This window comes from Paracoccus maritimus, from assembly GCF_025195095.1.
Lineage (GTDB): Bacteria > Pseudomonadota > Alphaproteobacteria > Rhodobacterales > Rhodobacteraceae > Paracoccus > Paracoccus maritimus.
The window spans coordinates 1-56,844 of record NZ_JANAVZ010000011.1 but is presented as its reverse complement, the minus strand read 5'-3'; the positions used below and the strand labels follow the sequence as shown (position 1 = coordinate 56,844).

Sequence of the window (56,844 nt, the reverse complement as noted above, 5' to 3'; positions counted from 1 at the left end):
CCGGATGGCGCCAGCTTCCGAAGGACTGCCGACGAATATACCACAGCCCCAGCAAGACTGTCGCAATTCCCGATCCGGCCCACAGCCCCATGACCGTATTTAGCCCGCGGGTCTCGGGGCGCGCCGCCATTAGAGCGATCACCGCCAGCGCCCAGACCCCTTGGCGCGCGAACAGTAGGATCCCCGCCTGAATCTGCTTTGATAGGGCGATCAGCAGCCGGAACACCTCCTGATTCACATGTTCGAGCACGGCAATCGCCAGGAACCACCAGATCAGGGAACGCGGCCAGTCGAGATGCACGAGCAGCGCGAAGGTGATCGGCAGCACGGCTGCATAGAGGCACAACGACATCAGGATCTGCGCCTTCAGCGGCTTGGCGCGTTCGTGCTGGGGCAATTGCAGCAGTTCGCGTGTCGTATAGATGTAGAAGTCGAGGCCTACAAAATAGAGGATGAAGCCGATCGAAGCGGTGAACAGGCCATAATAGCCGACCGCCTCAGGTTCCAGGAACCGCGCCAGGAAGAACATCAGCAGGAAGCGGACGATCAGGGTCGTCATTCGCAAGGCGATGTTCAGAAGGCGTCCGTATTGTCCCGACAAGCCCTGTTCTCCCATACGGATGCGCTATCCGGCGCGGTCCCGTGAGGTTCACCCTCTGCTCGCAAGAGCGCGATTGTTCAATGCGGAATACCGGCGCCGCTGAGCTTCGGACACGTTCTTCAACAGCGTGATCTGCGGCTCTTTCACAGCGGCGCAGATTTGCTACGACCCTGAAGTCGCGCTGACCCGATCGGCTGCGATCCTGCGGAACATCGCCAAGGTATCCTTCCTGCCGCGATCTTTGCTAGCATAGTCCTTGGCGTAGCCCAAAGCCGCCGCTCTGGCATTTCTCTGGCCGGTCTCGTCGCGGTCGGCTGCTTCCTCGATGGCCCTGACCCATTTCGCTTTGTCATGCAGGGGCAGAACCCGCAGTGCAGGCGTTCCGTCCTCTTTCCACATGGTCGTGTCACTGATCAGGACCGGCGTTCCGGAATCGAGTGCTTCAAAGATCACGTGACCGAAGTTTTCCCCCAGTGTGGGAAAGGCAAAGGCATCGTGTCGCGCAAAGGTACTGCGGACCTCGTCGGGCGTGATCGGACCCTTCCACGTAATCGAGATATTCGACGGAAGCGTTTCGGACAGCATCTTGCATTGTCTCAGGTAGGCTTCGTTCTCGGCGGGTCCATGAATTGCCAGTGCGACCTTTCGGCGAACCTCCTTCAGGATCGCGATCAAGCCATCAAGGTTCTTCATCGGGGAAACGCGTGAAATGAAGACCAGGCTGAGAACACCTGCGGTCTTCAATGGATGCTTGTGGTCATCGACAGAGATGGCGACGGGATCGGCGGCAATGTGAACCCGTGCTCGTTCCACCGGGAAGACGCGAAGCAGATCTGCTTTCTCTGCTTCCGATGAGACATGCCAATGTACGTTCCGATAGAGACCGGATAGTTTGGCAAAAGTCAGAAAGGCCTTCTTCTTGGCAGTCTTCTGCGAAAGGGCGCCCGGCGAGAATTCGCCCCGAGGCGCTATGAGGATATGGGATTCTTTTTCCTTCCTGCGAAGGACTGCATTCGGCAGGATAGAACCCTTCACGCTGAAGAAGCTGTTCAGATAGATGATATCGTAATCACCCTGCCCGATCGCCATGCTGATGCTTTTTGGACCGAAGGTCTTCGGACTGGCGTAGTAGAGGCGTGCGCCCTGATCGCCGAGCCAGCAATCCGCGGCAATGCCCGGATAGGGACCGGTCATGCCCAGATCACGATCGCGGGTGATGAGGTCGAACTCGATCTGGTCAAGAAGGGCCTGGCGGATGTTGACAATGGTGCGGATCGGGCCTCCGGCCTGAAAGCCAGGCAGGTAGTAATCGGCTACGGCCAGCACCTTGGGTCGTTTTCCGGTCTTCATCAACAGGCCTTGGTCCAGGGGGCGATCTGCAGAGTTTTCCGGGCGGGACGGGCAGGATCTTCGGGGGCTATTACGCCTCGGAATAAGATGTATCAAGGCCAGTCTCTAGAAGGATGGGCCTTCCTGCGCAAGCCTCTCCGGATGGATCATTCCGAGTGGCAGAGCCTTGCATCTCCTGTTCTGATGACGAAAAGGCTGGAATAAGATTCGCGGGCCCTCAGACGAACGGCCAGTCAACAACACAACCCAGACGAGCGTTCATGTTTACTAACAAGACCCTTCTCATTACCGGCGGCACCGGATCTTTCGGCAATGCCGTTCTGCGCCGCTTCCTGGACTCCGACCTGCGCGAAATCCGCATCTTCAGCCGAGACGAGAAGAAGCAGGACGACATGCGCAAGCGCTACAACAGCGACAAGCTGAAGTTCTATATCGGCGATGTGCGCGATTATCAGTCAATCCTGAACGCTATGCGCGGCGCCGATTATGTCTATCACGCCGCGGCGCTGAAACAGGTGCCCTCGTGCGAGTTCCACCCGATGGAAGCGGTCAAGACCAATGTCCTGGGAACTGAAAATGCCCTGGAAGCCGCGATCGTCTGCGGCGTCGAACGGGTCGTCTGCCTCAGCACCGACAAGGCCGTCTATCCTATCAACGCCATGGGGATCAGCAAGGCGATGATGGAAAAGGTGATCGTCGCCAAGTCACGCTCCAGCAACCACACAGTAATTTGCGCCACGCGCTATGGCAACGTGATGGCCTCGCGCGGGTCCGTGATCCCGCTTTTCGCCAACCAGATCTGGGCCCGGAAACCCATCACCATCACGGATGGGTCGATGACCCGCTTCATGATGACTCTGGACGATGCGGTGGATCTGGTGCTGTATGCCTTCGAACACGGTAAGCCCGGTGAAATCTTCGTGCAGAAGGCCCCGGCTGCGACCATCGATGTCCTGGCACGGGCGCTGACGGGCTTGATGGGGGTGCCTGACCATCCCATCAACGTGATCGGTACGCGCCACGGTGAGAAATTGTTCGAGGTTCTGCTGAGCCGCGAGGAAATGGTCGCTGCCGAGGATATGGGCAACTATTACCGGGTGCCGCCGGATTTGCGGGATCTAAACTATGACAAGTTCGTCGAAGAAGGCGAGGTGCGCATCTCGCAAGCGGTTGACTATAATTCCCACAACACCGTCCGACTGGATGTCGAGGGAATGCAGGCGCTGCTGCGCAAGCTGAAATTCGTCGAAGGCATCCTGGAGGGCCGGCAGGTCGAGCCGGAAGAATAAGGCGATCGGCGGATAGCACAATGCACGGGTTGGTAAGCTGATGGCGAACGAGGCGAACGTTCCGGCGGAGAGACCGCACAGGTTGCGAAAGATCGTCGTGACCGGCGCGGCGGGCCTGCTCGGCTGGCATGCGTCTGCGCGGCTTCACGCGGCCAACTGCATGGCCCGCTACCGGAACGAGACCGAGCCCTTTGAGATCGTCCAGTTGGATCGCGCAGCCTTTCAGGACGACGCAGTGCTGAGCAAGGCGGTCTCGGGCTCAGAGAGCGTTTTGCATTTTGCGGGCGTCAACCGAGGCTCGGATACCGAGATCGAGGGCAATGTGGCCATTGCGCGGCGCCTGGCTAATATTTGCCGCGCACAGGGCGCAACTCCACATGTGGTCTATGCCAATTCGACCCATGCGCAGGGAACGTCCGTCTATGGGCAAGCCAAGCGCCAAGCCGCCGAAATTCTGGCCGGAATCGGCGGCGGCTTCACCGACATGATCCTGCCCCACATTTTCGGAGAGTGCGCGCGGCCGAACTACAACAACGTCACCGCCACCTTCATCGACAAGGTGATCCGGGAAGAAACCCCAAATGTCGACCCGGCAGGTAGGGTTCAGCTTCTTTATGCAGGAACAGCGGCGCAGGTCACCATCGACGCTGCAATGCAGGGACTGCAGGGCGAACTAGTCCCTGCCCCACGCCCAACGGAAGTGCCCTCGCTGTTCGACACCCTGCGGCGATTTCATGCCGACTACGCAGTGAACTTGCTCCCGGATCTGTCTCAGCCCTTTATTCGTGATCTGTTCAACAGTTATCGAGCCGCGCTTTATCCACAGTCCTTCCCGCGCCCTTTGCGTCTCCACACCGATGTTCGAGGAACATTATTCGAGACAGTGAAAGGTGGCGGCGGCGGGCAGAGCTTTGCAAGTTGGACGCAGCCCGGCATCACGCGGGGCAATCATTTCCACCTGCACAAGATCGAACGCTTCCTCGTTCTTGAGGGTGAGGCAATTATCCGCATCCGCCGCGTCTTGGGCGGTCCGGTCTGGACATACCGGGTCAGCGGACGGAAACCGGCGCCGGTGGATATGCCGACCCTGCACACCCATTCAATCGAGAATGTCGGGAACCGGCCGCTGCTGACGTTGTTCTGGACCCATGATCTGTTCGACCCGGCCGCGCCCGACACCTACTTTGATCCGGTTCTTAAGGAATCCCCGTGAGCAAGCTGAAAGTCATGACGATCCTCGGGACGCGTCCCGAAATCATCCGCCTGTCCCGCGTGATGGCGCGGCTGGACGCCCATACCGATCATCGGATCGTCCATACCGGACAGAACTGGGATTACAGCCTGAACGATATCTTCTTCAACGAACTTGACGTGCGCAAGCCGGATCATTTCCTGGGAACCGGCGGCGGGACGCTGGGTGAAACACTGGGCAAGATCCTGATTGAAAGTGAAAAGGTGATCCGCGCGGAAAAACCCGATGCGGTCCTGATCCTGGGTGACACCAACTCGGCCATCTCGGCCATAATTGCCCGCCGCCTGAAGGTGCCCGTCTATCACATGGAGGCAGGCAACCGGTCCTTCGACCGCAACGTGCCCGAGGAAACCAATCGCAAGCTGGTGGACCATATCGCCGATTTCAACCTGGTCTATACCGAACATGCCCGCCGCCATCTGCTGTCCGAGGGCATCCAGCACCGCCGGATCTATCTGACCGGATCGCCGATGCGTGAGGTGCTGACCCATTACGCCCGGAAAATAGAGGCTTCGGACGCACTGGCCCGGCTGTCGCTGGAGCAGGGACGGTATTTCGTCGTTTCGCTGCACCGCGAAGAGAACGTGGACAACAGCGCGCGTCTGCGTACGTTGCTGGGCACGCTGAACGCCTTGGCGGCGGAATACGACATGCCGGTCATCGTCTCGACCCATCCGCGCACCCGTAAGCGTATTGAAGCCCTGGAGGATGCCGAGATCGACGGGCGTGTGCAATACATGACGCCCTTCGGCTTCATCGATTACAACAAGCTGCAGAAATCGGCCTTCTGCGTGATTTCGGACAGCGGCACCATCGCCGAGGAAAGCTCGATCCTGGGCTTTCCGGCGATCACCCCCCGCGATGCCATCGAACGTCCTGAGGGCCTGGATGCGGGCTGCATCGTCGTCACCGGCCTGAACCGCGATACCATTCGTGAGGCTGTGGCCATGACGACCCGGCTTCATGCGGAACGGGTCGAAGCCGGCATTCCCCACCCCCTGCCCGAGGATTATACCATCCTTAATACCTCAGAACGAGTGCTGAGCCTGATCGCCGGCACCGCCCGGCTGTCGAACGCCTGGGACGGAATCCGGCAGAACGACCTGACATGACCCAGCCCGCTGCCGACACCGATCCGAAGGCCCCGCCCGGTCGGCGCGGGCTGTCAATCGCCTTCGTGGCGCAGTATTTCTTTCCCGAACAGTTCAGCAACAACGCCATCGTCGAGGATCTGGTCCAACGGGGCCACGACGTGAGCGTGGTGACGGGAGTGCCCAATTACGGGCGTGAGACCTTCTTCGAGGGTTATTCCAACCGCGAGCGCCGCGAGGAGAGTTGGCGCGGCGCCCGTGTGCATCGCGCCCGGTCTGTGGCTCGCGGCAAAAGCAAGCTGCAGCTTCTGTTCAATTACCTGACATTCCCGGTGACCGGCAGCTGGACTGCGCTTTGGCGACTGCGCAACCGTCCCGACGTAATCTTCACCTCGCTCACCTCGCCGGTGTTCCAGGCCCTTCCGGCGATCGTACTAGCGCGGCGGCATCGCAGCCCCCTGGTCTGCTGGGTGCAGGACATTTGGCCAGAAAGCGCCATTTACACGCTGAAGCTGAATAATCCATTGATCGTCCGGCCGCTGACCTGGGTTTCGGGATGGATTCTGCGCCGCGCCGATCTAGTCCTGGTCCAGAGCGCCGCCTTTCCACCGATGATCACGCGGTTCGGGATTCCGGCGGACCGGATCCGGGTTCTTCCAAACACGGCGCCAGCCATGTTCCGGCCGCTGACGCCCGAGCGGGCCGCTGATCGCGGTCTGCCCTGGGCGCCAAGCCAGTTCACGGTAATGTTCGCAGGCAATATCGGTGAAAGCCAGAACTTCGATACTATCCTTGCCGCAGCCGAGGCACTGCGCGAACGAAAGGATTTACGATGGGTAATCTTAGGAAGTGGGCGTGATTTCGACCGGGTTAAGGCTCGTGTAGCTGAATTGGAGATAGAGGATCGCTTCCTTCTTCTAGGGCGCCACCCCGAGGAAACGATGCCCGATTTTTTCGCACATGCTGATGCGCTTCTGGTCAGCCTGAAGGAAAACGACATTTTCAATCTGACCGTCCCCTACAAGGTACAATGCTACATGGCTTGCCAGAAACCGGTGCTTGCGGCGTTGGCAGGAGAGGGCGCCCGCGTCGTGACTGCTTCGGGGGGGGGCATCGCCGTCGCGCCCGGCAATGTCGAGGCGCTGAAATCCGCCGTGTTGTCGCTGATGGCCATGTCGCCCGAAGAACGAGCTAAGATGGGCTTGGCCGCCCGCGCGTTCTATGATGCCCATTACCGGCGCGACTTGGTCTATGACAAGCTGGAATCATGGCTGGAGGAAGAAGCGAAGGCATGATCATCACATCTATGCAGGCAGGGTAGTTGCGTCGACAAATCAGATCAGACTCTTTTACACAAATCGGCTGATGACTTTGGTTAGAGCTGGACACGGATTTTCGACCAATAAAAGAGTAAGCACTGAATGCTACAAGGGGTTCACAATGTTTCTGGAAAGACCAATCTTAATTTTTAATTTTGTCATTTAAATTTATCATGTCCCCTCTCCTTTTAAGAGCAAGGCTATCTGGAAGAGTAATATTACATATTTACTCAATAATATCTCCCCCGACCAGAATAATAAAAAAATTCTCATGCTTAAGGAGGATAGTATCAATTCAGATACTCTTGCGTCGCAAATATCGGATACTATAGACGGGTTGCCAATTGCCGTTTTATTGGTACTGAGAAGATTTCTTTCTGTTGAGCACTGCCCGAAAGGCAGTAAATTTCATAAGATCTCCATGTTAATTGACTATAAAACCTACACGATACGAGATAATTGGTAGCAATCGTGTTTGTCGGCTGGTCTGATGGGCGTTGATGATGTGACCGCCACCCAAAGGCATCTGATGTGCCAAGGTGGGTCTGCAACGATCCACAAGGGGAGCGGTCATGTTGGAGATTATCACGGTCGGGCTCGATCTGGCGAAGAATGTGTTTCAGGTGCATGGGGCCTTGTTGCAGAAATCGGTTGGGGGATTCACTGCGTGAATCCAGCATGATAGCTCGAGGGAATGAGCAGTTGGGCCCCCACGAAGTACAAGACCACGAACTGGTCGACCTATAACGAAGCGTTGAAGCAACGAGGATCGCTGACGATCTGGTTCGATCCCGAAATGGTGTGGAAGCCGCCTCCAACCGGAAAACGTGGGCGGCAGCCGAGTTTCAGTGATGCCGCGATCCAGACCTGCCTGACCATGAAGGTGCTGTTCGGCATGCCGCTGAGACAGACGACAGTGAACCGCCCCGGGTTTGCCGGAGGCTGATTGTCGTTAGTTACGCGGCCATCTCTTCAGTTTCCAGAGCTGCGTAGAAGTTGGCTTCTGCCTCGGCTGGTGGGATATTCCCGATGGGCTCGAGCAGGCGGCGGTTGTTGAACCAGTCGACCCATTCGAGGGTGGCATATTCGACGGCCTCGAAGCTGCGCCATGGGCCGCGACGATGAATGACTTCGGCCTTGTAGAGGCCGTTGATCGTTTCGGCCAAGGCATTGTCATAGCTGTCGCCAACACTGCCGACCGATGGTTCGATGCCGGCTTCGCCCAGCCTTTCGGTGTAGCGAATGGACAGATATTGCGAGCCGCGATCGCTATGATGGACCAGCCCCATGGCCTTTGTCGGCCTTCGGTCATGGACTGCCTGCTCCAGTGCATCCAAGACAAAACCAGTCTGCGCCGAGGTGCTGGCGCGCCAGCCGACGATCTTGCGCGCATAGGCGTCGATGACGAAAGCGACATATACGAACCCCTTCCAGGTGGCGACATAGGTGAAGTCGCTGACCCAGAGCATGTTGGGAGCCGGGACGCGGAACTCGCGGTTCACCTTGTCCAGAGGACACGGGGCCTTCTTGTCGGGGATCGTTGTCCGATGCGGTTTGCCGCGGATGATGCCCTGGATGTCCATGTCCCGCATGAGCCGTGCCACCGTGCAACGCGCGGCAACGAAGCCTTCCCGGAAAAGCTGCCGCCAGACCTTACGGACGCCGTAGACCTTGTAGTTCTCCTCCCAGACGCGTTCGATCTCGGGCCGCAGGGCGGCATCACGACGGGCACGGTCCGACAAGCGGGCCGGATTGGCCCGCTTCGCAAGATGATCATAGTAGGTGGAGGGGGCGATCGGCAGCACCCTGCAGATCGGCTCGACCCCATGCGCATCACGATGCGCCTCAATGAAATCCACCATCACTTCGACCGGCGGTCGAGCTTCGCCATCGCAAAATACGCCGACGCCTTCCGAAGTATCTCGTTGGCCTGACGCAGTTCGCGGTTCTCCCGCTCCAGCGCCTTCATTCTCTCGGCCATCTCGCTGGGAACGCCTGAACGCTTGCCGCTGTCGATCTCAGCCTTCTTGACCCAGTCGTTCAGCGTGTTCGCCGAGCAGCCGATCTTTGCTGCGATCGACGTGATCGCCTGCCAGCGAGATCCGTGCTGCCCCTCGTTGTCGAGAACCATCCGCACGGCGCGCTCACGCACTTCGGGGGAAAACTTGTTCGTGGTCTTGCTCATGATGCTCTATCCTACTCAAGAGTTGGAGCCTCCGGCAAACCCGGGGCGGTTCACAGGCTTCATGCAGAGCCTTCTTCGGCTGATCGGGATGGACTGGACCGTACCGGACTTCAGCACCCTGTGCCGTCGCCAGCGGACGCTGAACGTAAACATCCCCTATCGCGGCGGCACGGGTCCGCTGAACCTCCTGATCGACAGCACCGGCATCAAGGCCGAGGGTGAAGGCGAGTGGAACGCCCGCAAGCACGGCGGCCCCAAACGACGTATCTGGCGCAAGATACATATCGGCATTGATGAGGAAACGCTGGAGGTGCGGGCCGTCGAGATCACCGGCAGCAACATCGGTGACGCACCCATCCTGCCTGACCTGCTCGATCAGATCCCGGCAGAGGAACAGATCGGTTCCGTGACTGCCGACGGCGCCTATGACACCCGCAAATGCCACGAGGCAATCGCCGCTAGAGACGCCGCTGCTGTCATTCCACCACGCAAGAATGCCAAGCCCTGGAAGCCCACGAGCCCGGGTGCCATCGCACGCAATGACGCCCTGCGCGCCACGAAGCACCTGGGCCCGGCCCTTTGGCGACGATGGAGCGGCTACCATCGCCGAAGCCGTGTCGAGGCAAAGATGAACTGCATCAAGCTGCTCGGCCAATCCTTGATGGCGCGCGACTTCGACCGCCAGGTCGCGGAACTCCAGGTTCGCATCGCCGTACTCAACGGCTACACCGCCCTCGGAATTCCTGTCACTGTGCCCGTAGGATAAGTCCGTCCGGGGAAAGGGGAACTCCGCTCAGGCCCCGATTTGTGCAACAGCGCCCCGTAGAGGCGCTGAATTCGAAGATCCGCCGGGCCGTCCGCACACGGGGGCATTTCCCCAGCGACGAAGCGGCGGCGAAATTGATCTATCTGGCCCTGAATGCTACTTCTCAGGAGTGGAAGCGCTCGGTGCGCGAGTGGCACGCAGTGAAAAGCCAGCTCGCCATCATGTTCGAGGACCGCTTCCCAATGGCGTAATCCAACGCGCCGGGGCACAGAATTCCGGACAGTCTCGGCAATCCTCGCAAGAAGGTTTTCAACGGCATCGTGCCGAGCCCCGCGCACCAACCGCTCCATGATCTTGTCCGACGGCACGAAATATCCCCGCGCGCGGCTCTTGCGATACCCGAGTTCGACCTGGTTCTCGATCTTCCAGAAAGCCCCCTGAAACATCTCGGCCAGTTCGCCCCGCAACGCCTGCCGGTCCCGATCCGTGGCGCGACGAATACCCAAATGTCGCAAGATTGCCGCCCGGTGCCTGCGCGCGGTCACATGACCGTACTCGAAATCCCGTTCGTCTGGGGCTGCGATTCCCAGTTGTTCGCAAAGGTATTGCACAACATCGGCCGGGACATCGCCCGACCGGCACGGAAAGCGCGACCGCTCCCGGAAAAAGCTCAGCTGAAACGCAAACCATACACGGCCAGAACGATTGACACCCTCGATCAATCCCACGTCATCGAAGGGCAGGCTCCAAACCTCGACAAATGACCGTTCCAACTCGCCAACCCCCAACCATGCCAGAAGCAGCCTCCCGACTTCGGACCACACGGTCAACAGTCAGTTCGTTCGCTATATGTTCCTTCAAATGTCCATATATGCACGTTCGGGCCTGTTGGGCCTATCCTGTACAAAAGGGTTCGCGTCATGCTTTTTGAGAATTTTCTTCACACTATCAATGTCAGCTTGATCAATCTCCCATGTGCACTGCATGACCACCTCTATTCGGAGAACTCGAACACGCTCCGCTGAGCCGTGACGTTGTCGCGCAGGTTATTAGCCCGCCTTGGTGCGCTTTTACAACTCGAGCCCATCATCGCGCTCCAGCCCAATGCTTCGACTCCGTTCCTTGCCGCGCTCCTCGCCAACATCGGACTGTTCACGCGCCTCCTGCTCTTTCCCGAGCAGATCGGCCAGCCGCTCATTGACCCCCTTCTGTGATTGCGTGCGCCCATCCCGTGCACCTTTCCCGATGATCTCCGCCAGCCTGTCGCGCAAGTCGCCGGCATCGCTACCCTCCCCCAGCTCCTCACCGACCCCGTCCTTCCCCACGGCGGCCCTGAGCGCGGCCAGCCCGGCACTGACCCGCCCCTCGCCCTGCTCACGGGCGATCCCGTAGGCGTCGCGCGCGATCTCCAACCGCTCCCGCATTTCGGCGAAGAGCGCCCGCGCCTGGCGGGCGGCGTGCACCTTCGCCCCCCGTTCCGTCACCGGCACGTAATCCCGGCCCTCGGCCGCGGCCGCGCGCATCTCGCGGCGCTCCATCGCGTTGGCCGCCGGCCCCAGCTTCACTTCTGGCGCCCGGTCCAGTGTCTCGGCCGCCAGCGCATCGCCCTGCTCCAGCGCCACGGCGCGCTGCGCCTCCAGCGAGCGATGATCGACCCGCTCTCCCACGCCGGCGCGCTCCAACGCCCGGTTCTGCAGTTGGCCCCAGAGCGCCCGCATTTCCTCGATCTCCGCGCCGCCAGTCTGCGCGGCATCGAGAATGCGGGTCTTGGCGCCCAGCCCCCCGGCGCCAAGCGCCCGCGTGGTGGTCAGCACATGGGCATGGTGGTTGCGCTGGTCGCCCTCGCGATGCGGCGCATGGATCGCCACATCGGCCGCCACGCCGTAGCGATCGACCAGGGCCTGCGCGAAGTCGCGGGCGATCGCCGAGCGGTCGGCATCGGATATCTCGACCGGCAGGGCCAGCTCCCATTCGCGGGCGGTGACGGAATTGCGGCGGGTCTCGCGCGCCTCGGCGGCATTCCACAGCGCGGCCCGGTCCTGCGCCCAGACCGGCGAATCCTCCGGCACGACGATGAAGGTCTCCGCCACGCCGCCCTTGGCGGAATAGTCATGCACGCGCCCCTCCCGGTGGCAGACAATGACAGAGCCGGAGCGATAGGCCGCGGCCGCTGTCGCCGAGCGGCCGGCCGACCGCTTCACGGTCTTTACCGAGAGATGGTAGCTGGCCATGCCGCGCCCTCCTCCGGTGACGACCGTCGGCGTTCCCCTGCCGTCCATCTGCCCGCCAAAATGCGCGGCAGAGGATGATCGGGGACGCCGATCTTTTCCGTTCCCTGCCGCCCCCCGGAAGGCTGGGCAGGGAGCGGAAAAGATAGCCCGGCCGAGACGGTCAGCAGGACCGTCGAGTGCCAGGCTCTCCTGTACCGCGCCACCGCCTGCCCTGCCCCATAACTGGCGGCAGGCCGGCGCATGGCACAGGCGGCGCGCAGCTTGCGTGCCTGGCGCGGATCGGGGCCACCATGGCCCCACGAGATCCGTGGCATCCGGCGCGCCGACTCTGACGCCAGACCGCCCGCAAAGGGCCAGTCGAGGCGGAAGAGGCCCTGCGCGCCGGCGGGCAATCCAACAGCCCATGTTGGCCCGGGATGGTTTGGAAGGGGCGGCGCGCCGTTCCATCTCGATGCGCGTCGCATCGACGGGGTTCGCCATCGGCCGGGGCTTTGCCCCGGGGAGATCGCACGCAAATCTCGAAACCTCAGGTTGAGAGTTTGCATAAGTGCGCCCTTGTCCTTTAGAGGCCTACGGGTACGCGCTACCGGTTGTGCTGGCAAGCACCGTTTCAACTTGGCTCATTTTATCACGGAGATCATTCCCATGGCGGAAACCGAGCTCGAACGCGCCGAGAAGCGTTATGCCCAGGCCAAGGCAAGGTTGCAGGCGCTGAAGAACCGGGAATCCGCAAAACAGCGCAAGCTCGATACCCGCCGCAAGGTCATCCTCGGCGGGGCGCTGATCGATCTCGCGGGGCGCGACGATGCCGCCGCCCGGATGCTCGACCGGCTGATCCGCAACCTGCCCCGCGACCAGGACCGGAAAGCCTTCGAAGGCTGGAGCGCGGAACGCGATGCGGCAGGATCGGGTGAGGAGAACGCGGAGGGCTCTGCCTCCCCTGCCCCGGCTGTCGGGGATGCTGACGCGGGTACGACCGGATGAGCCGGGTCATTGGCCGGCTGTTCCGGTTCCTCGCCGGGTCGGCCGCGATGGCGATCGCGGTGCCCTGGCTGCTCTTCCAGCTGGCGGTCCTGCTGCTGCTGGCCTCGGGCGCGGCGATCGTCACCTTCATGCTGGTCCGGGCCCTGATCCTCGGGGAAGCGGTGGTGACCGATCCGACCTCCGCGGTGGGTCGGCTGGGATTCCTCGTCGTGCAGCTGGCCTTCTGGGCGCTGGCGGTACGTTTCTGGGCCTATCTCCACGGCTTCGATCACCTCTTCGCCCGGCGCGGCAACAGCCACGGCTCCGCCCGTTTCAGCTCGAAGGCGGAACGCGCCGCTTTCCGGCAGGGCGACGGGCTGCTGATCGGTCGCGATCCGGAGACCGGCCGGCTGTTGCGCTATGACGGTCCCGCCCATCTGCTGACCCTGGCACCGACCCGTGCAGGGAAAGGGGTGGGCACCATCATCCCCAACCTGCTGACCGCGAACCGCCCGGTGCTGGTGATCGACCCCAAGGGCGAGAATGCCCGCATCGCGGCAAAAGCGCGGGAGCGCTTCGGCCCGGTCCATGTCCTCGATCCCTTCGGCGTTACCGGAATGCCATCCGCCGCCTGCAACCCGATGGCGGGGCTCGATCCCGGTGATCCCGATCTCGGCGACGAGGCCGCGACCCTCTCCGAGGCGCTGGTCATGGACCCGCCCGGACAGGTCCATGACGCGCATTGGAACGAGGAGGCGAAATCGCTCCTCGCCGGGCTGATCCTGTTCTGTGCCTGCCACGAGTCCCCGGAGCGCCGGACGCTGGCCTCCGTGCGGGATTACCTGTCGCTGCCACCCGAGAAATGGGCGGCGCTGCTGGAGCTGATGCAGGAGAGCGACGCGGCCGGCGGGCTGATCGCCCGCGCCGCCAACCGCTTCGCCGGCAAGGCCGGGCGCGAGGCCGCCTCGGTCATGTCGAACGCGCAGCGCCACACCCGTTTCCTCGACAGCCCGCGCATCGTCGCGGCGATGGCCCGTTCGGAGGTGGATTTTGCCGATCTGCGCCGGGGGGTGACCTCGATCTTTCTCGTCCTGCCGCCGAACCGGCTGGATGCCTATAGCCGCTGGCTGCGCCTGATGCTGTCCCAGGCCCTCCAGGACATCGCCCGGGCCGCGGAGCGCCCCGGAGAGGCCCACGGCGCCGCTGACACGCCCGCAGGCGCCCTGAACGGTCCTGGGAGCGCCACAGAGGCGCTGCAGGACCCCAAGGAGGCTCAGGAGGCCGCAGAGCCGCCGGAACGGCGCAGGGACGCCGCGCGGGCGGTCCCGGCCCCTGCCCTCTTCCTGCTGGACGAGTTCGCGGCGCTTGGCCGGCTGGAGGCGGTGGAACGCGGCATGGGGCTGATGGCCGGTTACGGCATTCAACTCTGGCCGATCCTGCAAGACCTGAGCCAGCTCCGGGATCTCTATGGCGCCCGCGCCGGCACGTTCCTCGCCAATGCGGCCGTGCAGCAGGTCTTCGGGGTCAACGATCTCGACACCGCGAAATGGCTGAGCGAGAGCATCGGCAGGGAAACCGCCTATGGGCAGTCGGAAAGCCATCAGCCGGGCGAACCGGCCTCGCTGACCACCGCGCCGCTTGCCCGCGACCTGCTGACGCCCGACGAGATCATGCAGATGCCGGCCCATCTCCAGCTGCTGCGCGTGCAGGGCCAGCCGGTCATGCTGGCCGAAAAGCTGCGCTACTACGCCGATCCCGAGTTCGAAAATCTCTTTACGCCGCAACCCGCCTGACAGGAGAACCCGTGTCCATGCCCGATCGACATCCCGTCTCCCCTGCCCTTTCCGACGCCGCCCTGCGCGAAACCCTCGATCTCCTGGGCCAGGTCGTGGCCAGCATGTCGGCGCGAATCGACAGGCAGGGCGAGAAGATCGACGAACAGGAACGGCTCATCGTGATGATGACGGAGGCGCTGGCCGACACACGCGATGCGGCCCGCCGCGCCGCAAAACAGACGGACGCCAAAACCTATGCCGGTCAGATGGTCGAGGCACTGGACGCCAATCTCGACCCGCTGTTCCGGAAGCTCCAGAACGCCATCGACGGGCTTTATCGACAGCACAACGACACGGCCCATCGACTGAGGCAGCTGGAACAGGCGGAACGCGAGGGCCTCGACAAGCTGCGGCAGGAGCTGGCGTCCGCCAGCGCGTGGCGGCGAAAGGTGCCCGTCATCTGGGCCGGCGCCGCCGGTCTGGCGGTCGTGCTGACGGTCGGTCTGAGCCTGGTCTTCTCAGCATGATGCCGGGGCCGGAAGCGCCGCTGGCGCAAGTTATCCACAGGCGGCGGGTGTTAATAGGTGTTAGAGTCTGTGTTACGCGAGGACTTATGGCCTTTTAGCTAATTGGAATCAGACGCTTACGGGACCTATCGGTAACTAAAACCCCGAATTTCGGTAACTAAAACCCCGAATCTTGGTACTTAAAGCCCCGAATCTTTTATGGGTAACTAAAACCCCGAACCTTGACAGACGGACACTAAAACCCCGAAAGTCAGGGCATGGACACTAAAACCCCGAATCTTGATGCTTCCGATGAGGCGACAAAGCTCCCTGCTCCACTCCTGCCTGAGAGGCATCCGCAGCATGACCTGTTCATCTGCGACGTGGCCGACGCGATCCTCAAGGACATGATGGCGCACATGGAGCACCCCTTTTACTCGCTGTCGAAGAAGCCCGAGACGAACGTACGACGCTATGAGCATAACGGAAATTGGATCGAAATAACGCCCAGCGTCAAAGGCTTAGCGACGATCTACGACAAGGACATTCTCATCTACTGCATTTCTCAGATCATGGCGAAGCTCAAGAAGAACGAGGAAGTGTCGCCACGGGTGAGGATCAACTCACGCGATCTCCTGGTCTTCACGAACCGTGGGACGGCGGGAAAAGACTACACAGCCCTGGTCGAAGCCATCGACCGCCTTGCAGGCACGCGTATTAGCACGAACATCAAGACTTCCGACGAAGAGCAGTACGACACCTTCGGCCTGATCGACACGGCTTCGATCCGTCGCAAGCACGGCCTCGACGGGCGGCTGCTCTGGTGCGAGGTGAAGCTCTCGGATTGGGTGTTCAACGCGATCCGCTCTCAAGAAGTCTTGACGCTCCACAAGGACTATTTTCGGCTGCGGAAGCCTATTGAGCGGCGGGTGTACGAGATCGCCCGCAAGCATTGCGGCTATCAGGATGAGTGGCGGATCGGCCTCCCTACCCTTCTCAAAAAGACGGGTTCGCAGAGTCCTATGAAGCGGTTTCGTCAGATGATCCGTGATCTGGCCGACTACGACCACCTGCCAGACTACAGCGTTACCTTCGATGCTGAGACCGATATGGTGACGTTCCGCAATCGTGGCTCCATGCTTGCCAGCTCCGGCGCGGAAGCATGGGAAGGCCACCTTGACGGGGATGCACACATTGAAGCCAAGTCGGCCGCTCCTGGCTGGGACACACACATGCTGGAGCGGGAATGGCGGTCATGGCTGGGCGAGAACGAGATCGAGCCTAAACACCCTCCCCGTCACTTCGTGAAGTTCTGCAAGAGTTGGTACGAGAAGAGGGGGCGTCCATGATTTCATGGTTCCGCGCTATCATTTTTCCATGACTTCATGATAACGGCGCGTCATGGTGTCATGATGTCCGGCTATTGAGAAGCATGATTTCATGGTAACATGTAAAATGCATAATCAAATCGAGCAGGTAAATCATGAGCTACATCATCGGAATGGTCTCGCAGAAAGGCGGGGCAGGGAAGTCGACTCTGGCACGTCTCTTTGCGCGCGAACTCGCCAAGGACGGCTTCGCGGTCAAGATCGCAGACCTAGACACCCAACAAACAACATGCACCGAGTGGGCGGCTGATCGCGCCGAGGCGAAGATCGAGCCAGAAATTCAGGTACAGCCCTTCGGCAACATCAAGACGGCCTTGGCCGAAGCGCCTCGCTTCGACGCCTACATCCTCGACGGCCGTCCGCACTCATCCCAGCAAACGCTGGACATCGCCAAGGCAGCTGATCTGGTCGTCATCCCGACAGGACAGACGAAAGATGATTTGCGGCCTGCCGTGAAACTCGCACACGGCCTTGCGGATGCAGGGATCAGCCCTGGCAAGATCGCGTTCGCTCTTGTGAAGACGACGAACAGCGATGCTGAGATGAATGCTGCGCGGACATACCTTGAGCAGACCGACTACACGACGCTTGACGGGTTTGTGCCTGTCTCGACCGCGTATGGCATCGCGCACGATGCTGGAAAGGTCATCACGGAGACGCCGCACCGAACGCTAAACGAGAAGGCCGAAAGGCTGGCGCAGTCGATCATCGACCGCTTGGCCGCACTGACCGCGGCGAAGGAGGTTGCGTAATGGCCAACACATCACTCTTGAAAAAGGGCGCTCCGCCGTCGCGTGAGAAAGCGCCAAGCGTCATCGAGGCCGATCCGCGCCCTGCAGAGGGCAAGAAGAAGCCGCTCCAGGTCATGGTACCACCGGAGGTCTTCGACGCATTCAGTGCAAGGGCAGGGGAGGAGTTCGGCTTCTCAAAGGGCGCGAAGTCTCAGTTCTTCATGGCGATGTGGGAAGCTTACAGATCCATGAAACGCTGATTTCATGATACCATAGATCTATCTTGGAAGCGCTATCAGACGCGGGGGCTTGCGGCCTAACGCTGATTCGGGTCTACGAGGAACTGCGCAACCGCGGCTATACCGTTATAGCGGGCGGATTGATGGTTCAGGATTCGGATTTGCGGAGATGGGGATTTGACGCTTGACGTACAGCGTCAAATCCCTTATACTGATAGTAATATGATCCTGAGTTATCGAGACAAAAAGACGGAAGCGTTCGCCAGCGGTGAGTTCGTCAAGGCGTTTCAGGGTTTTGAGAGCCAGGCCGCGCGGCGGCTGGCGATCCTGAATGCCGCCCCGTCCCTCGATACCCTGCGGGCCTTACCGGGCAACCGGCTTGAGGCCCTGAAAGGCGACAGGGCAGGGCAGTACTCGATCCGGATCAACCAGCAGTGGCGCATATGCTTCGATTGGCCGCACGGGCAGCCCGGACCAGGCAATGTTGAGATCGTGGACTACCACCGATGAAAGGAGGCCATGCCATGTTTATGAGAGCCGTACATCCCGGCGAAATCTTGAAGGACGAGCTGGACGAGCTGGGCGTCACGCCGACCGAGTTCGCCCGCCAGATCGACGTGCCGCCAAACCGTGTCAGCCAGATCATCACCGGCAAGCGCAGTATCACCGGCGACACTGCCCTACGTTTCGGGCACTGGTTCGGCACCGACCCGCAGTTCTGGCTGAACCTGCAGGCGCAACACGAGCTGGTTCTGGCCGACCGTGAAACGGGCGACTCCATCCGGCACCTGCCGACGAGAGCCAGCCTGCCGCCACAGAACGAACAGCCCCGCCTCGTCTGATCGCTCCCGTAAAGCGCCGGTTTTTCCGGCGCTGACAACGAAATCTTGAGGCACACCGGTTGAGAACTTACCGTGAACATGGCAGGTTGACAGAACGCCGAATCGCCCATAAATGCGGAAATTGCTCGCTATGGATTACACACGCCTGACGCGCGAACAGCTTATCGCGCATCTGGAAGAACGGGATGAAAGCGAGCGCGGCGGAATCCGTCTGACCTACAAGGGGCAGACGCCGCCTTGGCGGATCGCCCGCCGTGTCCGGCCGCGCCGTCAGAAGATCGAGGCGGAACTTTGCGTCGGTGACGAAGCCGATCAGGATTGCAATCTCATCGTCGAAGGCGAGAACCTGCAGGCGATGGTCAGCCTCTACAAATATCGCGGCCAGGTCGATTTTGTGCTGACCGATCCGCCCTACAACACCGGGCGCGATTTCCGGTACAACGACAAATGGGACGAAGACCCGAACGACCCCGATCTTGGCAAGCTCGTGGCCGAGGAAGACGGCTCCAAGCACAGCAAATGGCTGCGTTTCATCGAGCCGCGCATCTGGATGATGCGCGAAATGCTGCGGCCGAGCGGTGTCCTCGCCATCTGCATCGACCAGCGGGAGCTGTTTCGCCTCGGCCTGCTGCTGGACGGCATTTTCGGCGAGGAAAACCGTCTCGCTGTCCTAAACTGGCAGAAGTCCTACTCACCGCGCAATGATCGGGGCCACGTCTCGACCGCCACCGAATATGTGCTGGTCTATGCCAAGAACGAGCCGCAGTCGCAGACCAACCCTCTGCCGCGCACCGACGAAATGAACGCCCGATACAGATCACCGGACGGCGATCCGCGGCTGTGGAAGCCAGGCGACCTGACAGCACCAGGATCGACGACGCACAAGGGCATGATCTATGCCGTGCAAAGCCCGTTCACTGGTGAGCTGCACTATCCGACACCCGGACGGCATTGGAGTTCGGAGCGCAAGAACATCAAGTCCTGGCTGGCGGCCTGGGGATCGAAGTATGTCGAGCGCGACCTGAAAGACGGCAACCCGCCCGCCCTGGTCATTAAAGATGCGCCCCTGCCAGGCGAAGCAAAGTTCTCCCCGGATAATAAGGTTCTCGCAGCGGCCCGCACGGAGGCCGAACGGATACGCGACAAAGGATGCTGGCCTGCCGCGCACTGGCGCGACGGCGGGCAGGGCACCTTTGGCATGAAAAAGTATCTTGAGGACGTGCGGCAGGGGAAAGTCCCGACGACCTTCTGGGCGCTACCTCACGGAAACGACCGGAATCGATCCCGCCGAGATCGCCGTCTACTGCGACCTCAAGTTCGACAAGAAGTACCCCCGCCCCGACGACTTCGCGCTGTTTAGCGGCGGAGATGAAGACTACGCCCTCTTCAAGGAGGGCAACTACCGGCACATCATCTTCAACCTGACCCTGCAGGAAGGCTGGGACGATCCGGAGTGCGGCTTTGCCTACATCGACAAGAGCATGGGGTCGAACGTCCAGATCGAACAGGTGATCGGGCGCGTGCTGCGCCAGCCTGGTGCGCAGCACTACGGCGACCCTGACCTAAACACGGCCGAGTTTTTCGTCCGCATGGACGACCGGCAGGCCTTCACCGAAATCCTCAAGCTGGTTCAGGCGAAGCTCGCCGCCGACGCTCCTGAAACCAAGCTCACCACCTATGTCGGCAAGGGCGGCCGTTCGAGTACACGCTTGGAGCCGAAGAAGGCGAAGACGCTTCCTTCGGTTCATGCGGATTCCGAAGATGCCATCGAGCCGATCGCCTCGGCGATCGGCGCCCTGCGCGACTATCGCAGCGACCGCGTTTACACAGTGGGGGAGGGGAGGCACGTCCGCGCCATCCAGGCCATAGGTTCAGGTTTGGCACCTGTCATCGAGGAAGAGACAACCGCGCACTCCAATCCTGTCCTGGCGCGCTTCGTTCTCCGGCGCGCGCTGCAGGCACAGCACCCCAAGACGGCCAACGTCATCAACTGGGCCGATCAGAAGTTTGACGCACAGATTGAAATCAACAGCCTGGCCGCGGAGGAGCTTCGGCGAGCGGCTGACGAGCTGGTCGGCCTCTATCTCGATCATACGCGGCTGGTCTGCGAAGAGGACAACCCGCACGAGGTTGGGCCGGTGCTTGTCCGCACCGAGAAGCTGGTTCACTTCAACAACGCGATCCACGACGGCTACAGCGACCTTAATCCGGACGAGGAAGCCGTCGCCCATGCTCTCGACAAGACCGGGCATGACTGGGCGCGGAATCCCTCACCGGGCGGCTTCTCGATCCCGCTTCTCGACCGTGGAAAGACCCGAAACTTCTATCCGGATTTTCTCGTCTGGAAGAACGACACGGTGTTTGCCATCGACCCGAAGGGCGAACCCTACCTTGCGACGGATGCAGGCCGGAAACTGCTGGCGATACGCGACGACAGCGGCCGGAAGATCATGATCGTGCGCCTCATCACAGCCGGACGCTGGAACAACGACACGCTCAAGAAGATCGCTGATGACGGCTATACGGCATGGACGCTCACCAACACCGGTAAGATCAGATCGCGCTTCAAGACGAGCGTGGAAGAGATCGTCGAGGTTTGCCTAGACGACCGCTTCTAACCCTTACTCAGTGACTGACGATATGGCCTATACAGTTGATGATCTTGAAAAGGCCCGGGAATCTGCCTCTGAACGATGTAAACTACCGCCGGAGCATGCTGGCACTGGCGGTCGCCGGGGTGATCCAGATATTCGTGTAAGGGGCCGGCCTCTGGATCGAGGCCGGCTTTAACACTATTATCCATAGTGTTAAGCCCGCAATCCGCCGGCCCCGCGCCAGGGCCGGGCAGGGCGCGTCTTTCCGCTTCCCGGCTTAACACTTCGCCCGTAAACTGTTTCCCATGAGCGAGATGCGCCTCCATGACCCGGCCGGGAACCGGCTCTATCTGAACGCTGAGGAACGCGCCGCCTTCCTGGCCGCGGCCCGGCGCCAGCCGGCGCGCGACCGTACGCTCTGCGAGACGCTGCACTTCACCGGCTGCCGGCCCTCCGAGCTGATCGAGATCACGCCCGCCCGCGTGGATCTCTCCGGCGGCGCGATTGCGATCCGATCCCTGAAGAAGCGCCGGGACGCTTCCGGCCGCGCCAAACTGGTCTACCGGACGGTCCCGGTCCCGCCGGATTACCTGGACACGCTCAACACCGCGCATGGCATCCGCGAGGCCCAGAGATCCCGAAAACAGGCCCAGGCCTCCATCTGGCCTCTGAGCCGGGTGCGGGTCTGGCAGATCGTCACGCGGATCATGATCGAGGCCGGCATCCCCGACGCCCCGCAGCGCAGCCCGAAGGGATTGCGGCACGGGTTCGGCATCAACGCCGCCGTCAACGGCATCCCGCTGCACATGCTCCAGAAATGGCTGGGGCACGCCCAGCTCAGCACCACCGCGATCTATGCCGATGCCACCGGCAAGGAAGAACAGGACATCGCCGCCAGGATGTGGGGGTAGGCGCCTCACTGATCCGTCCTGACCTGCCACCTATCCTCGACCGCAACTAAACCACTACCGGCGGCCGATCAGGCCAGAAACGGCCATTTTCTTCCTTTGTTGACTCAGTGCAAGAACCAACAAGAATGATACTCACTTCCCGAAGCATCTGTCTTCCATCCGCACTTGACGTGCTCGGCCGCTTCGGAGGTCATTCAGAATCAAGTCTCGCCCCAGTACCAGACGGAGCATCTTTGAGATCATAGATTTCTTGGTATCTCGGATCGGCGGCGACCTCAGGCGGTGGCGGCACGTCAGGTCGATCATGGGGTCGCGTCCGCCCGACCATCATAGCATCTCCGATTTGGTCGGAGTTCAAATCGGGCAGGCTGCTCCAGCCACCGGCGTCCCGGCGAAACTGCATGACGTCGCAGCCCAGTCCGTAGGTGCAGGGCTCGGTGTAAGGATACCAGTCACACTCGACGAGGCCGAGGCGCACGCCCACGACATCTGTAAGCGGTGAGAAGATGGCATGTCCGGGTATGCTGGCCTGGCTACCGCGGCAGTTGGGGAGAATCCGGGCGCTGATATCATCCCAGAGCGCGGCTGGGATCTCCTCCGCCTGCGTCGCAGCAATCGCGTCACGGTAGGCGAAATAGGCAATCGCTCCCACGGTTCCAGCCTGCCATGAGGCCTCCACCATCACTCCTCCAGCGGCCGTCCGCACATAGGCTGACATTCCGGTCTTCGAGAGCTTACTTGCTGACTGTTCCAAGCCCTTATCGACCATGATGCCGGCGACCAAGTCAACGAGGCCCTCAGCGGCGCGCAGGAAAACCGTCTCGGCATCGGTCAGGTCGGGATTGTCCAGCATAACCCGACGCCCTTCCTGAAGTGTCGGAAGCAGGACTTCTAGATCCTTGCTGCCCTGAATGAAACTGCGCAGCTGCCGCGGACCGACTTCGCCGAGGCCGTTGATAACAGCGCTCATCAATGTGAATGCGGCGACATCCTCGGCATGCGTTGCCATGATCCTATAGTGCTCGGTCAGACGCAGTCGAAACGCATCCGTCCATGCCTCCTGGAAAGACGGCTTTGCCATCATGCCAACATCACCGATGATGACAAGCTGTGGTTCCGGAGACGCGGCCTGCGACGCTGGCGTTGGTTTTCGCGTCGGAATTGGCGGCCCGTCAAGGACCGGCTTCTGCGATGGAAGCGGAGCAGAGAGTGGTTGCTCTGGATGAACTGCTTCCCACAGAGGGTCAGGGCAGTTTCGTGACTCCGGGTCAGTCATGTCCTCGCATGGCGCATCGAGATCCGGCATCCCGACGACCGGGTACTGACTGCCATCGGGCAGGTATCCCATCCAGACGAACCCGTGGATGCGACAGTCGGAGTTTTCGCCGCATCCCTGCTTGGCAACGCCGGTCATGCAGGTTTCGAAATCCCTGATCAGAGCAAATAGCGGCGGGTAGTAAGCCCTCACGAACTCCGGCGAAAAATCCTTGATCTTTTGCACAGCGTCGAAGTCAAAGGGGCTGTCTCCGTTCAAATCCGGCCCTTTCGACATTGATGCGAATGCGTCGGCCGGCTCCCCGCGCATCATTTGCCCGTAAAGGCGCTCGATCAGGCCGACATGCTTGCGTGCGGATCTTCTGTAGCAAGCGACTTCAGGCCGTTTGGCATCATCCCGCCCAACTTCAAAACCTGCCCAGTCCATCGGAACGGAAAAGTTAAATGGCATGCAACCAAGGATAGGACGGGAATCGGGAGTTTCGAAACAGGCTGCCGCCGCTCCCGGAAAAATCACCACCGTCAGGACGAACGCAGCCTTTTTGAGATATGTCATTCAGTAGGTTCTTTCTCTGCCGCGTGTCGCAATGGATCAGGCAAACTCAGAATACTGGTCTGGGTTCAGGAATAGCAGCTTGCCATCGGACGTCCGCTGAACCAACCACTCCTCGCCGAACACCGATTGGGTTCCGAGCGTCATACGGAACTCTTTTCCACCGCCGAAGCACTGAGCCACGAGTGCGCTCCTATGCGGCAGGACATGGACCTGACCCCGATCGGTACCGCTCGAGACGTTGCGTCCCTTGAAGTCCGCTATCCGGGGGAGTTCGAGGAAGTAGTTCTTTGGGAAAGGGCCTCCAGAAGACACGATAGGCCGCGCGAGGCGCTCATACGCTGGAATGATTTGAGGTGCATAGCCAAGAATGATCTCCGGCAGGGTGCCTGTCTCCGAGTCCTGATGCTCCTTGAAGATGACCACCGCAGGCGTAGCATTAAGTTCGCTTCCGTAGATCGTCTTGTTCCAGAGGCTGGCTGACTGAAGCTCCATGTCCGTAATGTTCACCATGGTCTGAAGTGCAGCGGGATTTGCGGGGGTCAATGTCGTGGGGCGGCGGTCATGGAAGGCTCCGATTGCCTCGTCTCCCTCATGAACAACAAGGTCCCAGATTTTCTGCCGGTCAGACGGCGAGCGTGCATAGGCCGGAATCAGTCTCAAGTTAACCGGGAGCTGACCCGCCTCCGCGGCGAGGATCAACTCGCGACACCTCGGGCACCAAGGTGCAACGAAGCCGTAGGCCGTTGCGCCTCGATCTTGCGGACCTACGGGTCTCCAGAGGGACATCTCGAGTCCTGTCTGGAGATCTCCAAATCGGATGACCTTGCAGTCGTAGAACGCCATGGCAGACCTCGGAAGGGTGGCGCCAGCCAAGCCGGAAAGAATGAGATTGCGACGGTTAAACATCAAGATGGTCCCTCTGATCAAATAGCAGCTCGTGGCCTGCTCTCGAGTCTTAGTTACGCTGGGGTCAAAATGAATCGAGAGCTTCGTGAAGTCGGAAGTTTTCGTTGGCTTTGACTTTCAGCGTGAATATAGGTCCGACTTCTTTGCCCAGACCATCGCGCTTCCACTTGTGAAAGCCTGCGCCGCGAGCCACTCCTCTCCGCCGAAAGTCAACGCCCCGGACATACTGTATCCTTCCCGAGCGGCAAGCCTCTCCACAATTGCGGAACTCAACATCGGCGCTGTGAAGATCGGCGTGTCTGCCTCCGTGGAAAAGTAATTCCTGCGGTCCGAACGCAATTGCGGGGCCGAACGAATTATTTCCGCGAAGCGTGAGGTATCCGGTGAATCAGATGCAAGATCCCCATTGGTTTGCACGATGGCATCAAGGTGCAACCAAGCACCAAGAATAGCGGCAATCTGTCCCTGCTGATCTTTCTGAACTACGGTCGGGTATGCAAAGCCAGCACTTGACCCACTGCCTGCGTTGGTTCCAACGAAGAGGCCCCGGAAATCCCGAGCCATCCTGTGCCCTGCCACTAGGTTGATGTTCCCAAACCAATCCGCAGAGCCAGATCCAAGTGCTGGGTTTCGGGCCATTCTATCGGAATAGAATAATCCAACTTGGTCTTCCACATTGGAAAAAAACGCATTGACAACGGCGTTTCCAGATTGGCGAAAGCTCATGAAAACGTATCGAAAATCGATATCATGCGCCATCTGAGTTTGTGCTTTGTAAAGCTGCTCGCAAAATGGGCACCAAGGCGCCGCAACGACATAAACAGCTCGTTGTGCAGAGCGGTTTGTTGATAGCCAAACAGATTTCTTCAGGTTCTGCAGAATCAATGTTGGAGAAAAGGACATCTCCGCTTGAGCCGAGATCGGTGAGAGCAGCGCCGCACTGGTGCCAAATAAAATTGCATTACGCCGTGTAATCACAGGATCACCGCTTTAGCTGCTGTAAAAATGTTTCCGAACCCGACTGTCGCGCCAACGGGCCGACGTCGCAAGTGTTGCTTTCCAGTTTGCGCAGGCAGGTTGCCCCACACCGGTGGGGCAACCATCAGTCTAACGCGTTCATCACTTCTTCGGCTTGTAGGCTTCCGCTATCTTCTTCTGCCGGTCGGCTTCCGCCTGAGCACGACCCTGATTGTGGTCGTGAACCTGTTGCTGGGTGGCGTTGCTCGGCAACTGATGGCCTTGATAGCCACCTTTCCAAGTCGGATTGTTGGTCTGCCAGGACATGCTGTGCTCCTTCTAATCTGGCTACGATGCATGATTTCTAACTGGCGTTTGATGAAAGGTTGTTGCGACCCACAAAGGGATGTGTTCACTTGGCTGAACAAATTCTGAACGGTCTTACAATGAAAGTCGATGAAGCAACTCTGGTCTACATTGGCACCAAGGCTCAGCGCGAGGATCTGGCGGATGCCGTTCGCCTCATTCGAGACAGTCCAGGGATGTCCTACCGCACTGCGTGTGATGCTTGCATAGAATGGTGGCTATCAGTTGGACCTGACACCAGCGCAGACAGATTCAGTATCTCGGTCGGAACGCTTTCGAAAATGGCCAACGAGGGCCACATACCATCGTGGGAGAAAGCGCGAGTCCTCTACGCATTCTTCTCATTTGGATGGGACAAAGGGCCATTGATTACAACGCGGGGCTTAGGCGGTGTTCCACGCAACTCCGGGGAACGCTTCGCTGATAGTCTCCTAAGGCATTTCAATGAAATTTTGTTCAGGCCGTATGAAAGTCTTGCTGGCTTAGCCGGTGATAATTGGGAAGCGTATCGACCGTCTTGGCGAACGGGCGGAGATGGTTATATAATTAGGAGCCATGTCGAAATCAGACGCAAGGGTAACGCTTACTGGCTCCGCGAGCACCAAAAATTTGAATTTCGCGGATATCCCGTTGATGAAGTCGATGAAGGGGTACTTTTTCCGTTTGCTCAGTCCATCGCTTGCCTATCAAAAGACCTCGGAAATGTGTGCATGAAGTGCTACTCTTTTACAATGAGAGAACCGGAACCGAGTCAACATACTTCAACTGAAATTATGTCCGGGTCGGTTATGGCGATCTCAAATCAAGGCCCGCATTGGTCTGGTCCAATTTTTCTCAGGAGAGTACAAGGACCAAGAGGCCCCCTTGCCCATGTACATATATCCGCACTCGAGAATGATCCAAATCTTGCTGATGTTCTGGATGATCTGAGAGCACGCGAGTTGAAAGGTCACTTGCCTTCCAAGCAGAATAAGTGAGTTGAGGTAGAAGACTGTCTTTTACCTGACAGTCGGTGCAGCAGGCCATTCTTCCTGGTCTAGTGCCGCGAGCGCATTCTTCAGTTCGGTCCGGTCGGACTTGGCCCCGCTCATCGTCTCCCGTAAGATCGGAACGCAGTCTTGCGCGTGGAGCTGGTCGAGCTGCGCATCGAGGGTCTGGCCGGAAGTGGGAACGCGGGCATGGCCGATGGATTTCATGCCCTTATTATGCACGCGAGTTTTGCACAGGCCAAGTCGCTAAAATCGCTTATCCACAGGTTCCGTGCGTAATTCTTATTCTCTGAATTCCGTTGATACATGTACAAGAGCACGGTACGCTGGCCCATCGCTTGCAAGTGAAACGACATCACTGACTGTAAATTCAGAAAAGTAAGCTTGGCTCCAGAAACCATCTTTATCTACAATCCACCAGAAGCCTCCTGCAATTACGTGGGACCCAAAGTCCTCCTCTTCCTTCACCGGAAGGTTCCTGACAAATCCATCATAGTCAGTTGAATTTACAACATTATCAAGAGATGCAATGACGCACATCACGTTAGACACTTTATCTGCCGAAGAACCCTCGCGCGTCCGTTGTCCAAAAATCAGAACCTCTTCGACCTCTTCGAAAACAAACGCTCTAAAGGAAAAGGCCTTCAAATATCTGTCTGCATAATCTTCATATCTCGAAATATCAACCACTTCAGCTTCCAGTTCTTCACGGCTCATTTCATATAAGAGGAACTGGCTTAATACGCGCTTTACGAGACTTGGATCTTCTGAAGGTAACCACCCTGATTTTAAAAGTACCCCCTCCCTATCGCCAATATTAGGACTCGTACACGCCCCAATTGCCGATGCTGAATTACTGTCCTGCGCCATGGCAATACTTGGAAATAGCAGCACTGAAATCATTTTCATAATGAATATATTTTTCATTTCGCAAAATCCCCCTTATCTCCAAAACATCACTAAAGCTTAAGACAAGCAGAATAGCAAGCGTGCATAATTTTTGATTTTTGCACGTCTGATGGGCGTTGATGATGTGACCGCCCCCCGACGGCATCGATGTGCCATATGTGGACGGCCTCCTCCCCGCAAGAACACTCTGACGATTTTGATCAGATCGCTTGCGTTCATATGTCCGGCCTGTTGGTGCGCTCGCACATGAACGCTGGCCAAGATGGATTCCGCGACATGGGTTCCAAACAAGGTGACGGCCACATCGGGCCATTGGCACATACGGGGTGTCCCACATCTTGGATCGATCGATCACACCATCTTCAGGTTTCCTGCAAGTTCACGCATCAGCTCAGCACGGCAACGTCTTTCTCTTGCTCACCGTAACTGACCGATCGGATCACGCCGCGCTGGCCATAACTGGTCGCGCAGCGGTGTTTTTGTAGGCTTCGCCCGACATCATCATTGTCCACGCAATCCTGGCGATCTTGTTGGCAAGTGCCACGGCCACAAGTTTTGGCGGCTTGCGCTGAAGCAGGGAGATGAGCCAGGGCGAGGCGTTCCTGCCTCTGCCCGCTCTGTAACCGTCCGGCCTGACCGCTCTGCCGAGGGTGCTGCGTAGAGGATAGTGTCCACTATCGGATAATGGACACTATCGGGGTGGCTTGTGACGAAGCGGCGGAAGCGTCGGGTCTGGTCTGACGACGAGAAGCGGATGATCTGCGGGCAGACGCGTGTGCCCGGCGTCTCGGTGAGCCAAGTTGCCCGCCGGTATGACGTGAACGCCAATCTGGTGTTTTCCTGGCTGCGCGATGCCCGGTTTGCTGATGCCGACGCGGCCGATATCGCGCGCTTTCTGCCGGTGGAGATCGTCGCGGAGGCGAAGGCACCAGTGGCAGCGCCTGCGGCCGACAGCCGCATCGAGATTGAGTTGGCCGGCGGGCATCGGATGCGCATCAGCGGCAGCTACGATCCCGAGGCGTTGGCGCGGCTGATCCGGGGTCTGTCGGTTTGATCCCGGTCCCGGCCAACACGCGGGTCTGGCTGGCGGCGGGCGTCACCGACATGCGCAAGGGCTTTGCGGCCTTGGCTGCGCAGGCTGAGGCTGTGCTGAAGCAGGACCCGTTCGCCGGGCATCTCTTCGTGTTCAGGGGCCGCCGGGGCGATCTGGTCAAGGTCATCTGGTGGGACGGGCAAGGCGCCTGCATGTTCATGAAACGGCTGGAGCGGGGGCGGTTCGTCTGGCCCTCGGCGAAGGAGGGGAAGGTGGCGCTGTCCCCCGCGCAACTGTCGATGCTTCTGGAAGGGATCGACTGGCGAGCCCCGGAACGGACCTGGCGGCCTCTGGCGGCGGGATAATCTGCAGGGCCAATGATCGAAGGATTCCCACAAGGAATCCAATAAGATAAACTCTCGACATGCTCACTCAGACCCTGACCTTGCCGGAAGACCCCGAGGAGTTGCGCAGCTTTACCGCGCGGCTTCTGGCCGAGGTGAAGGCACAGGCGATCCTGATCGAGAAGCTGCGGCACCAGCTGGCCGGACACCGGGCGCATCGGTTCGGGGCCTCGTCGGAGACGGCGGAGCAGCTTCAGCTTGCCCTTGAGACCAGCGAGATCGCCGCCGCCGCGATGACCGCGCGGATGCGCCTGCCGGACATCGAAGAGAAGGACAAACCCAAGCGTCGCCCGATCCCGGACCACATCCCCCGGATGGAGGTTGAACTCAGCCCCGGTGCCGAGGCTTGCGCCGATTGCGGCGGCCGCCTGCGCCGGATCGGCGAGGATGTGACCGAGGAACTGGAGTATGTCCCCGGGCGCTTCATCGTGAAGCGGATCGTGCGGCCCCGGCTGACCTGCGCCTGCTGCGAACGCTTCGTCCAAGTCCCACTGCCGTCGCGCCCGATCGAACGCGGCCGCCCGGGGCCGGGCCTCCTGGCTCATGTGCTGGTCAGCAAATACGCCGACCATCTCCCCCTCTATCGCCAGAGCCAGATCTTCGACCGTGAAGGGCTGGACCTTGATCGCTCAACGCTGGCTGACTGGGTCGGCAAGACCACGGCACTGCTGGACCCCCTGGCTGACGCCATCGGGCGCCATGTCCTGTCGGCCGAGGCGATCTTCGCCGATGACACGCCGGTGCAGATGCTCGCTCCCGGCACCGGCAAGACCCAGACGGCTCGGCTCTGGACCTATGCCCGCGACGAGCGCCCCTGGGGCGGGGATGCTCCACCCGCGGCTTGGTATCGCTTCTCGGGCGACCGAAGGGGCCAACATCCCAAGGACCATCTCGCCCGCTTCCGTGGCTGGATGCACGCCGATGGCTATGCCGGGTTCGAGGATCTCTATCGATCAGGCACCATCCGCGAAGTTGCCTGCATGGCCCATGTCCGGCGCAAGTTCGTCGACATCCACCGGTCGCAGAGCTCCCCCATCGCCGAAGAGGCTATCGGCAGGATCGCCCGGCTCTACGCCGTCGAGAAGGAGGCCCGAGGGTCCCCGCCAGATCGCCGTGCCGAACTGCGAAGAGACCACGCTGCCCCGATCTTCGACGACCTGGAGCGATGGCTGGCCATGCAACTCACCACGATCTCAGGAAAATCCCCGCTCGCGGCCGCCATACGCTATGCGCTCGCCCGAATGGAACGCCTGCGCCCCTACCTCGACAACGGAATCCTTGAGTTGGATAACAACGCCGCCGAACGCAGCATGCGCGCCATCGCGCTCGGGCGAAAGAACTACCTCTTCATCGGCTCCGAAGCGGGCGGCAAGGCCGCCGCCATCGCCTACACCCTGATCGAAACGGCCAAACTGAACGCCGTGGATCCACACGCCTGGCTCGCCGATACCCTCGCCCGCATCCCGGACTACAAGATCACCAAGGTCGACGACCTGCTGCCATGGCGCTGGAACGGATAGCGGTCAGACCGGACGGTTACCCCGCTCTCACCTGTCGAAGCAATGAAGTCGCGCCCACGACGAGTGTTTTGCGCAAAACCTCATCGCCTGCTCGCGTGATGACACCTGGTCTGACTTTACCGGCAGTCGAGTGATCCCGGGGCGTCAGCCCCATCCAGGCCGCAAACTGCCTTCCAGATGTAAACTGCTCCGGTGCGGGCGCTTTCATCACCAACAAAACCGCACCGATCGGCCCGACACCGGGGATCGTTGCGAGGCGACGACAGCACTCGTCGCTTCGGTACCAGGTCATTAGTTTCGCCTCTATCTCCTTAAGGCGTTCCTTCATCTGCGCGAACTCTGCCGCCAGTTCCGCAAACAGATCGCGCGCAAGGGCAGGAATGGTCTCATCAGCCATGATCCGGTCCAGCAGGCGCGGAATATGACAGAGGCCTTTGGCTGCGGTAGTTCCGAATTCAGCAGCATAGCCGCGGATCGTATTGGCCAGCTGCGTTCGGTCGGCGACCGCACGTTCACGCAAGCCGACCAGCATCAATGCCGCTTGTTGCTCGGCGCTCTTCACAGGCACGAACCGCATTGTCGGGCGGCTCATCGCCTCGCATAGCGCCTCGGCGTCGGCCGCATCATTCTTGCCGCGCTTGACGTAGGGCTTCGCAAGCTGCGGCGCAATTAGCTTGACCTCATGACCGAACCCTCCAAGCAGCCGCGCCCAATAATGCGAGGCACCACACGCTTCGATTGCGATGATGGTCGGCGGGCACTTCGCAAAGAAATCCACCATTTCCTTGCGGCGCATCTTCCTGCGCAGAACCGGTTGTTCGGCGGCGTTCACACCGTGCAGTTGGAAGACGTGCTTTGACGTATCCATGCCATAACGAATAATCTTGTCCACGGACGGCTCCTTCGTTTGAGTTCTTCGACGACTCAATCTGGCACATTTCGATGCCATTCGGGGGCCGTCCACTCCAACAAGGTGGGTCTGCGATGATCCACATAGGAGGACGGTCATGTCGGGGGGCGGTCACATCATCAACGCCGGGTGGGTGGCATAACTTCCGATTCTTCGGATACTTGCATCAAGCGTGATTGCGCCTGATCACGCTGTAATAATTTTTCCACTGGTCCCGCCTTTATGATTCTCGACGCCCGCCAAGACCTTGTAAATCTCAATCGTTCGGCTGACCTGGTCATCGTCGGATCCGGGCATGTTGGCATGCGGCTGGCCGAAGAACTAGCCGATGCTGCAAACATCCTGATCGTGGAATCGGGCGGCTTTGGCGCGGACGACGACACCGAGGCGCTCAACGCGGGGGACGTCATCGGCCTTCCCTACCCTCTCACATCCACGCGGACGCGCCAGTTCGGAGGCTCGAGCCACCTCTGGGCCGGCTACTGCGCGCCCTTCGACCGGCAGGACTTCGAGCCCCGCTCATGGGTGCCGTTCAGCGGCTGGCCCTTCCCGGCCAGCGAGCTGGACCCCTTCGTAGAAAGGGCTGCCCTCAGGCTGAACCTTAGCCGCCCCGCGTTCGGCGCCCGTGAGGTGGCAACCGAAGAAGGCGTCGCCTTGCCACGGGAGATCCTCGAGCGTGCCTCTCTCTGGCGCTTCGGTGCGCCGACCATGAGGATTGACCAATCGGTCCAGGCACTCGTCATGCATGAGAACGTCTCGGTTCTGATCAATGCCACCGCAGCCGAAATAGCCGTCGATGCGACGGGAAGCGAGGCACGTCGGCTTGTGATCCGCACACTCAACGGCCGGCAGGGATCGATCACGGCCAAGCAGATCGTGCTCGCCTGTGGTGGCATCGAGACCGCTCGTCTTCTGCTCAATTCCGATGCCCAGATGGCAGGAGGTCTCGGCAACCGCCACGACATCGTCGGACGCTTCTTCATGGAACACCCCCATCAGCAAGTCGCGTCCTTTTCCCTCGACGCGGAGAAGGATCTGGCCGGATGGATCACGCGACTTCGGAGCGGCTGGGGCGATGAGATCATGTTCAACCTCGGTATCTCGTCGAAAGAGCAGGAGGACCACCGCATTCTCAATGCGCGCGCTCACATCTACCGGACGCCCGCCATGAGCGACGAGGAATCGCCACTACTTGGCTTGTTTGCCGAACAGGCACCAAATCCCGCCAGCAGAGTCATCCTGATCGATTGCCGCGACGCACTAGGTATGCGGCGTATCGCGCTCGACTGGCGATTGACAGACCTGGATTGGCGAACCTTCGAGGAAACCGGCACGGTTTTAGGCGCAGCGCTCGAAGCGGCGCGGTTCGGCCGTCGCCGCCAACTGAGATCGCTGCGACGCGACAATACCTCCATCCTACATTCGAACCATCACTTGGGAACGACCCGCATGGCTGCAAATCCAGAGCTTGGCGTCGTCGACGCAAACGCTCGTCTGCATGGGCTCGAAAATCTTTACATCATGAGCGGTGGCATCTTTCCTACGGTGAGTTGGGCGAACCCGACGCTCACACTGTTGGCTCTAACGCTGCGACTTGCCGAGCACCTGAAAACCAAGTTTGCGTCGTCCCAACCGAAAGCAGGGAGTAACACTTGATGGCCGGATACTCGCACGTGGGTCTAGGAACCCACGACATGGAAAAGACAATCTGGTTCTACCGTGACGTCCTCGGCTTCGCAATCGTCGCCGAACAAAACGCGACCGTCGCCGAAGGCGGCATCGTACGTCTCGTCTATTTCGACGTGGGAGAGGGTGGCTTCATCGTCTTCATGCAAGGGACCAATGTTCCACAGTTGCCGGTCGATTTCGACACCGGAATCAATGGCCAGCTCGGTGTGCCACCGGGCATGTACCATTACGCCTTCAAGGAATCCTCGCTCGAAGGCCTGTCGGCACGCCGGGACCAGCTGGAGAATGCCGGTGTACAGGTCTCGGATCTCGTCGACCATGGCTATGCGCAGGCCATCTATGTTATGGACCCCAACGGGCTTCAACTGGAGTTCTGCTGGCAGGTCCGCCATTTTGGCCCGCAAGACCTGAGCCAGTCTTCGGTCGTCACGGTCGCCGATCCCGAACCGCCTCGAAAGCCCTAATCCATGTCCTCAGTACCTGCATGGGGTCGGCGCGTAACTCGGCTCCAAGGAAAGCTTCTCCTTTCCCGTAGTCCTCGGACGACGCCCCAATTTGGAGATGCCGCGGGCCGTCGCCGAGTCACTGAAATCAGTTCAAAAACTCACACGACGCCGCCTGCCTGTATCCGGGTTAGGTTTTCGTTGACCACACCGTCGCCGGACAGGCAGCGGACGTAGTCTATGACATTGCCACGGCGATCACGCACCCCGGCCATTAGGCCCAGAAAGTAATTTAGAAACCGCCAGCTCCTGTCCAAGGAGCAAAAAGCATTTCACAGGATCACTTGAAAACATGGCTTGTTGTTTTTCGCAATTGTGTCATCGTGACTGTCGTTAGTCCATAAAAGCGAGGTTCAGACACATGCAGCAATCCAACGCCACCGTTTCCAATCGCATCGCCGATGCTGCGACCGCACGTCGGGATGGTGCCCTCGCGGATCACGTGATCGTGGAATGTGCCGAGAAGAATGACGGCACGCTCTCCAACAGCTGGGGTCCGGCGATGCGCCGCTAGGCGCCAGTTTACAAGAGGGAGGCGTGGTCAGATTTCGGCGCCTCTCCGTCCTTCTTGACCAAGGCGCAGGTTTGGCCGTACCGCGATTTTCATTCTCAAGACCGGAGACGCCCGTGTCCTCCGAGTATCGGATTGACTTGGTAGTGCTTCAAGGCACCCCCTTCTGCAACCTCAACTGCACCTATTGCGACCTGAGCCGCGAGAGCCGCCGGACGCGGATCCTCATGGCGCCGGAGCTGATTGAGCGAAGCTTTCGCGAGATCTTCGAGAGCCCATTCCTCGGCGACACGTTGACGGTGATCTGGCACTCTGGCGAGCCACTGACGCTCCCGATCGCTTACTACGACGACGCGATCGGCCTCATCTTGGCGATCCGCACGGCTTGCGGGCGCGATGACATTGACGTGCGCTTCGATATCCAGACGAACGGTGTACTAATCGACGAGGCATGGTGCGCATTCTTTGTGCGACACGCCGCCCATCTCGACCTTGGGATGAGCTGCGACGGCCCCGCCGGGATGCACGATGCTTTTCGTAGGAACTGGAGCGGGCGAGCGAGCCATGCCGCGGTCGTCCGTGCGTTCGACCTTCTGGCGGCACACGGGATCGCGCCGAAAGTCATTGCCGTCGTCACGGACCGGACACTCGACGATCCTGACGCCTTCTTCGAGTTTTTCTGGGAGCGCCGCGCCCAGATCCGAGGTTTCCATTTCAACGCGCTGGCAGATGGTGGCGCCGCTGCGGACCCCGCACTGAATTACGATACGTCCGATCGTGAGCGGTACCGCAGCTTCTACAGACGGCTCATCCATTTGGCGACGTCGCACGCGGGGCACGACGATGCCTTCGAGATCGGCAACCTGACGCATGGACTGCGCCGCATTCTTGCTGCCGGCGACGCCGACGAGCCCGAAGCTCAGGCCACCGCGCCGCTACAGTCACTCAACATCGACGCGAACGGGTTCGTGACGAGCTTCTACGCCGGCCTCGCACCGGATGCGTTCCCTGAGCGCTACGAAGGTGGAGTGACGCTCGGCAATATTCTCGATACCACTCTTCAAGAAATCGCTGGCTCGCCAAAGCTCTCCTCCATCGCACGCGACTTTGAGCGGAGTCGCGCGGCCTGCGCCGCAGCCTGCCCCTACTTCGGAGTTTGCCCCGGCGGGTTTGAGCTGACGAAGCTCGCGCGCCACGGTGATTTCGACGGATCCGAGACGCCGGAATGTGCCATCCATGTTAAGGCGTTGACCGACGCGCTGCTCGACGACCTAGAGTCGCATGCCGCGGATTCGGCGCGTCACCGGGTATCGGCGTGAGCGAGGCGGTGCTTGCACCGGTCGACCACGAGGCCGTGGCCCTGAGCATCGCCCACTACGGCTTTGCGGCCCTTCCGGGAGCCGTTGCCGCGCCAGCCCTATCGGCGATGCGGGCTGAGGCGCGTGCACAGCTTGTCGATGCCATGCTCGCCGAAAATACCGCGGGCACCTTGAGATACCGTGCGCATCTGACGTCCTTAGGACCGCATGCGCTCAGTTTTCTACGGAGCCCAACTCTCATCGACCTGCTCGCTCGCCACTTTGGTAGCCGCTATTCCCTGTCGGAAGAGATCAGTTGCCTGACGCGTTACGACGCCGGCTCTCACTTGGGCGCGCATCTCGACACGCCACGTGATCGCTGCGCAGCCACGGTCCTCGTCTATCTAGAGGCGGAAGGGCCCGACCCGAAAGGTCGGGAGACGGGGCTCGTCCTCCACGTCTACGGCGAGGAGCCCGATAGCGTCGCCAGCCCGCGATTGACGATTCCCACCGTGGCCGGCTCGATCGTTCTTGGTCGCGGCTCCAGGATCTGGCACGAAAGACCTGCGCTAGCGCCGGAAGAGAGCGTGGTAGCAATTACCGGATGTTATGGATTTCAAAGACCGTGATTTAAAAATCGGGGGCGAATTTGACAAATGGCTTACTTATCGGTTTTCTAGCTGGGCTACCGGTGGCCATAATTCAACTTGCCATCGCTTATCTTTACATAGATAAGCGGCTTAAAAAGCTTAACGAGATTAAGAAAACGGAAGATTGGTCCGCAAGTCAACGCGAGTTCTATGCACACTGCCTCTCGATCAGCTTGAGCGTGACTCGAGCTCTTAGATACTATATTCCCGAACGCGATGGAAGAGCGCACATACGACAAAATTTCGAAAAAGCGCTCGATGAGATCGTGGAAAAGAATGCGATTTTTGATGTTGCCGCCCGATTTTCATTAAGCGGCCTATCTGACGATGTGCAATCGCAAGTATCTCTTATTTCTGTAAAGTTATCTCAAGCTTCTAGCGCAGCACAAATTACAGGAAGAAAACTGAAGCGGCTCTCAAACAACCTGCCGCACCTCAGTGAGGTTTCAGATAGCGGCATGATCGCATATACAATTGAAGCATCTGGAAATTCAGGGATATTTTCTGATAAGTATTATAGAGACTTGTATGTTATATCAACAAGTATTTCTGAATTGATCGAACATGTGCGCGAGGCCGCCGACGGGTTGAGCATACTTGTCGAGAAGCATTCAAGCAACAAATTCCTCAACGAAAGCAAGGTATACTTCAATCTTCGCCATTCAAATGCCACGCCAGAGTCGGATAAATTAAATATAAAAGAATTTTCAGATTACCTCAGGAAAATAGCTGATCTTATTCGCCATCCTGGGATTTGCTTTGCTCTAGTGGATGAGTTTGAAGAGATGCCAAGCGCAGCCAGTGTGAACTAGTTGGATTTTAAACACAAGACATATGCGCATCTTGCGCCGGAGTTCGTTCTGCATTCTGCGGAAAGTTACGAACGGCATGTCGCAATGCCGACCCCTGTAGGTCAAATTCCCGCTGAGTGGAGCTTCGTCATCAACAGTATGCCCAAGTCCGGTACGTTGTGGGTTGCGGCGATGCTGTCGGCGGCGCTACCGGAGAATGCCCAGACTCGGGTCAACTTCTCCCATGCCTGTGATGGACCAAGTGAGTTGACCGCCCACGGTATACGCTGCGTCGTTCTCGTGAGGGACCTCAGAGACATTGTCGTCTCATGGTTCCACGAGACACGTCGCAACGACCTACGGGCGGGTTACGATGTCCCGCGCTTTGCAAGCGTCGAAACGTTCTACTTCGAGCATCTGCTCGGACTCTTACGCACCAGTCCCCGTTTCGGTCAGGGAAATCTGGAGCCTTGGCTCGACTTCGTCTCAGCGCGGGCCTTCCCAATCCTACGTTTCGAAGATCTCCTAGCCCGCCCCGAGAAGAGCCTGGCGAAGGTAATGACCTTCTGGAAGATTAGGATACCCTCAGAGAAGATCGTGAAAATCGCCAAGGCGCATCATTTTGAAACGATGGCGCGCGCACGAGGCGGAGGAAGCGTTCCGGTGGAGCGGTGGATCTCTGAGGGGCACCTGCACCGAGGGCGGTGCGGAGATTGGCGCAGCGAGATGTCGGGGCGTGTTGAGCGCGACATCTCGGCGCGCTTCGCCATCTACCAAGAACGGCTCGGCTACGCCTGACCAGAATGGACGGGTGGGGACATGTGGCGCATCAGTACGACGAGGCGCGCACTCCGGCCGGCGACATCAGCGGAGATGTGCGGCGTACCGAGGCGACGATCCACCTGACCATCAGGCCCGATCATCCCGTCATACAGAAGGACGTCACCGGTGCCGGGTACGAGGACCGGCGCGCCCGCGGCGACGGCGTCGAGTTCGTCGAGCCCCACTGGCCCCGCGCAACCGAGATCGCTCATCCGCAGCGTGGGAAGAAACATGGCACCACCCCACGGACTCCAGCCACGCTCCAACAGCGCCGCGATGGCCGTCTCACGTCGACCATAGTACTCGTCGGCATGCAGTCGGGGGGTGAGCGTCGCCAAGGGCGCAGAGGCGTCTTTGGCAAGGACGATAGTGATCTGCTCCACAAGAAGCGAGCCTCCCGCATCGGCTGTCGCGGTCTGGAGCCCTCGGATCGCGTCGAGTAGCGCCCGCGTGACGGGCCTCAGACCCTCGCCTCCCTCGGCGATCCGGTCGAAGAATTTCGCGTCGCCGTTCGACGACGTGCGCCGGTTGTAAGGTCGGATCCACCAAGTGCAGCGGACGTTGCCCCGCGCGGGCGCCTCCAGCCCCGCGGCGGCCCGCAACGCGCCAAGGCCGGTCTCATCCAAGGGCGGATCGTGTCCGGTGGGATCCTGGCTGTCCGATCGAGCGAACATCCAATGGTGACCCTTCGGCAGGGGAAGCGTCTCGACCAAGTCGATCGACCACGCGGGCGTGGCAAAGGCGGCCGCGAGAGACGGGCTCCATAGCCCCTTTTCAAGGATGAGGAGATCGGGACGGGCACCTGAGGCCGCGGCATCGGCAGAGTAAAGCGCGCCAATATCCCGGTCGATCCGCACCTGACCTGGAAAATCTTTTGCAACGCTATGTGCGGATCGACGCATGGGGACTGGCTTGCAGGTTCGTGCGATGATTATCCTTTTTAGGAAAGCTTAACAATTCGGCGCGAGCCTGCCAAAGGAAAATCGATGCCCTCTCCTATTTCGCATGTTACGAGCGCGCCGCTGCGCTGCCAGCCACTTCCGCGGGACACTTGCGGGTTTCCTGGCACGCACCGGGCGCTACTTCCGGCGGTGACAAACTCGGCTCATCGTTTGTCGAGCGACGGGCGCTCTCTCTGGATCGACGGTCAGGACGTTTCCCATCATGCCGCCGACCCGCGCGCGGCCAACGTCGCGGCCTCTCTGGGTCTCATTGACGGGCCCGCCCAGAGTTCGGGCGGGGACGTGTCCTCTCCTTTACTCATCTGCTTGGAAGACAGTTGGTCAGGACATGCGCTGGCGTGGATGCTGCGGGGCACCCCCCCGGGCACACCTGTAACTCTGTTGCATCTCGACGACCACCTAGATCTTGGGCCCACGCTACTCGCATGGACACCCTCGGGGGCTCTCGTGGATCCGATGCGCCGCTGCTTATTCGACGCGGCCGATCCGAAGGACTGGATCGGCGCGATAGGCAGCGGGGCTGTGAACATCGGGAATTGGCTAACCGCGGTGCTTCTGGGCCTTATGGCTCGCCCCGGGGCAGGACCCGTCGAAGTGCATCATCTTGTGCCGCCTGGGAACGGGCATATACCGCTTGGTCAGTCTGCGATCCTCCCAGTCCCATTGGGCTATAGCTTCCTCCCAGACCACACCTTCGCGGGTGTAGAGCGCCAAGGCGCAGATGCGGGGCTGCATCGATACCTCGCCACTCAGGACGTCGACGCTGTCTTCAGCACGCAATCCGAGGGGATTGTCATCCTTCATATTGACCTAGACGTCTTCGCCAACGATTTTAACGGCGGATCTACGGCGTGCCCGCCCTACCGGCTCAGTAGCGCCGCTTGGCAGAGCACTGTGCTGAGTGCTATCGGCCGTGTCCGCGGACTCCTGTCTGGCATCGTAGTGGCGACGTCCCCGGGCTTCTGCGCGGCTTGGCGTTGGCGCGGGCTTCTCGCCTCCATCCAAAGCGCGCTAGGGGATCCTGTATCGAGGGCGCGTTGAGCCGCCTGACGTGGCATGGCCTGTCCGTCGGGCCCCCGCCAGCCCGCATAGCGCTCCTGCATGTGCTCTCGCAGCTCTACCATCGCATCCCCTCTTATAGATGCGACAGGTCCAGTCTGCGTCAGCTGCGTCAACAGGTTTGGTGCGATATTGAACGTATGGCGCTATAGCTCAAACCCATCATCGAGTCCGATATCCCGTTCCCTGTTTCGTCCCCTGTCGCGTTCCTCGCCAACATCCGGCACCTCCCGCTCTTTTCCGAGCAGATCGGCCAGCCGCTCATTGACCCCCTTCTGTGATTGCGCGCGCCCATCCCGTGCACCTTTCCCGATGATCTCCGCCAGCCTGTCGCGCAAGTCGCCGGCATCGCTACCCTCCCCCAGCTCCTCACCGACCCCGTCCTTCCCCACGGCGGCCCTGAGCGCGGCCAGCCCGGCACTGACCCGCCCCTCGCCCTGCTCACGGGCGATCCCGTAGGCGTCGCGCGCGATCTCCAACCGCTCCCGCATTTCGGCGAAGAGCGCCCGCGCCTGGCGGGCGGCGTGCACCTTCGCCCCCCGTTCCGTCACCGGCACGTAATCCCGGCCCTCGGCCGCGGCCGCGCGCATCTCGCGGCGCTCCATCGCGTTGGCCGCCGGCCCCAGCTTCACTTCTGGCGCCCGGTCCAGTGTCTCGGCCGCCAGCGCATCGCCCTGCTCCAGCGCCACGGCGCGCTGCGCCTCCAGCGAGCGATGATCGACCCGCTCTCCCACGCCGGCGCGCTCCAACGCCCGGTTCTGCAGTTGGCCCCAGAGCGCCCGCATTTCCTCGATCTCCGCGCCGCCAGTCTGCGCGGCATCGAGAATGCGGGTCTTGGCGCCCAGCCCCCCGGCGCCAAGCGCCCGCGTGGTGGTCAGCACATGGGCATGGTGGTTGCGCTGGTCGCCCTCGCGATGCGGCGCATGGATCGCCACATCGGCCGCCACGCCGTAGCGATCGACCAGGGCCTGCGCGAAGTCGCGGGCGATCGCCGAGCGGTCGGCATCGGATATCTCGACCGGCAGGGCCAGCTCCCATTCGCGGGCGGTGACGGAATTGCGGCGGGTCTCGCGCGCCTCGGCGGCATTCCACAGCGCGGCCCGGTCCTGCGCCCAGACCGGCGAATCCTCCGGCACGACGATGAAGGTCTCCGCCACGCCGCCCTTGGCGGAATAGTCATGCACGCGCCCCTCCCGGTGGCAGACAATGACAGAGCCGGAGCGATAGGCCGCGGCCGCTGTCGCCGAGCGGCCGGCCGACCGCTTCACGGTCTTTACCGAGAGATGGTAGCTGGCCATGCCGCGCCCTCCTCCGGTGACGACCGTCGGCGTTCCCCTGCCGTCCATCTGCCCGCCAAAATGCGCGGCAGAGGATGATCGGGGACGCCGATCTTTTCCGTTCCCTGCCGCCCCCCGGAAGGCTGGGCAGGGAGCGGAAAAGATAGCCCGGCCGAGACGGTCAGCAGGACCGTCGAGTGCCAGGCTCTCCTGTACCGCGCCACCGCCTGCCCTGCCCCATAACTGGCGGCAGGCCGGCGCATGGCACAGGCGGCGCGCAGCTTGCGTGCCTGGCGCGGATCGGGGCCACCATGGCCCCACGAGATCCGTGGCATCCGGCGCGCCGACTCTGACGCCAGACCGCCCGCAAAGGGCCAGTCGAGGCGGAAGAGGCCCTGCGCGCCGGCGGGCAATCCAACAGCCCATGTTGGCCCGGGATGGTTTGGAAGGGGCGGCGCGCCGTTCCATCTCGATGCGCGTCGCATCGACGGGGTTCGCCATCGGCCGGGGCTTTGCCCCGGGGAGATCGCACGCAAATCTCGAAACCTCAGGTTGAGAGTTTGCATAAGTGCGCCCTTGTCCTTTAGAGGCCTACGGGTACGCGCTACCGGTTGTGCTGGCAAGCACCGTTTCAACTTGGCTCATTTTATCACGGAGATCATTCCCATGGCGGAAACCGAGCTCGAACGCGCCGAGAAGCGTTATGCCCAGGCCAAGGCAAGGTTGCAGGCGCTGAAGAACCGGGAATCCGCAAAACAGCGCAAGCTCGATACCCGCCGCAAGGTCATCCTCGGCGGGGCGCTGATCGATCTCGCGGGGCGCGACGATGCCGCCGCCCGGATGCTCGACCGGCTGATCCGCAACCTGCCCCGCGACCAGGACCGGAAAGCCTTCGAAGGCTGGAGCGCGGAACGCGATGCGGCAGGATCGGGTGAGGAGAACGCGGAGGGCTCTGCCTCCCCTGCCCCGGCTGTCGGGGATGCTGACGCGGGTACGACCGGATGAGCCGGGTCATTGGCCGGCTGTTCCGGTTCCTCGCCGGGTCGGCCGCGATGGCGATCGCGGTGCCCTGGCTGCTCTTCCAGCTGGCGGTCCTGCTGCTGCTGGCCTCGGGCGCGGCGATCGTCACCTTCATGCTGGTCCGGGCCCTGATCCTCGGGGAAGCGGTGGTGACCGATCCGACCTCCGCGGTGGGTCGGCTGGGATTCCTCGTCGTGCAGCTGGCCTTCTGGGCGCTGGCGGTACGTTTCTGGGCCTATCTCCACGGCTTCGATCACCTCTTCGCCCGGCGCGGCAACAGCCACGGCTCGGCCCGCTTCAGCTCGAAGGCGGAACGCGCCGGCAAGGCCGAGCGCGAGGCTGCCTCTGTCATGTCGAACGCGCAGCGCCATACCCGTTTCCTCGACAGCCCGCGCATCATCGCGGCACTGTCCCGGACGGAGGTGGATTTTGCCGATCTGCGCCGGGGCGTGACCTCGATCTTCCTCGTCCTGCCGCCGAACCGGCTCGATGCCTATAGCCGCTGGCTGCACCTGATGGTGTCCCAGGCCCTCCAGGACATCGCCCGGGCCGCGGAACGCCCCGCAGACGCCCTGAACGGCCCTGGGAGCGCCACAGAGGCGCTGGAGGCCCCCGAGGAAGCTCAGGAGCGCGGAAAGTCGCCAGACCGGCGCACAACCGCCCCGCTCGCCCGCGACCTGCTGACGCCCGACGAGATCATGCAGATGCCGGCCCATCTCCAGCTGCTGCGCGTGCAGGGCCAGCCTGTCATGCTGGCCGAAAAGCTGCGCTATTACGCCGATCCCAGGTTCAGGGATCTCTTTACGCCGCAACCCGCCTGACAGGAGGCCCTGTACCCATGCCCGATCAATATCCCGGCACCCGCGCCCTTTCCGACGCGGCCCTGCGCGAAACCCTCGATCTCCTGGGCCAGGTCGTGGCCAGCATGTCGGCGCGCATCGACACGCAGGGCGAGAAGATCGATGAACAGGAACGGCTCATCGTGATGATGATGGAGGCACTGGCCGACACACGCGATGCGGCCCGCCGCGCCGCGAAGCAGACCGACGCGAAAACCTATGCCGGGCAGATGGTCGAGGCGCTGGACGCCAATCTCGATCCGCTGTTCCAGAAGCTCGAAAACGCCATCGAGGGGATCAACCGACAGCATCGGGAAACCACGGACAGGCTCAAGCAGTTGGAACAGGCGGAAAACGCTGGTCTCGACAAGCTGCGCCAGGAGCTCACGGACGCCAGCGCGTGGCGGCGAAAGGTGCCCGTCATCTGGGCCAGTGCTGCCGGTCTGGTCATCGTGCTGACGCTCGGTCTGACCCTGCTCTTCTCAGCATGATAACGGGGCAAGAAGCGCTGCCGGTTTTTTCTCGAGGTTATCTTGTTGGCGGTCCGCTGGTACTGTCGCTATCGGACTGTTCTATCAGTGGTAAACGGTGATGTGCTGATGGGATGTATTCAATTGTGGTAATGTGGTTTTGTGTGCAGCGAGGTTTCAGCCTCAGGGAGTTAAACTAGAGTTATATAGAGTTACACTTTGGATTGTTCCGATTAAGTGACTGTTAAATATAAAAAAATAAGAATGCTCGGTGTGTGAAATGACGAATCTCGGTGTGTAGAATGACGAATCTAAGTGTGTGAAATGACGAGTCTTGACGAGGAGTGTGTGAAATGACGATAGTACCCTATGGTGTGTGAAATGACGAACCTTGAACTTGTTTTGCGGTGTGTGAAATGACGAATTCACGCTCCCCGCTACTGCCGAACCGCCATCCGCAAAAAGACCTGTTCGTGTGCGATATCGTGGATGCCGTACCGAAGGGCGATATGGCCTCGATGGAACACCCGGTCTTCACCCTTTCAACGAAGCCGGATATGAAGCCTCGGCGGTATCAGAATGGCGAGAACTTCATCGAAGTGTCGCCGTCCCGGAACGGGCTGGCCACCGTGCATGACCGCGATGTGCTGATTTACTGCATCAGCCAGTGCATGGCAGCACTCAATGAAGGTCGAACGGTAAGCCGGACGCTGCGGTTCAAGGCGCATGAGCTACTCGTGGCGACAAATAGGCAGGCGTCAGGTCAAGGCTACAAGCTGCTCAAGGACGCACTTCGGCGGCTGCAAGGGACGCAGATCGAAACGAACATCCGCCAGGGGGGCAAGGAATATTTCAGGGTCTTCGGCCTCATCGAGTCTGCGGAAATTGTAAGGGAAACCCGCGACGGGCGGATGCAAGATGTCGAGATTACCCTGTCTGACTGGGTTTTCGACGCCATAGAGAACAACCATGTTCTGACGCTGAACAAAGAATACTTCTTCCTTCGCAAGCCCCTCGAACGGAGGCTTTACGAGCTGGCGCGAAAGCATTGCGGGTCTCAGCCAAAATGGAAATGCGGCATTGAGCTCTTGCGAGACAAGTGTGGGTCGGGTTCGACCACCAAGGAATTCCGCCGCCTGCTCGGCAAAATTATCGAGGATGATGCGGTGCACGACCACATGCCCGATTACCTTATGAGCATCGAGGGCGATAACGTTGTTTTTCGGCCCAAGGCGGCTGAGGCGGTGGTCGCCCTGCCCTTCCAAGCTTTGCGCTTCAAGAATCTTGAAACCCACGACGAAGCGCGGCGTCTTGCGCCTGGCTGGGATGTCTATGCGCTCGAAAGCGAATGGCGGTCTTGGGTCCACGACAAGGCTATCGACGTGAAGGACGCAGATAAGCACTTCTTGGCGTTCTGCAAGAAACGCGGCGCATACAGGTATTAAAAAGCACATATGTGGGTTTGTGCCTTTACGTGTTCCCGCCAATGTGGTTAGGTTGTTTCATGATAATATCTTTCCTGAACCAAAAAGGCGGTGTCGGCAAAACCACCCTATCGGTGAACGTGGCAGGCTGTCTGGCACGTCAAGGACATAGGGTGTTGCTGATTGATGCAGACAAGCAGGGTTCGGCCACGACTTGGGCGAGCTTGCGAGAAGACGCGCCGTTCCAAGTCGTAAGCATGGCGCGAGCGAACATGGCACGGGACGCGCTCAAACTGGCGCAGGATTACGACCACACAATCATCGACGGGCCACCCCACGCCGAAGAGATTGCCCGGTCCTGTATCGTTGCCTCTGACTTCGTGGCGCTCCCGATTGAACCCTCGGGGCTTTCGACCTGGGCCTCCGACCTGACGGTGCGCCAAGTGAAGGAAGCACAAGAATTCAAGCCATCCCTAAAATGTGGTTTTGTGGTTTCCCGCAAAATAGGGAAAACCGTGATTGGCCGGGATATCCGCAACATGGCCGCAGAAGCGGGCTTGCCGATTTTGGAAAGCGAAATCGAGCAGCGAGTCGCCTTCGCGGAAGGCATGACCATGGGGCAAACAATTTTCGAGTGGGCAGGTGATAGCAACGCAGCCCGTGAGATTGAGCGCCTTACGAAAGAGATTGAGCAGTATGTCAAAGAAGACGTTTTCAGGGGCTCCGAAGCCAAAGCAGCCCACGGATGACCAAATCCTCGCGTTCGAGCAGGGCGGTGCAGGACATGACACGACACGGACATCGACGCCGGTGGCGAAAGCTATGGCGACGAACGAACCAACAAAGCGCCTGAGCCTCGATCTTCCGGCCAGCCTGCACACGCGGTTTAAGACCGCTTGTAGTGCGACCGACCGAAAGATGGTCGGTGAGCTGCAAGCATACATCGAGGTGCGGACCAAAGAACTCGAAGATGAGGCAGGAATAACCCGCAAATGAACAAATACACAAAAGTGGGTTTGTGTAAAGCATGGTGCCAAACCATATTTATGATTTAAAAACAGAGGGGAGGGCGGTGATGCAAAAGGCTTCGCTCGAACAAAAACACACGCAGAGTTAAGAACGAGAGAAGCCCTTGGGCCACTTGGACCGGTCGAAGAGAAGAACGCACCGGACATGTTGTACACGGCGGGTGAGGCAATCTCGGCTGAGGCCGAGAAACTCGGCATCAGCCAGGGCCAACTGATTGAACAGATGTGGGATGTTTACAATTCCCGATAGTCGCTTGCGAAAAATCCCTCTATCATAAGCATGGATATGCTTGCATTTTTTGCTAGCAATTGCAATATAGCTTGATGAACAGCAAACACCGCAAGACCTTGGCAATCGTCTTCACAGACCCGGTGTCCGGCACCGTCGAATGGTCGGCAATCGAGCGCTTGCTTGTCGCCGCTGGCGCACAGGTAATCGAAGGGCGCGGCTCGCGTGTGCGGTTTGAGAAGGATGGGGAGGTCGAGACGTTTCACCGCCCGCACCCTGCCAAGGAAGCCAAACGCTACCAGGTACGCGCCGCCCGTGCGTTTCTGGAACGGATCGGAGTGACGCCATGACCAATTCCATGACCTACAAAGGCTACTCGGCCCGCATCGAGTATGATGATGACGATGGGATCTTCACCGGACGCCTCGCCGGTATCCGTGATGGTGTCGGCTTTCATGCAGACACGGTTGAAGGATTGCGCGATGCCTTTCATGAGGCGGTAGAAGATTACATCGAAACCTGTGTAAAGATCGGCAAGGAACCGCAAAAGACTTTCTCGGGGCAGGTGATGTTCCGTGTTGATCCCGAAGTGCACCGTAAAGCGGCACTGGCGGCCGAGCTGTCAGGTAAGAGCCTGAATCAATGGGCAGAAGAGGTTCTGGATCGCGCGGCAGGGTAGGGCGCCTTCAAATTGGATGCGGGTATGGCCGCAGAAAAATACTCTGCCCGCGCGGCGGTCTGAACCTGAAGCAGTTGATCATGCTGTCGTGAACTCATCCGGATTCCGACCATCCTCATTGCGCTCCTTGGCTCATGAGGCGATGGCTTAGCGATTGAACTCTACTCTCAAAACGGCAATAGGACGCAGTGATGAAATAAGTTGATGGAATAACGATTATGTCAGTGATCGACCTGGAAAAACTTGACTTGCCGCAATTGAAGGCGCTGCAGCACGATATCGAGAAGCGTATTTCTGACTATGCAGATCGCCAGCGCCGCGAGGCCTATGAGGCCGCGAACGCCGCGGCCCGCCAACACGGGTTTTCGCTGTCGGAACTGGTGACAACGACCAAGGCCGGCAAGGTCAAGGCCCCGGTTGCGCCCAAATACGCCAATCCCGAGAACCCGTCACAAACCTGGTCAGGGCGTGGCCGTCAGCCGAAATGGCTTTCCGAGGCGATCGCCTCCGGGAAGACGGTAGAGGATTTCGCGATCGACAAGGGGTAGGGGCGCTGCCTTCCCGAAGCAGGTGTGTTGCTTGCGGTGTTCTCGGTTATGGGCCCGAAAACCGGGAAGACAGCATCTTTCGATAGCACGCGCTTCTGCTGTGGAGAACAGAAAATCGGGGCGCGATCGGCCGCTACGTCAACAGTCATGATAAGTGCACCTTATCACGAGTAATTGGCAAAGGAAATGTGTGCTTCTGTAATCCGCAGAATTGCGATAATCTGCGGATCCTATGGTTCAGAACCCTTTATCCGATGTCGATGACGACCCGTCGCGGATCATGGATCCCGGGGATCGCGATATGAATGGAACGTGAACTGGATATATCTGCAAAAACTCGTCCTTAGAGTTCATTATCGTTTCATCGTCGTCCCAATTCATTAGATGCCGGGACTGAGTAACTAATGCCTTGAGTAGCAATGTATTACTTGTCAGAAGGCCAGTCTGAGCTTCTTGCGTTGACAAATAGCTCGTTCTGGATGTCATTGGAGAAGAGATAATGTGCGGCATCATCGGCATTCTGGGAAAGCACGAGGTCTCGCCGCAGTTGGTCGATGCGCTGCGGCGGCTGGAATATCGCGGCTATGACAGCGCCGGCGTCGCGACCGTGGACGCGGGCGGCCGGCTGGACCGCCGCCGCGCGGTCGGCAAGCTGATCAACCTGTCCGACCGACTGGTGCACGAGCCGCTGCGCGGTCACGCCGGGATCGGCCACACGCGATGGGCCACCCATGGTGCCGCGACCGAAGCGAACGCGCATCCGCACCGGCACGGGCCGGTCGCGGTCGTCCATAACGGCATCATCGAGAATTTCCGCGAATTGCGGGACGAGCTGATCGCCGCCGGCATTCAGCCGCAATCGCAGACCGATACCGAGACCGTGGCCCTGATGACCGGCCGGCACATGGAACAGGGCCTGTCCCCGGTCGAGGCCGCACGCGCGACGCTGGCCAGGCTGCGCGGCGCCTTCGCGCTGGCCTTCCTGTTCCAGGGCGAGACCGACCTGATGGTCGTCGCCCGCAAGGGCAGCCCGCTGGCCATCGGCCATGGCGCGGGCGAGATGTTCGTCGGCTCGGACGCGGTGGCGCTGGCCCCCTTTACCGACCGCATCACCTATCTTGAGGACGGCGACCACGCCGTGCTGACCCGCGCCGGGGCGCAGGTGTTCGACGGCGACGGCAGCCCGGTCGCCCGCCGCGAGACCCGCATCGACGTGGGCGCGACCGCGATCGACAAGGGCGGCTACCGCCATTTCATGGCTAAGGAGATCGCCGAGCAGCCGGTGGTGATCGGCGATGTGTTGAACCACTATGTCAAGGGCGACCGGATCGTGCTGCCCGACGGGCTTGATTTCGCGGGCGTCGACCGTATCGCGCTGGTCGGCTGCGGCACCGCGCATCTGGCCGGACATGTGGCGCGATACTGGTTCGAGCAGCTGGCCGGACTGCCCTGCGACATCGACGTGGCGTCCGAGTTCCGCTATCGCGAGCCGCCCTTGTCGGCGCAAAGCTGGTTCGTCGCGATCAGCCAGTCGGGCGAGACCGCCGACACGCTGGCCGCGCTGCATTACGCGCGCGACCATGTCGCGCGGACGGTCGGGCTGGTGAATGTCGGCACCTCGGCGATCGCCCGCGACAGCGATATCGCGCTGCCGACGCTGGCCGGGATCGAGGTCAGCGTCGCGTCGTCGAAGGCGTTTACCTGCCAGTTGACGGTTCTGGCGATCCTGGCGCTGAAGGCCGCCCATGACCGGGGCCGGATCGGCGATGCGGACCTGGCCCGGCACCTGGCCGACCTGCGCCGCATCCCCGGCCTTATGCAACAGGCGCTGGACCTGTCGGATGATTGCCGGGTGCTGTCCGAATGGCTGTCCCAGGCACAGGACGTGCTGTATCTGGGACGCGGCGCCCTGTTCCCGGTGGCGCTGGAAGGCGCGCTGAAGCTGAAGGAGCTAAGCTATATCCACGCCGAGGGCTATGCCTCGGGCGAGCTGAAGCACGGCCCCATCGCGCTGATCGACCGCGACGTGCCGGTGATCGTGCTGGCCCCGCATGACGCGCTGTTCGAAAAGACCGTCTCGAACATGCAGGAGGTGATGGCCCGGCATGGCCAGATCCTGCTGCTGTCGGACCGCGCCGGGATCGCAGCTGCGGGTGACGGCCCCCACGCGACGCTGTGCCTGCCCGAAGGCGGCGGGATCTTTCAGCCGATCCTGTATGCCATCCCGATGCAGTATCTGGCCTATCACAGCGCCGTCGCGAGGGGCACCGACGTCGATCAACCCAGAAACCTTGCAAAATCCGTGACGGTCGAATAGGTCTAAATTAATTTGGAGTAATATGAATGACCAGCAAGAAAAAAGATAGTGACGAAATGATGGCGGAACATTTCTTCGGTAGCTTTGAAGATGATCAGGGAAGGGAAATTAAAGACAATCCCGGGAGTAATACGCCCAGTTCAGCTATCGGAGATCGAAAAATGGCCTTAAAAAAGAAGCTTAATGCAAGTACGCCAGTTACAACAAAGATCTGATGCACGCCTCTGGGAGTTTAATGGCGCTGTTGGATAAATCAGCTGGCGAGCGCAATCCCCCTTTCCCCGGGCACACTTATCCTGCGGCCACGGTCATCGGGATGCCGAGTGCCGTGAAGCGGTTGAGGACCGCCACCCGGATCTGGACCTCCGCCACCTGGCGGTCAAATTCCCGGGACATCAGCCGCTGGCCGAGCAGCTTCACGCAGTTCATTTTCGTCTCGACCCTGCTGCGCCGGTGGTACCCGCTCCAGTTCCGCCAGAGTGCCCGGCCCAGGTGCTTCGATGCTCGCAGGATGAGAACGGCGGTGAGAAAGTCGACCACGGTAGCGGCGGGATGAGCCCGCTGCGGGCGGCGTAAAAGTCGTCCACCTTTACCCTTTCTGGCGACAGGGAGGGCGAGAGGATTTTCACCGTGGATTTGTATCGGAAGGTTCGCCTGGCTTGTTCAGAAGGCATGAGCCAGCGCGAGGCTGCGCGTCAGAGGCCCGACACCAGGCATGGTCTGGAGGCGGCGCGCCTGGTCCGACTGCGTGGCCAGCGTCGAAAGTTTCTTGGTCCGTTCTGTGATACGCGTCGTTTTCTCTGCAATCTGCGCCAGAAGGTCGAGGCACTCTTCCCGGATCAACGCCGGCAAGTCAGAGGACGCATCCTCCACAACGGTTGCTATGCGATTGAGATGGCGTATTCCCGCTGGGAATACATGGCCGTGTTCATAGAGGAGCGCCCGCAACGCGTTTACATCTGCGGTCCGCTGATGAACCAGACGCTCCCGGCCACGGAAAATCGCTGCGCGGGATTGCTGCTGAACTGTCTTGGGTTCAACAAAACGCATCTCGGGTTGACGGGCTGCGATTACGATCGCCTCGGCATCGGCCGCATCATTTTTCTGACGTTTCACAAAGGGGCGCACGTATTGCGGGGCGATCAGCTCTGCGTCGTGTCCACAGGATTCCATCTCGCGAGCCCAATAGTGCGCGCTGCCGCAAGCTTCAAAAACGACCAGGCTCGGCTCCTGCTTGGCCATAAACCCTAAAAACTGTGGTCGCGTCAGCTTCTTGCGAAACTGGACCTCACCCGTTCGCAGGGCACCATGAACCTGGAAAACATTCTTTGCCAGATCGACCCCAATCATCATATCTTTCATACTGCCGTCCTCTCCGTTGTGTGGCTTTCAACACCACGACCTTGGCACATTGCGATGCCGTATGGGGAGGGCGGCAACCACTCCATCTGTAGTACTAAAGGCGAAAGGCTTTAAATCATCCCCTGTTCCGACTTGAACGACGCAATTTGCCAATCCGACGCCGGGCCTTGTGACGGGCGACACGCTTGCGTAGAAAGATATAGCTGCATGTGTAAAGAAATGCACAGAATACAAGAGCTAGTGCCGCGAAAGTCCCATTTCTGGCCAAGACTGCTCCAAGGCAGGTCGGCACGATAATGGCCGGCAGCAGGCAGACCGTTGTCATGGCATTGGCGAATGATCGCTTTTGGCGGCCTTCAGTCGCTATCTCGATGCCGCGGCGGACGATCTGATGGAAATGCAGCCGGTCCGGTTTCCCCAGTGGAGTTCCGCTGATCAGGCGCCGCAGAATGGTGGTTGTCAGTTCCGCCACGGGCCAGAACATGATCAGGATAATCGACGCGATATTGACTTCCGGTACGGCCCTGGCAAGCAGAACGGCGCTCCAAAACAAGACATGACCAATAAAATAGGCCCCACCGTCGCCCAAAAAAATCCGGCTTCTAGGCCAGTTTAAAAGGGCAAAGCCACAGATAGCGGCGGCTAAGAGAATCATTGTCGCGCTGATCGAGGATTGCCCATTCTGATGAGCGGTCCAAGCTAGCGCCAGAGAGCTGGAAATTCCCACGGTGGCAGACAGTCCGTTCATCCCGTCGATCAGGTTGAAGGCGTGTGTATAGGCGGCTGAAAGCAGGATCGTCAGGCAGACCGCGATCGCAGGAACCGCAACTAGCAGAAAATCGATCGTCGGTAGATCCAGGCGGGTGATCATAGCGCCCGACATGTACATGGCGGCTGCGGCGGCAACCATCGATGCGATCAAACGCCGTTGCGCACTGACATCGCCCGATATATCCTCCCAGATGCCCACAACGAAGACAATCAAACCCGACCCCATTAGCATAACCTCTTGGCTCATGGTGCCTTTGGACAGCATCGCGGTCATGAACCCAGAAAAGATCGCTAGTCCTCCAAGGCGCGGCACATCAAAAATATGCGATGCCTGGACCGCGCGCAGGTCACTGGTTCGGCCTTTGCGGGTAAGTGGGTGATGTCTTGTCCCTGCGCAAATATAGGACAACAGCCCGGAAATGAGAAAGGACGTGGTGAGTTGACCAATCAAGACGGTGTTCCAGTCTACAGCCATGTTGGAGGCTCAAAGTTTTGAAGCTGAGTCGAGTATGGCGTGACCCAATGACCCAGCGTGGCGCTGCTAGCAACCTCTGTCTGCAGAAAAGTCTTGCTGGTCGTGTCGCAGATGCTGTGGAAATTGCCCGAGGGCGTGCTCCGGGATGTATAGGTTCGGCTGCTCGAGCGTCTAGCAACTGCCCTGCCTACCGTTTTGGACCGCCGGATGCTGGAGTTTTCCCGCTTGGTCATGGCGACGGGCTGGTTGCGCCGCCGTGGCATCCTGATCAAACCCTGACCTTTCCGAAGGTCGCCCCTCATATACCCTGTCTTGGGACGCTGTCCGCCAGCACTCACCACGACATTCGGATGAGGAAGCGCTTTGGTCGAGTCAACCGGCCTGTCGCTTCATTATCGGGGTGTTAGGTATTGAACCATTCCTATATGACCCGCCAGAAGCAGAACGAGGATACGTGATCCATGCGCAGATCCCCCATCCTGAGACGCCTGATGGCGACGTCCCTGCCGGTGGCCCTGGTGCTGGGGTCCGCCGGCACGACCGCTGTCGCGGAACCGATGTATGCGCGGAACATGTCCACCTATGGCCTGGGGGGCGGCATCGACACGCCCACGGCGGAAACGCTGCCTGACGGCACGCTGGGGGCCACGGTGTCCTGGTCCGACTATGGCCGGCGCAGCAGCGTCGTCTTCCAGGCTCTGCCGGGGCTGACAACGGTGCTGCGCTATTCGCGGGTCGAGGGTATCAACGACTATCGCAACGACGGCTATATTTCGGACCGATCGCTGGATCTTCGCTATCAGGTGCTTGACGAACAGGGATGGCGGCCTGCCGTCGCGGTGGGCTTGCAGGACTTTCTGGGCACCGGCGTCTATTCAGGGGAATACATCGTCGCCACCAAGACCGTCACCCCTTCTGTGCGGGTGTCCGCAGGTCTGGGCTGGGGCGTCCTGGCGGGCAAGCCGCGTATTATCGATAACAGCGGCCAAGGTGGGGAGCCGAATGTTGATGACTGGTTCCGCAGCGGCGCCAAGCCCTTCGCGTCGGTCAGCTGGCAGGTCAATGACCGCCTGAACCTGGTCGCGGAATATTCCAATGAGGAATATGTTGCAAAATACCGAAGCGGGAGTGCCTTCCAGCAAGGCGATGAGCCCGACAACGGTTTGAACCTAGGTGCCTATTACAGCTTCGGCGACAGCTATCAGGTCGGCGTCTATTCCATCGGCGGCAATACCTTTGGCGCGCAGTTCTCGATCCTGCTGAACCCGCGCCAGGCGCCTTATCCTTCCGGGCTGGAGAAGGCCCCAGCCCCGGTGCGCCCGCGCCCTGCGCCCGCTGCCGATCCTGATGGCTGGTCAGGGGTCTGGGCGCAGGATCCGACCGCGCAGCCCGCGATCCAGACCGCGCTTGGCGATGCCATGGCCAAGGAAGGGCAGATCCTGGAAAGCATGGCGCTGTCGTCCAACCGGGCCGAGGTGCGGCTGCGCAACAACCGCTATATCAACCAGGCCGAGGCCATCGGCCACACCGCGCGCCTGATGACCCGCGCCCTGCCCCCTTCGGTGGAAACCTTCGTCATCACCTCGACCACGCAGGGCGTGCCCACGTCCTCCGTCACTCTGCGCCGTTCGGACGTAGAGCGGCTGGAAAACACCGAAGCCGGGCAGATCGCCGACGCGTCCATCCTGTCCGACGCTGCTGCGGGCGCCCCTGGGCTGGTCCGCAGCGAGGGCGTCTATCCGCGGTTCCGCTGGTCCATCAAGCCCTATGTCGATCTGGGCATCTTCAGCGCCGAGGACGGGTTGACCCACGAGGTCGGGGCCGAGGCGCGTGCAAGCTATGAAATCGCGCCCGGCCTGATCCTGACCGGCGCCCTGCGCCAGCGGGCCTTCGGCAATATCGATCAGCGTGGGCCAGGCCGCCGCGATCCTCAAACTGGGCAGCCTATCAGAGGCGAACATTACACGCCCGAGGAATACGAGGCCAACCCTGCCCTTGAAACCACGCCCGAAGGCGTGCCGCGGGTGCGTTCGGACACGCGCATGTACACGGGCAACAAAAGCCCGGTGATCCCGGAACTGACGCTGGCCTGGTATGCCAAGCCCACGCCGACCGTCTATACCCGCGTGACCGCCGGCCTGCTGGAACGCGCCTATGGCGGCGTCTCGACCGAGGTGCTGTGGAAGCCCGCGAATTCCCCCCTGGCCTTCGGGGCCGAGGTGAACCGCGTGAAGAAGCGCGACTTCGACCAGTTGTTCGATTTCCGCGATTACGAGGTCACGATGGGCCATGTCTCGGCCTATTACGAATTCACGCAAGGCTTCACGGCGCAACTGGATGTCGGCAAGTATCTGGCGGGGGACAAGGGCGCGACCCTGACCCTGACGCGCGAATTTGCCAATGGCTGGCGCATCGGGGCCTATGCCACCAAGACCGATCTCTCGGCCGAGGAATTCGGCGAGGGCAGCTTCGACAAGGGCATCACCCTGTCGATCCCGCTTGGCTGGGCGACCGGCCAACCCTCGCGCGAGCGTGTGGATGCCAACCTGCGGTCGCTGTCGCGCGACGGTGGCGCGCAACTGAATGTCCGCGACCGCCTGTATGACCGCGTCCGGGACAGTCATTCCGTCAAACTCTATGAAGGCTGGGGGAGGTTCTGGCGATGAACGGCGCGTTGAAGATCACGCTGGCGGCCGCGTTGCTGGCCGGCCTTGCAGGGTGCGGAAACGACAGCGAAGGCACCGGACCCTTCGGCATCCTGGCCCAGACGGCGGGCCAGGTCGTCGCGCAGCGCAGCGCCGCCGAACAGCCTGCCGCACCGGCTAGATCGCCCGAGGACGCCGCGGCCGAGGCTCTGCGCGTCAATCCCGGTCCGCTTATCCAGGCCGGGTTCGAGAACCTGGGCCGCACGACCGTCATGGCCATGACCGGCCAGAACGGCGCCATGCGCACCTACATGACCCCGGCCGAGGAAGCGCTGATCCTGCGCGACGGGATGCTGGTCGGCACGCGCGGGCTGGGCAATGACCTGTCGGTGGCCGAGCCGGGAACCGAATCCCTGATCCGTGCGGGCGCCGCCGGGACCGGCACCCGGATCATGCGCTATTTCGCGGGCGATGGCGTGGAACGGCCCTTGCAGTTTACCTGCACCGTCGGCGCGGGACCCGCCCCTGGCGTCACGGTGGAGACCTGCGAAGGCCATGGCGCGCGTTTCCAGAACAGCTACATGGTCCAGGGCGGCCAGATCGCCGTGTCGCGCCAATGGATCGGACCCGTGCTTGGCTTTGTGACGATCCAGACGTTGCGGCCCTGACAGGATGGCCGGCCAGCAATTGTTACAAGGGAATATCTAGACCCCATGATCGCGTTGCAAGGTGATTAGGTCGGCGGTCTCTCCCACGGCATTCTGCATGCGAGGGTTGCTCCGGATGACCCAGGAGATATGCTCGAAAGTTGGTGACGCTTGATCAGGCGGCAGCTTGAATGTGGCGGACGCCGTCGCGGAACTCAACCCCGCTGATGACCTCTGGCAGGCGGTTCCGGCCGTCGAGCCTCCGCCATTTCTTCTGCGCCGACATCATCAGCCGGAAGGCCATGGCGAGCCCGGTCTTTCGGCTCAGGCAGCCCTTGGTTCGCCGGGTGCGGTGCCGGACGGTGGCGAAGGTGCTCTCGATCGGATTTGACGTCCGGATATGTTTCCAGTGCTCGGCCGGATAGTCGTAGAGGGTCAGCAGCGCGTCCCGGTCCTTGACCAGCTTGGCCACCGCCTTGTCCCATTTCACGCCGTAGGTTTCGACGAAGAAGTTGAAGGCGACGTTGGCTTCGGCCTTTGTCCCGGCCTGCCAGATGTCGTGCAGGTGTCCTTTGGCCCTGGCCTGCGCCGATTTCGGCAGCGCGTTCAGCACGTTCATGGTCTTGTGCAGCCAGCACCGCTGCTCCTGCGTCGTGGGGAAGACTTCGCGCAGGGCCGTCCAGAAGCCGAGGGCACCGTCGCCGATCGCGAGCTTGGGATCCTGCGTGAGGCCGCGCCGCTTGAGATCGAGCAGCACCTCGCGCCAGCTCTGGGTGCTCTCGCGGAAGCCGTCGGTCATGGCCAGCAGTTCCTTCCGGCCGTATTCATCCGCCCCGACGACCTCAGCCTTCTTGACCCAGTCGTTCAGCGTGTTCGCCGAGCAGCCGATCTTTGCTGCGATCGACGTGATCGCCTGCCAGCGAGATCCGTGCTGCCCCTCGTTGTCGAGAACCATCCGCACGGCGCGCTC

Annotated in this window: 53 protein-coding genes, 7 pseudogenes and 1 other annotated feature (1 of these 61 only partly in view); of the genes and pseudogenes, 41 read left to right on the top strand and 19 right to left on the bottom strand. The window is 60.4% G+C overall.

Annotation, left to right across the window (positions count from 1 at the left end; all coding sequences use genetic code 11):
- Together MU516_RS16385 and MU516_RS16380 are read right to left on the bottom strand one after the other, a co-directional pair.
- Positions 1-559: the 5' end (the start) of a lipopolysaccharide biosynthesis protein gene (locus MU516_RS16385; protein ID WP_345780857.1), read on the bottom strand. Its footprint begins 659 nt before the window's first position; the window shows 559 of its 1,218 coding nt (coding positions 1-559); it begins with the start codon at positions 557-559; its stop codon lies off the left edge, out of view.
- Between the two features lie 204 nt (positions 560-763).
- Complete coding sequence (locus MU516_RS16380) at positions 764-1,795, bottom strand: glycosyltransferase family 4 protein (protein ID WP_260278345.1); 1,032 nt, start codon at positions 1,793-1,795, stop codon at positions 764-766.
- A 416-nt stretch (positions 1,796-2,211) separates the two neighbouring features.
- On the opposite strand from MU516_RS16380, the gene MU516_RS16375 reads away from it, so the two are divergent.
- From MU516_RS16375 to MU516_RS16355, 5 genes and pseudogenes are all read left to right on the top strand, one after another.
- Positions 2,212-3,240 (top strand): polysaccharide biosynthesis protein, encoded by a 1,029-nt coding sequence (locus MU516_RS16375; RefSeq protein WP_260278344.1) that lies wholly within the window; start codon positions 2,212-2,214, stop codon positions 3,238-3,240.
- Between the two features lie 40 nt (positions 3,241-3,280).
- Positions 3,281-4,453 (top strand): polysaccharide biosynthesis C-terminal domain-containing protein, encoded by a 1,173-nt coding sequence (locus MU516_RS16370; protein ID WP_260278343.1) that lies wholly within the window; start codon positions 3,281-3,283, stop codon positions 4,451-4,453.
- Complete coding sequence (wecB, locus tag MU516_RS16365) at positions 4,450-5,604, top strand: non-hydrolyzing UDP-N-acetylglucosamine 2-epimerase (protein ID WP_260278342.1); 1,155 nt, start codon at positions 4,450-4,452, stop codon at positions 5,602-5,604. The genes MU516_RS16370 and wecB overlap by 4 nt, the downstream gene beginning before the upstream one ends.
- Positions 5,601-6,878, top strand: coding sequence for a glycosyltransferase family 4 protein (locus tag MU516_RS16360; RefSeq protein WP_260278341.1), 1,278 nt, complete (start codon positions 5,601-5,603; stop codon positions 6,876-6,878). The genes wecB and MU516_RS16360 overlap by 4 nt, the downstream gene beginning before the upstream one ends.
- Positions 6,879-7,596: 718 nt before the next feature.
- Positions 7,597-7,818 (top strand): annotated as a pseudogene (locus MU516_RS16355) (transposase); the annotation flags it as partial.
- 40 nt (positions 7,819-7,858) lie between these two features.
- Here the strand turns inward: MU516_RS16355 and MU516_RS16350 are convergent.
- Positions 7,859-9,087 (bottom strand): IS3 family transposase gene (locus MU516_RS16350; protein ID WP_260278340.1). Its coding sequence is split into 2 segments (ribosomal slippage): positions 7,859-8,799 and positions 8,799-9,087, totalling 1,230 coding nucleotides; the frame shifts between segments, so codons are not numbered across the junction.
- Positions 8,690-8,806, bottom strand: a sequence feature (AL1L pseudoknot). It overlaps the preceding gene by 117 nt.
- 52 nt (positions 9,088-9,139) lie before the next feature.
- Between MU516_RS16350 and MU516_RS16345 the strand changes: the two are divergent.
- A pseudogene (locus MU516_RS16345) lies at positions 9,140-9,853 on the top strand (IS5 family transposase); the annotation flags it as partial.
- A gap of 56 nt (positions 9,854-9,909) precedes the next feature.
- Positions 9,910-10,104, top strand: a pseudogene (locus MU516_RS16340) (transposase); the annotation flags it as partial.
- A 252-nt stretch (positions 10,105-10,356) separates the two neighbouring features.
- Here the strand turns inward: MU516_RS16340 and MU516_RS19505 are convergent.
- Positions 10,357-10,581 (bottom strand): annotated as a pseudogene (locus tag MU516_RS19505) (DUF4158 domain-containing protein); the annotation flags it as partial.
- 342 nt (positions 10,582-10,923) lie between these two features.
- A complete protein-coding gene (gene mobQ, locus MU516_RS16330; RefSeq protein ID WP_260278338.1) occupies positions 10,924-12,084 on the bottom strand; it encodes a MobQ family relaxase in 1,161 nt (386 codons plus the stop codon).
- 645 nt (positions 12,085-12,729) lie between these two features.
- On the opposite strand from mobQ (MU516_RS16330), the gene MU516_RS16325 reads away from it, so the two are divergent.
- The 10 genes from MU516_RS16325 to MU516_RS16280 all read left to right on the top strand — a co-directional run bounded on the left by MU516_RS16325 (position 12,730) and on the right by MU516_RS16280 (position 22,033).
- Positions 12,730-13,068, top strand: a complete 339-nt coding sequence (locus MU516_RS16325; RefSeq protein ID WP_260278310.1) for a mobilization protein — start codon at positions 12,730-12,732, stop codon at positions 13,066-13,068.
- A complete protein-coding gene (locus MU516_RS16320; RefSeq protein ID WP_260278337.1) occupies positions 13,065-14,840 on the top strand; it encodes a type IV secretory system conjugative DNA transfer family protein in 1,776 nt (591 codons plus the stop codon). Before MU516_RS16325 ends, MU516_RS16320 begins: the two co-directional genes overlap by 4 nt.
- A gap of 11 nt (positions 14,841-14,851) precedes the next feature.
- The gene (locus MU516_RS16315; protein ID WP_260278336.1) at positions 14,852-15,349 is read left to right on the top strand and encodes a hypothetical protein; all 498 of its coding nucleotides are present in this window, start codon (positions 14,852-14,854) and stop codon (positions 15,347-15,349) included.
- A gap of 257 nt (positions 15,350-15,606) precedes the next feature.
- Complete coding sequence (locus MU516_RS16310) at positions 15,607-16,677, top strand: replication initiator protein A (RefSeq protein ID WP_260278335.1); 1,071 nt, start codon at positions 15,607-15,609, stop codon at positions 16,675-16,677.
- A 134-nt stretch (positions 16,678-16,811) separates the two neighbouring features.
- On the top strand, positions 16,812-17,468 hold the full coding sequence (locus MU516_RS16305; RefSeq protein ID WP_260278334.1) for a ParA family protein: 657 nt from the start codon (positions 16,812-16,814) through the stop codon (positions 17,466-17,468).
- A complete protein-coding gene (locus tag MU516_RS16300) occupies positions 17,468-17,707 on the top strand; it encodes a hypothetical protein (protein ID WP_260278333.1) in 240 nt (79 codons plus the stop codon). Before MU516_RS16305 ends, MU516_RS16300 begins: the two co-directional genes overlap by 1 nt.
- A 201-nt stretch (positions 17,708-17,908) precedes the next feature.
- The gene (locus MU516_RS16295) at positions 17,909-18,196 is read left to right on the top strand and encodes a type II toxin-antitoxin system RelE/ParE family toxin (RefSeq protein WP_260278332.1); all 288 of its coding nucleotides are present in this window, start codon (positions 17,909-17,911) and stop codon (positions 18,194-18,196) included.
- A gap of 14 nt (positions 18,197-18,210) precedes the next feature.
- Complete coding sequence (locus MU516_RS16290) at positions 18,211-18,528, top strand: HigA family addiction module antitoxin (RefSeq protein ID WP_260278331.1); 318 nt, start codon at positions 18,211-18,213, stop codon at positions 18,526-18,528.
- Between the two features lie 130 nt (positions 18,529-18,658).
- A complete protein-coding gene (locus tag MU516_RS16285) occupies positions 18,659-19,888 on the top strand; it encodes a site-specific DNA-methyltransferase (protein WP_260278330.1) in 1,230 nt (409 codons plus the stop codon).
- Positions 19,889-21,427: 1,539 nt separating this feature from the next.
- Positions 21,428-22,033 (top strand): tyrosine-type recombinase/integrase, encoded by a 606-nt coding sequence (locus MU516_RS16280; protein ID WP_260278329.1) that lies wholly within the window; start codon positions 21,428-21,430, stop codon positions 22,031-22,033.
- A 190-nt stretch (positions 22,034-22,223) separates the two neighbouring features.
- Here MU516_RS16280 and MU516_RS16275 read toward each other — a convergent pair whose 3' ends face one another.
- The 4 genes from MU516_RS16275 to MU516_RS16260 all read right to left on the bottom strand — a co-directional run bounded on the left by MU516_RS16275 (position 22,224) and on the right by MU516_RS16260 (position 26,054).
- A complete protein-coding gene (locus tag MU516_RS16275) occupies positions 22,224-23,864 on the bottom strand; it encodes a hypothetical protein (protein WP_260278328.1) in 1,641 nt (546 codons plus the stop codon).
- Positions 23,865-23,900: 36 nt separating this feature from the next.
- Positions 23,901-24,770 (bottom strand): hypothetical protein, encoded by an 870-nt coding sequence (locus tag MU516_RS16270; RefSeq protein ID WP_260278327.1) that lies wholly within the window; start codon positions 24,768-24,770, stop codon positions 23,901-23,903.
- Positions 24,771-24,887: 117 nt separating this feature from the next.
- On the bottom strand, positions 24,888-25,748 hold the full coding sequence (locus MU516_RS16265; protein ID WP_260278326.1) for a hypothetical protein: 861 nt from the start codon (positions 25,746-25,748) through the stop codon (positions 24,888-24,890).
- 141 nt (positions 25,749-25,889) lie between these two features.
- Positions 25,890-26,054 carry a hypothetical protein gene (locus MU516_RS16260; protein WP_260278325.1) on the bottom strand — a complete coding sequence of 55 codons (165 nt, stop codon included), beginning with the start codon at positions 26,052-26,054 and terminating at the stop codon, positions 25,890-25,892.
- An 89-nt stretch (positions 26,055-26,143) separates the two neighbouring features.
- Between MU516_RS16260 and MU516_RS16255 the strand changes: the two genes are divergently transcribed.
- Positions 26,144-27,070 carry a hypothetical protein gene (locus MU516_RS16255; RefSeq protein WP_260278324.1) on the top strand — a complete coding sequence of 309 codons (927 nt, stop codon included), beginning with the start codon at positions 26,144-26,146 and terminating at the stop codon, positions 27,068-27,070.
- Between the two features lie 21 nt (positions 27,071-27,091).
- Here the strand turns inward: MU516_RS16255 and MU516_RS19500 are convergent, their stop codons facing one another.
- The 3 genes and pseudogenes from MU516_RS19500 to MU516_RS16245 all read right to left on the bottom strand — a co-directional run.
- Positions 27,092-27,289, bottom strand: coding sequence for a recombinase family protein (locus tag MU516_RS19500; RefSeq protein WP_425606874.1), 198 nt, complete (start codon positions 27,287-27,289; stop codon positions 27,092-27,094).
- 75 nt (positions 27,290-27,364) lie between these two features.
- Positions 27,365-28,009, bottom strand: coding sequence for a hypothetical protein (locus MU516_RS16250; protein WP_260278323.1), 645 nt, complete (start codon positions 28,007-28,009; stop codon positions 27,365-27,367).
- Positions 28,010-28,430: 421 nt separating this feature from the next.
- A pseudogene (locus tag MU516_RS16245) lies at positions 28,431-28,568 on the bottom strand (IS110 family transposase); the annotation flags it as partial.
- 129 nt (positions 28,569-28,697) lie between these two features.
- Between MU516_RS16245 and tnpA the strand changes: the two are divergent.
- The 3 genes from tnpA to tnpC are packed head-to-tail and all read left to right on the top strand — an operon-like array spanning position 28,698 to position 30,948.
- The gene (gene tnpA, locus MU516_RS16240) at positions 28,698-29,045 is read left to right on the top strand and encodes an IS66-like element accessory protein TnpA (protein ID WP_425606873.1); all 348 of its coding nucleotides are present in this window, start codon (positions 28,698-28,700) and stop codon (positions 29,043-29,045) included.
- Positions 29,042-29,389 carry an IS66 family insertion sequence element accessory protein TnpB gene (gene tnpB / locus MU516_RS16235; protein ID WP_260278321.1) on the top strand — a complete coding sequence of 116 codons (348 nt, stop codon included), beginning with the start codon at positions 29,042-29,044 and terminating at the stop codon, positions 29,387-29,389. Before tnpA ends, tnpB begins: the two co-directional genes overlap by 4 nt.
- A gap of 59 nt (positions 29,390-29,448) precedes the next feature.
- Positions 29,449-30,948 carry an IS66 family transposase gene (gene tnpC, locus MU516_RS16230; RefSeq protein ID WP_260278320.1) on the top strand — a complete coding sequence of 500 codons (1,500 nt, stop codon included), beginning with the start codon at positions 29,449-29,451 and terminating at the stop codon, positions 30,946-30,948.
- A 19-nt stretch (positions 30,949-30,967) separates the two neighbouring features.
- On the opposite strand, the pseudogene MU516_RS16225 reads toward tnpC, so the two are convergent.
- Positions 30,968-31,840: pseudogene (locus MU516_RS16225) on the bottom strand (IS110 family RNA-guided transposase); the annotation flags it as partial.
- A 240-nt stretch (positions 31,841-32,080) separates the two neighbouring features.
- Between MU516_RS16225 and MU516_RS16220 the strand changes: the two are divergent.
- From MU516_RS16220 to MU516_RS16190, 7 genes are all read left to right on the top strand, one after another.
- The gene (locus MU516_RS16220; RefSeq protein ID WP_260278319.1) at positions 32,081-33,514 is read left to right on the top strand and encodes a GMC oxidoreductase; all 1,434 of its coding nucleotides are present in this window, start codon (positions 32,081-32,083) and stop codon (positions 33,512-33,514) included.
- On the top strand, positions 33,514-34,011 hold the full coding sequence (locus tag MU516_RS16215; RefSeq protein WP_260278318.1) for a VOC family protein: 498 nt from the start codon (positions 33,514-33,516) through the stop codon (positions 34,009-34,011). The genes MU516_RS16220 and MU516_RS16215 overlap by 1 nt, the downstream gene beginning before the upstream one ends.
- Before the next feature lie 400 nt (positions 34,012-34,411).
- Entirely contained in the window at positions 34,412-34,564 is a 153-nt protein-coding gene (locus MU516_RS16210; RefSeq protein ID WP_260278317.1) for a hypothetical protein, read from the top strand.
- 113 nt (positions 34,565-34,677) lie between these two features.
- Positions 34,678-35,880 (top strand): radical SAM protein, encoded by a 1,203-nt coding sequence (locus MU516_RS16205; RefSeq protein WP_260278316.1) that lies wholly within the window; start codon positions 34,678-34,680, stop codon positions 35,878-35,880.
- Positions 35,877-36,488: a 2OG-Fe(II) oxygenase family protein gene (locus tag MU516_RS16200; RefSeq protein WP_260278315.1), complete on the top strand. Its 612-nt coding sequence runs from the start codon at positions 35,877-35,879 to the stop codon at positions 36,486-36,488. The genes MU516_RS16205 and MU516_RS16200 overlap by 4 nt, the downstream gene beginning before the upstream one ends.
- A 62-nt stretch (positions 36,489-36,550) precedes the next feature.
- Complete coding sequence (locus MU516_RS16195; RefSeq protein WP_260278314.1) at positions 36,551-37,321, top strand: hypothetical protein; 771 nt, start codon at positions 36,551-36,553, stop codon at positions 37,319-37,321.
- The gene (locus tag MU516_RS16190) at positions 37,322-38,098 is read left to right on the top strand and encodes a sulfotransferase domain-containing protein (protein ID WP_260278313.1); all 777 of its coding nucleotides are present in this window, start codon (positions 37,322-37,324) and stop codon (positions 38,096-38,098) included.
- Here MU516_RS16190 and MU516_RS16185 read toward each other — a convergent pair.
- Both MU516_RS16185 and mobQ (MU516_RS16180) read right to left on the bottom strand, forming a co-directional pair.
- Complete coding sequence (locus MU516_RS16185; protein WP_260278312.1) at positions 38,089-38,979, bottom strand: hypothetical protein; 891 nt, start codon at positions 38,977-38,979, stop codon at positions 38,089-38,091. The genes MU516_RS16190 and MU516_RS16185 overlap by 10 nt on opposite strands.
- A gap of 1,310 nt (positions 38,980-40,289) precedes the next feature.
- Entirely contained in the window at positions 40,290-41,441 is a 1,152-nt protein-coding gene (gene mobQ, locus MU516_RS16180) for a MobQ family relaxase (protein WP_260278311.1), read from the bottom strand.
- 645 nt (positions 41,442-42,086) lie between these two features.
- Between mobQ (MU516_RS16180) and MU516_RS16175 the strand changes: the two genes are divergently transcribed.
- The 11 genes from MU516_RS16175 (at position 42,087) to MU516_RS16125 (ending at position 50,189) form a co-directional block, all read left to right on the top strand.
- Positions 42,087-42,425: a mobilization protein gene (locus MU516_RS16175; protein ID WP_260278310.1), complete on the top strand. Its 339-nt coding sequence runs from the start codon at positions 42,087-42,089 to the stop codon at positions 42,423-42,425.
- Complete coding sequence (locus MU516_RS16170) at positions 42,422-43,261, top strand: type IV secretory system conjugative DNA transfer family protein (RefSeq protein ID WP_260278309.1); 840 nt, start codon at positions 42,422-42,424, stop codon at positions 43,259-43,261. Before MU516_RS16175 ends, MU516_RS16170 begins: the two co-directional genes overlap by 4 nt.
- A gap of 17 nt (positions 43,262-43,278) precedes the next feature.
- Complete coding sequence (locus tag MU516_RS16165) at positions 43,279-43,770, top strand: hypothetical protein (RefSeq protein WP_260278308.1); 492 nt, start codon at positions 43,279-43,281, stop codon at positions 43,768-43,770.
- A gap of 395 nt (positions 43,771-44,165) precedes the next feature.
- On the top strand, positions 44,166-45,194 hold the full coding sequence (locus MU516_RS16160) for a replication initiator protein A (protein WP_260278307.1): 1,029 nt from the start codon (positions 44,166-44,168) through the stop codon (positions 45,192-45,194).
- A gap of 59 nt (positions 45,195-45,253) precedes the next feature.
- On the top strand, positions 45,254-45,922 hold the full coding sequence (parA, locus tag MU516_RS16155) for a ParA family partition ATPase (RefSeq protein WP_311319117.1): 669 nt from the start codon (positions 45,254-45,256) through the stop codon (positions 45,920-45,922).
- Positions 45,870-46,169: a hypothetical protein gene (locus MU516_RS16150; protein WP_260278306.1), complete on the top strand. Its 300-nt coding sequence runs from the start codon at positions 45,870-45,872 to the stop codon at positions 46,167-46,169. The genes parA and MU516_RS16150 overlap by 53 nt, the downstream gene beginning before the upstream one ends.
- Positions 46,170-46,525: 356 nt before the next feature.
- Positions 46,526-46,780, top strand: coding sequence for a type II toxin-antitoxin system HicA family toxin (locus MU516_RS16145; protein ID WP_260278305.1), 255 nt, complete (start codon positions 46,526-46,528; stop codon positions 46,778-46,780).
- On the top strand, positions 46,777-47,109 hold the full coding sequence (locus MU516_RS16140) for a type II toxin-antitoxin system HicB family antitoxin (RefSeq protein WP_260278304.1): 333 nt from the start codon (positions 46,777-46,779) through the stop codon (positions 47,107-47,109). The genes MU516_RS16145 and MU516_RS16140 overlap by 4 nt, the downstream gene beginning before the upstream one ends.
- Before the next feature lie 218 nt (positions 47,110-47,327).
- Positions 47,328-47,657: an H-NS histone family protein gene (locus MU516_RS16135; RefSeq protein WP_260278303.1), complete on the top strand. Its 330-nt coding sequence runs from the start codon at positions 47,328-47,330 to the stop codon at positions 47,655-47,657.
- A gap of 499 nt (positions 47,658-48,156) precedes the next feature.
- Positions 48,157-49,974 (top strand): glutamine--fructose-6-phosphate transaminase (isomerizing), encoded by a 1,818-nt coding sequence (glmS, locus tag MU516_RS16130; RefSeq protein ID WP_260278302.1) that lies wholly within the window; start codon positions 48,157-48,159, stop codon positions 49,972-49,974.
- Between the two features lie 26 nt (positions 49,975-50,000).
- Positions 50,001-50,189: a hypothetical protein gene (locus MU516_RS16125; protein ID WP_260278301.1), complete on the top strand. Its 189-nt coding sequence runs from the start codon at positions 50,001-50,003 to the stop codon at positions 50,187-50,189.
- Between the two features lie 76 nt (positions 50,190-50,265).
- Here the strand turns inward: MU516_RS16125 and MU516_RS16120 are convergent.
- The 3 genes and pseudogenes from MU516_RS16120 to MU516_RS16110 all read right to left on the bottom strand — a co-directional run.
- Positions 50,266-50,484: pseudogene (locus MU516_RS16120) on the bottom strand (IS5/IS1182 family transposase); the annotation flags it as partial.
- 153 nt (positions 50,485-50,637) lie between these two features.
- Positions 50,638-51,336 (bottom strand): IS110 family RNA-guided transposase, encoded by a 699-nt coding sequence (locus MU516_RS16115; RefSeq protein WP_260278300.1) that lies wholly within the window; start codon positions 51,334-51,336, stop codon positions 50,638-50,640.
- A 115-nt stretch (positions 51,337-51,451) separates the two neighbouring features.
- Positions 51,452-52,582: an MraY family glycosyltransferase gene (locus MU516_RS16110; RefSeq protein WP_260278299.1), complete on the bottom strand. Its 1,131-nt coding sequence runs from the start codon at positions 52,580-52,582 to the stop codon at positions 51,452-51,454.
- A gap of 461 nt (positions 52,583-53,043) precedes the next feature.
- On the opposite strand from MU516_RS16110, the gene MU516_RS16105 reads away from it, so the two are divergent.
- Positions 53,044-55,248: a YjbH domain-containing protein gene (locus tag MU516_RS16105; RefSeq protein ID WP_260278298.1), complete on the top strand. Its 2,205-nt coding sequence runs from the start codon at positions 53,044-53,046 to the stop codon at positions 55,246-55,248.
- Positions 55,245-55,895 (top strand): YjbF family lipoprotein, encoded by a 651-nt coding sequence (locus MU516_RS16100; protein WP_260278297.1) that lies wholly within the window; start codon positions 55,245-55,247, stop codon positions 55,893-55,895. Before MU516_RS16105 ends, MU516_RS16100 begins: the two co-directional genes overlap by 4 nt.
- 154 nt (positions 55,896-56,049) lie before the next feature.
- Here the strand turns inward: MU516_RS16100 and MU516_RS16095 are convergent, their stop codons facing one another.
- Positions 56,050-56,829, bottom strand: a complete 780-nt coding sequence (locus MU516_RS16095) for an IS256 family transposase (protein ID WP_425606875.1) — start codon at positions 56,827-56,829, stop codon at positions 56,050-56,052.
- Positions 56,830-56,844 lie beyond the last annotated feature (15 nt).

Excerpts from the sequence above, each read along its gene's own strand:
- tnpC (WP_260278320.1), top strand. The coding sequence starts at position 29,449 with ATGCTCACTCAGACCCTGACCTTGCCGGAAGACCCCGAGGAGTTGCGC.
- MU516_RS16125 (WP_260278301.1), top strand. The coding sequence starts at position 50,001 with ATGACCAGCAAGAAAAAAGATAGTGACGAAATGATGGCGGAACATTTC.
- MU516_RS16300 (WP_260278333.1), top strand. The coding sequence starts at position 17,468 with ATGGCCAACACATCACTCTTGAAAAAGGGCGCTCCGCCGTCGCGTGAG.
- glmS (WP_260278302.1), top strand. The coding sequence starts at position 48,157 with ATGTGCGGCATCATCGGCATTCTGGGAAAGCACGAGGTCTCGCCGCAG.
- MU516_RS16170 (WP_260278309.1), top strand. The coding sequence starts at position 42,422 with ATGAGCCGGGTCATTGGCCGGCTGTTCCGGTTCCTCGCCGGGTCGGCC.
- MU516_RS16370 (WP_260278343.1), top strand. The coding sequence starts at position 3,281 with ATGGCGAACGAGGCGAACGTTCCGGCGGAGAGACCGCACAGGTTGCGA.
- MU516_RS16135 (WP_260278303.1), top strand. The coding sequence starts at position 47,328 with ATGTCAGTGATCGACCTGGAAAAACTTGACTTGCCGCAATTGAAGGCG.
- MU516_RS16105 (WP_260278298.1), top strand. The coding sequence starts at position 53,044 with ATGCGCAGATCCCCCATCCTGAGACGCCTGATGGCGACGTCCCTGCCG.
- MU516_RS16100 (WP_260278297.1), top strand. The coding sequence starts at position 55,245 with ATGAACGGCGCGTTGAAGATCACGCTGGCGGCCGCGTTGCTGGCCGGC.
- MU516_RS19500 (WP_425606874.1), bottom strand. The coding sequence starts at position 27,289 with ATGAAATCCATCGGCCATGCCCGCGTTCCCACTTCCGGCCAGACCCTC.
- MU516_RS16290 (WP_260278331.1), top strand. The coding sequence starts at position 18,211 with ATGTTTATGAGAGCCGTACATCCCGGCGAAATCTTGAAGGACGAGCTG.
- MU516_RS16325 (WP_260278310.1), top strand. The coding sequence starts at position 12,730 with ATGGCGGAAACCGAGCTCGAACGCGCCGAGAAGCGTTATGCCCAGGCC.
- MU516_RS16360 (WP_260278341.1), top strand. The coding sequence starts at position 5,601 with ATGACCCAGCCCGCTGCCGACACCGATCCGAAGGCCCCGCCCGGTCGG.
- MU516_RS16275 (WP_260278328.1), bottom strand. The coding sequence starts at position 23,864 with ATGACATATCTCAAAAAGGCTGCGTTCGTCCTGACGGTGGTGATTTTT.
- MU516_RS16110 (WP_260278299.1), bottom strand. The coding sequence starts at position 52,582 with ATGGCTGTAGACTGGAACACCGTCTTGATTGGTCAACTCACCACGTCC.
- MU516_RS16380 (WP_260278345.1), bottom strand. The coding sequence starts at position 1,795 with ATGACCGGTCCCTATCCGGGCATTGCCGCGGATTGCTGGCTCGGCGAT.
- MU516_RS16160 (WP_260278307.1), top strand. The coding sequence starts at position 44,166 with ATGACGAATTCACGCTCCCCGCTACTGCCGAACCGCCATCCGCAAAAA.
- MU516_RS16210 (WP_260278317.1), top strand. The coding sequence starts at position 34,412 with ATGCAGCAATCCAACGCCACCGTTTCCAATCGCATCGCCGATGCTGCG.
- MU516_RS16140 (WP_260278304.1), top strand. The coding sequence starts at position 46,777 with ATGACCAATTCCATGACCTACAAAGGCTACTCGGCCCGCATCGAGTAT.
- MU516_RS16305 (WP_260278334.1), top strand. The coding sequence starts at position 16,812 with ATGAGCTACATCATCGGAATGGTCTCGCAGAAAGGCGGGGCAGGGAAG.
- MU516_RS16260 (WP_260278325.1), bottom strand. The coding sequence starts at position 26,054 with ATGTCCTGGCAGACCAACAATCCGACTTGGAAAGGTGGCTATCAAGGC.
- MU516_RS16295 (WP_260278332.1), top strand. The coding sequence starts at position 17,909 with ATGATCCTGAGTTATCGAGACAAAAAGACGGAAGCGTTCGCCAGCGGT.
- MU516_RS16215 (WP_260278318.1), top strand. The coding sequence starts at position 33,514 with ATGGCCGGATACTCGCACGTGGGTCTAGGAACCCACGACATGGAAAAG.
- MU516_RS16095 (WP_425606875.1), bottom strand. The coding sequence starts at position 56,829 with ATGGTTCTCGACAACGAGGGGCAGCACGGATCTCGCTGGCAGGCGATC.
- MU516_RS16145 (WP_260278305.1), top strand. The coding sequence starts at position 46,526 with ATGAACAGCAAACACCGCAAGACCTTGGCAATCGTCTTCACAGACCCG.
- MU516_RS16320 (WP_260278337.1), top strand. The coding sequence starts at position 13,065 with ATGAGCCGGGTCATTGGCCGGCTGTTCCGGTTCCTCGCCGGGTCGGCC.
- MU516_RS16165 (WP_260278308.1), top strand. The coding sequence starts at position 43,279 with ATGCCCGATCAATATCCCGGCACCCGCGCCCTTTCCGACGCGGCCCTG.
- MU516_RS16250 (WP_260278323.1), bottom strand. The coding sequence starts at position 28,009 with ATGAAAAATATATTCATTATGAAAATGATTTCAGTGCTGCTATTTCCA.
- MU516_RS16115 (WP_260278300.1), bottom strand. The coding sequence starts at position 51,336 with ATGAAAGATATGATGATTGGGGTCGATCTGGCAAAGAATGTTTTCCAG.
- MU516_RS16220 (WP_260278319.1), top strand. The coding sequence starts at position 32,081 with ATGATTCTCGACGCCCGCCAAGACCTTGTAAATCTCAATCGTTCGGCT.
- parA (WP_311319117.1), top strand. The coding sequence starts at position 45,254 with ATGATAATATCTTTCCTGAACCAAAAAGGCGGTGTCGGCAAAACCACC.
- MU516_RS16310 (WP_260278335.1), top strand. The coding sequence starts at position 15,607 with ATGGACACTAAAACCCCGAATCTTGATGCTTCCGATGAGGCGACAAAG.
- MU516_RS16285 (WP_260278330.1), top strand. The coding sequence starts at position 18,659 with ATGGATTACACACGCCTGACGCGCGAACAGCTTATCGCGCATCTGGAA.
- MU516_RS16270 (WP_260278327.1), bottom strand. The coding sequence starts at position 24,770 with ATGTTTAACCGTCGCAATCTCATTCTTTCCGGCTTGGCTGGCGCCACC.
- MU516_RS16175 (WP_260278310.1), top strand. The coding sequence starts at position 42,087 with ATGGCGGAAACCGAGCTCGAACGCGCCGAGAAGCGTTATGCCCAGGCC.
- mobQ (WP_260278338.1), bottom strand. The coding sequence starts at position 12,084 with ATGGCCAGCTACCATCTCTCGGTAAAGACCGTGAAGCGGTCGGCCGGC.
- MU516_RS16280 (WP_260278329.1), top strand. The coding sequence starts at position 21,428 with ATGAGCGAGATGCGCCTCCATGACCCGGCCGGGAACCGGCTCTATCTG.
- MU516_RS16150 (WP_260278306.1), top strand. The coding sequence starts at position 45,870 with ATGTCAAAGAAGACGTTTTCAGGGGCTCCGAAGCCAAAGCAGCCCACG.
- mobQ (WP_260278311.1), bottom strand. The coding sequence starts at position 41,441 with ATGGCCAGCTACCATCTCTCGGTAAAGACCGTGAAGCGGTCGGCCGGC.
- MU516_RS16375 (WP_260278344.1), top strand. The coding sequence starts at position 2,212 with ATGTTTACTAACAAGACCCTTCTCATTACCGGCGGCACCGGATCTTTC.